57 protein-coding genes and 2 pseudogenes are annotated in these 55395 nt (G+C 69.7%); 31 read left to right on the top strand and 28 right to left on the bottom strand.

Annotation, left to right across the window (positions count from 1 at the left end):
* The first annotated feature begins 310 nt into the window (after positions 1 to 310).
* Positions 311 to 634, top strand: coding sequence for a reverse transcriptase N-terminal domain-containing protein (locus tag V6V89_RS25620; protein ID WP_334621888.1), 324 nt, complete (start codon positions 311 to 313; stop codon positions 632 to 634).
* 115 nt (positions 635 to 749) lie between these two features.
* Here the strand turns inward: V6V89_RS25620 and V6V89_RS25615 are convergent, their stop codons facing one another.
* A complete protein-coding gene (locus V6V89_RS25615) occupies positions 750 to 1601 on the bottom strand; it encodes an NmrA family NAD(P)-binding protein (RefSeq protein ID WP_442935213.1) in 852 nt (283 codons plus the stop codon).
* Between the two features lie 268 nt (positions 1602 to 1869).
* Between V6V89_RS25615 and V6V89_RS25610 the strand changes: the two genes are divergently transcribed.
* Together V6V89_RS25610 and V6V89_RS25605 are read left to right on the top strand one after the other, a co-directional pair.
* Positions 1870 to 2661, top strand: coding sequence for a maleylpyruvate isomerase N-terminal domain-containing protein (locus tag V6V89_RS25610; protein ID WP_334621886.1), 792 nt, complete (start codon positions 1870 to 1872; stop codon positions 2659 to 2661).
* A 314-nt stretch (positions 2662 to 2975) separates the two neighbouring features.
* Entirely contained in the window at positions 2976 to 3398 is a 423-nt protein-coding gene (locus V6V89_RS25605) for a hypothetical protein (RefSeq protein ID WP_334621885.1), read from the top strand.
* Between the two features lie 349 nt (positions 3399 to 3747).
* On the opposite strand, the gene V6V89_RS25600 is transcribed toward V6V89_RS25605, so the two are convergent.
* Positions 3748 to 4656 (bottom strand): alpha/beta hydrolase family protein, encoded by a 909-nt coding sequence (locus V6V89_RS25600; protein ID WP_334621884.1) that lies wholly within the window; start codon positions 4654 to 4656, stop codon positions 3748 to 3750.
* Positions 4657 to 4716: 60 nt separating this feature from the next.
* On the opposite strand from V6V89_RS25600, the gene V6V89_RS25595 reads away from it, so the two are divergent.
* On the top strand, positions 4717 to 5277 hold the full coding sequence (locus V6V89_RS25595; RefSeq protein WP_334621883.1) for a helix-turn-helix domain-containing protein: 561 nt from the start codon (positions 4717 to 4719) through the stop codon (positions 5275 to 5277).
* 123 nt (positions 5278 to 5400) lie between these two features.
* Positions 5401 to 6585 carry a PQQ-dependent sugar dehydrogenase gene (locus V6V89_RS25590; RefSeq protein ID WP_334621882.1) on the top strand — a complete coding sequence of 395 codons (1185 nt, stop codon included), beginning with the start codon at positions 5401 to 5403 and terminating at the stop codon, positions 6583 to 6585.
* 91 nt (positions 6586 to 6676) lie between these two features.
* On the opposite strand, the gene V6V89_RS25585 is transcribed toward V6V89_RS25590, so the two are convergent.
* The 3 genes from V6V89_RS25585 to V6V89_RS25575 all read right to left on the bottom strand — a co-directional run bounded on the left by V6V89_RS25585 (position 6677) and on the right by V6V89_RS25575 (position 9481).
* The gene (locus tag V6V89_RS25585; RefSeq protein WP_334621881.1) at positions 6677 to 7897 is read right to left on the bottom strand and encodes an MFS transporter; all 1221 of its coding nucleotides are present in this window, start codon (positions 7895 to 7897) and stop codon (positions 6677 to 6679) included.
* 54 nt (positions 7898 to 7951) lie between these two features.
* Positions 7952 to 8911: a LysR family transcriptional regulator gene (locus tag V6V89_RS25580; protein ID WP_334621880.1), complete on the bottom strand. Its 960-nt coding sequence runs from the start codon at positions 8909 to 8911 to the stop codon at positions 7952 to 7954.
* Between the two features lie 258 nt (positions 8912 to 9169).
* A complete protein-coding gene (locus tag V6V89_RS25575; RefSeq protein ID WP_334621879.1) occupies positions 9170 to 9481 on the bottom strand; it encodes a hypothetical protein in 312 nt (103 codons plus the stop codon).
* Between the two features lie 45 nt (positions 9482 to 9526).
* Here V6V89_RS25575 and V6V89_RS25570 point away from each other — a divergent pair, with 45 nt between their 5' ends.
* The 3 genes from V6V89_RS25570 (at position 9527) to V6V89_RS25560 (ending at position 11451) form a co-directional block, all read left to right on the top strand.
* Positions 9527 to 9658: a hypothetical protein gene (locus V6V89_RS25570; protein WP_334621877.1), complete on the top strand. Its 132-nt coding sequence runs from the start codon at positions 9527 to 9529 to the stop codon at positions 9656 to 9658.
* 398 nt (positions 9659 to 10056) lie between these two features.
* Positions 10057 to 10908, top strand: a complete 852-nt coding sequence (locus tag V6V89_RS25565) for an MBL fold metallo-hydrolase (RefSeq protein ID WP_334621876.1) — start codon at positions 10057 to 10059, stop codon at positions 10906 to 10908.
* A gap of 153 nt (positions 10909 to 11061) precedes the next feature.
* Positions 11062 to 11451: a hypothetical protein gene (locus V6V89_RS25560; RefSeq protein WP_334621875.1), complete on the top strand. Its 390-nt coding sequence runs from the start codon at positions 11062 to 11064 to the stop codon at positions 11449 to 11451.
* A gap of 357 nt (positions 11452 to 11808) precedes the next feature.
* Here the strand turns inward: V6V89_RS25560 and V6V89_RS25555 are convergent, their stop codons facing one another.
* The 3 genes from V6V89_RS25555 to V6V89_RS25545 all read right to left on the bottom strand — a co-directional run bounded on the left by V6V89_RS25555 (position 11809) and on the right by V6V89_RS25545 (position 15158).
* A complete protein-coding gene (locus V6V89_RS25555; protein ID WP_334621874.1) occupies positions 11809 to 13248 on the bottom strand; it encodes a non-reducing end alpha-L-arabinofuranosidase family hydrolase in 1440 nt (479 codons plus the stop codon).
* A 276-nt stretch (positions 13249 to 13524) separates the two neighbouring features.
* Positions 13525 to 14430 (bottom strand): cellulose binding domain-containing protein, encoded by a 906-nt coding sequence (locus V6V89_RS25550; protein ID WP_334621873.1) that lies wholly within the window; start codon positions 14428 to 14430, stop codon positions 13525 to 13527.
* A 32-nt stretch (positions 14431 to 14462) separates the two neighbouring features.
* Positions 14463 to 15158: a response regulator transcription factor gene (locus V6V89_RS25545; protein WP_334621900.1), complete on the bottom strand. Its 696-nt coding sequence runs from the start codon at positions 15156 to 15158 to the stop codon at positions 14463 to 14465.
* A 327-nt stretch (positions 15159 to 15485) separates the two neighbouring features.
* On the opposite strand from V6V89_RS25545, the gene V6V89_RS25540 reads away from it, so the two are divergent.
* From V6V89_RS25540 to V6V89_RS25515, 6 genes are all read left to right on the top strand, one after another.
* Positions 15486 to 16793, top strand: a complete 1308-nt coding sequence (locus V6V89_RS25540; protein ID WP_334621872.1) for a hypothetical protein — start codon at positions 15486 to 15488, stop codon at positions 16791 to 16793.
* Entirely contained in the window at positions 16790 to 17392 is a 603-nt protein-coding gene (locus V6V89_RS25535) for a hypothetical protein (RefSeq protein WP_334621871.1), read from the top strand. Before V6V89_RS25540 ends, V6V89_RS25535 begins: the two co-directional genes overlap by 4 nt.
* The gene (locus V6V89_RS25530; protein ID WP_334621870.1) at positions 17389 to 18195 is read left to right on the top strand and encodes a hypothetical protein; all 807 of its coding nucleotides are present in this window, start codon (positions 17389 to 17391) and stop codon (positions 18193 to 18195) included. The genes V6V89_RS25535 and V6V89_RS25530 overlap by 4 nt, the downstream gene beginning before the upstream one ends.
* Positions 18192 to 19550 carry a sensor histidine kinase gene (locus V6V89_RS25525; RefSeq protein ID WP_334621869.1) on the top strand — a complete coding sequence of 453 codons (1359 nt, stop codon included), beginning with the start codon at positions 18192 to 18194 and terminating at the stop codon, positions 19548 to 19550. Before V6V89_RS25530 ends, V6V89_RS25525 begins: the two co-directional genes overlap by 4 nt.
* Before the next feature lie 55 nt (positions 19551 to 19605).
* Positions 19606 to 20604: an ArsR/SmtB family transcription factor gene (locus V6V89_RS25520; RefSeq protein WP_334621868.1), complete on the top strand. Its 999-nt coding sequence runs from the start codon at positions 19606 to 19608 to the stop codon at positions 20602 to 20604.
* 92 nt (positions 20605 to 20696) lie between these two features.
* Positions 20697 to 21983, top strand: coding sequence for an epoxide hydrolase family protein (locus V6V89_RS25515; protein ID WP_334621867.1), 1287 nt, complete (start codon positions 20697 to 20699; stop codon positions 21981 to 21983).
* Positions 21984 to 22053: 70 nt separating this feature from the next.
* On the opposite strand, the pseudogene V6V89_RS25510 reads toward V6V89_RS25515, so the two are convergent.
* Positions 22054 to 22417, bottom strand: a pseudogene (locus V6V89_RS25510) (putative immunity protein); the annotation flags it as partial.
* Between the two features lie 445 nt (positions 22418 to 22862).
* Between V6V89_RS25510 and V6V89_RS25505 the strand changes: the two are divergent.
* The 5 genes and pseudogenes from V6V89_RS25505 to V6V89_RS25490 all read left to right on the top strand — a co-directional run bounded on the left by V6V89_RS25505 (position 22863) and on the right by V6V89_RS25490 (position 27757).
* The gene (locus V6V89_RS25505) at positions 22863 to 25658 is read left to right on the top strand and encodes a putative Ig domain-containing protein (RefSeq protein WP_442935214.1); all 2796 of its coding nucleotides are present in this window, start codon (positions 22863 to 22865) and stop codon (positions 25656 to 25658) included.
* A 61-nt stretch (positions 25659 to 25719) separates the two neighbouring features.
* Positions 25720 to 25965 (top strand): annotated as a pseudogene (locus V6V89_RS41825) (DUF6597 domain-containing transcriptional factor); the annotation flags it as partial.
* Positions 25966 to 26356: 391 nt separating this feature from the next.
* Positions 26357 to 26638 (top strand): TetR-like C-terminal domain-containing protein, encoded by a 282-nt coding sequence (locus tag V6V89_RS25500; RefSeq protein ID WP_334621864.1) that lies wholly within the window; start codon positions 26357 to 26359, stop codon positions 26636 to 26638.
* 126 nt (positions 26639 to 26764) lie between these two features.
* Positions 26765 to 27184 (top strand): DoxX family protein, encoded by a 420-nt coding sequence (locus tag V6V89_RS25495; protein ID WP_334621863.1) that lies wholly within the window; start codon positions 26765 to 26767, stop codon positions 27182 to 27184.
* A gap of 138 nt (positions 27185 to 27322) precedes the next feature.
* On the top strand, positions 27323 to 27757 hold the full coding sequence (locus V6V89_RS25490; protein ID WP_334621862.1) for an HIT family protein: 435 nt from the start codon (positions 27323 to 27325) through the stop codon (positions 27755 to 27757).
* Positions 27758 to 27774: 17 nt separating this feature from the next.
* Here V6V89_RS25490 and V6V89_RS25485 read toward each other — a convergent pair whose 3' ends face one another.
* The 8 genes from V6V89_RS25485 to V6V89_RS25450 all read right to left on the bottom strand — a co-directional run bounded on the left by V6V89_RS25485 (position 27775) and on the right by V6V89_RS25450 (position 34361).
* A complete protein-coding gene (locus V6V89_RS25485; RefSeq protein WP_334621861.1) occupies positions 27775 to 28203 on the bottom strand; it encodes a hypothetical protein in 429 nt (142 codons plus the stop codon).
* Positions 28204 to 28266: 63 nt separating this feature from the next.
* The gene (locus tag V6V89_RS25480; RefSeq protein ID WP_334621860.1) at positions 28267 to 29079 is read right to left on the bottom strand and encodes an LPXTG cell wall anchor domain-containing protein; all 813 of its coding nucleotides are present in this window, start codon (positions 29077 to 29079) and stop codon (positions 28267 to 28269) included.
* A gap of 31 nt (positions 29080 to 29110) precedes the next feature.
* Positions 29111 to 30496: a hypothetical protein gene (locus tag V6V89_RS25475; RefSeq protein WP_334621859.1), complete on the bottom strand. Its 1386-nt coding sequence runs from the start codon at positions 30494 to 30496 to the stop codon at positions 29111 to 29113.
* On the bottom strand, positions 30385 to 30819 hold the full coding sequence (locus V6V89_RS25470; RefSeq protein WP_334621858.1) for a hypothetical protein: 435 nt from the start codon (positions 30817 to 30819) through the stop codon (positions 30385 to 30387). The genes V6V89_RS25475 and V6V89_RS25470 overlap by 112 nt, the downstream gene beginning before the upstream one ends.
* Positions 30820 to 30900: 81 nt before the next feature.
* Entirely contained in the window at positions 30901 to 31461 is a 561-nt protein-coding gene (locus tag V6V89_RS25465; protein ID WP_334621857.1) for a hypothetical protein, read from the bottom strand.
* Between the two features lie 9 nt (positions 31462 to 31470).
* A complete protein-coding gene (locus V6V89_RS25460) occupies positions 31471 to 32493 on the bottom strand; it encodes a helix-turn-helix transcriptional regulator (RefSeq protein ID WP_334621856.1) in 1023 nt (340 codons plus the stop codon).
* A 208-nt stretch (positions 32494 to 32701) separates the two neighbouring features.
* On the bottom strand, positions 32702 to 33502 hold the full coding sequence (locus tag V6V89_RS25455; protein ID WP_334621899.1) for an ABC transporter ATP-binding protein: 801 nt from the start codon (positions 33500 to 33502) through the stop codon (positions 32702 to 32704).
* Complete coding sequence (locus V6V89_RS25450) at positions 33465 to 34361, bottom strand: ABC transporter permease (RefSeq protein ID WP_334621855.1); 897 nt, start codon at positions 34359 to 34361, stop codon at positions 33465 to 33467. The genes V6V89_RS25455 and V6V89_RS25450 overlap by 38 nt, the downstream gene beginning before the upstream one ends.
* A 136-nt stretch (positions 34362 to 34497) precedes the next feature.
* Between V6V89_RS25450 and V6V89_RS25445 the strand changes: the two genes are divergently transcribed.
* Entirely contained in the window at positions 34498 to 35112 is a 615-nt protein-coding gene (locus V6V89_RS25445) for a TetR/AcrR family transcriptional regulator (RefSeq protein ID WP_334621854.1), read from the top strand.
* Between the two features lie 50 nt (positions 35113 to 35162).
* Here the strand turns inward: V6V89_RS25445 and V6V89_RS25440 are convergent, their stop codons facing one another.
* Positions 35163 to 35633 carry a GNAT family N-acetyltransferase gene (locus V6V89_RS25440; RefSeq protein WP_334621853.1) on the bottom strand — a complete coding sequence of 157 codons (471 nt, stop codon included), beginning with the start codon at positions 35631 to 35633 and terminating at the stop codon, positions 35163 to 35165.
* A gap of 56 nt (positions 35634 to 35689) precedes the next feature.
* On the opposite strand from V6V89_RS25440, the gene V6V89_RS25435 reads away from it, so the two are divergent.
* Complete coding sequence (locus V6V89_RS25435) at positions 35690 to 36679, top strand: LacI family DNA-binding transcriptional regulator (RefSeq protein ID WP_334621852.1); 990 nt, start codon at positions 35690 to 35692, stop codon at positions 36677 to 36679.
* An 8-nt stretch (positions 36680 to 36687) separates the two neighbouring features.
* On the opposite strand, the gene V6V89_RS25430 is transcribed toward V6V89_RS25435, so the two are convergent.
* Positions 36688 to 38208 carry an alpha-N-arabinofuranosidase gene (locus V6V89_RS25430; protein WP_334621851.1) on the bottom strand — a complete coding sequence of 507 codons (1521 nt, stop codon included), beginning with the start codon at positions 38206 to 38208 and terminating at the stop codon, positions 36688 to 36690.
* 71 nt (positions 38209 to 38279) lie between these two features.
* On the opposite strand from V6V89_RS25430, the gene V6V89_RS25425 reads away from it, so the two are divergent.
* Both V6V89_RS25425 and V6V89_RS25420 read left to right on the top strand, forming a co-directional pair.
* Complete coding sequence (locus V6V89_RS25425; RefSeq protein WP_334621849.1) at positions 38280 to 39299, top strand: Gfo/Idh/MocA family protein; 1020 nt, start codon at positions 38280 to 38282, stop codon at positions 39297 to 39299.
* Between the two features lie 53 nt (positions 39300 to 39352).
* Positions 39353 to 40018 (top strand): transglycosylase SLT domain-containing protein, encoded by a 666-nt coding sequence (locus V6V89_RS25420; RefSeq protein ID WP_334621848.1) that lies wholly within the window; start codon positions 39353 to 39355, stop codon positions 40016 to 40018.
* Here the strand turns inward: V6V89_RS25420 and V6V89_RS25415 are convergent.
* Positions 40012 to 41556: an Ig-like domain-containing protein gene (locus V6V89_RS25415; RefSeq protein ID WP_334621847.1), complete on the bottom strand. Its 1545-nt coding sequence runs from the start codon at positions 41554 to 41556 to the stop codon at positions 40012 to 40014. The two genes, V6V89_RS25420 and V6V89_RS25415, sit on opposite strands and share 7 nt — an antisense overlap.
* Positions 41557 to 41669: 113 nt before the next feature.
* Between V6V89_RS25415 and V6V89_RS25410 the strand changes: the two genes are divergently transcribed.
* Positions 41670 to 42887, top strand: a complete 1218-nt coding sequence (locus V6V89_RS25410) for an MFS transporter (protein ID WP_334621846.1) — start codon at positions 41670 to 41672, stop codon at positions 42885 to 42887.
* A gap of 94 nt (positions 42888 to 42981) precedes the next feature.
* The gene (locus V6V89_RS25405) at positions 42982 to 44505 is read left to right on the top strand and encodes an LmeA family phospholipid-binding protein (RefSeq protein ID WP_334621898.1); all 1524 of its coding nucleotides are present in this window, start codon (positions 42982 to 42984) and stop codon (positions 44503 to 44505) included.
* Between the two features lie 4 nt (positions 44506 to 44509).
* Here V6V89_RS25405 and V6V89_RS25400 read toward each other — a convergent pair whose 3' ends face one another.
* Both V6V89_RS25400 and V6V89_RS25395 read right to left on the bottom strand, forming a co-directional pair.
* Positions 44510 to 45322 carry an MBL fold metallo-hydrolase gene (locus tag V6V89_RS25400; protein ID WP_334621845.1) on the bottom strand — a complete coding sequence of 271 codons (813 nt, stop codon included), beginning with the start codon at positions 45320 to 45322 and terminating at the stop codon, positions 44510 to 44512.
* Positions 45323 to 45399: 77 nt separating this feature from the next.
* Positions 45400 to 46002 (bottom strand): TetR/AcrR family transcriptional regulator, encoded by a 603-nt coding sequence (locus tag V6V89_RS25395; protein WP_334621844.1) that lies wholly within the window; start codon positions 46000 to 46002, stop codon positions 45400 to 45402.
* Between the two features lie 77 nt (positions 46003 to 46079).
* On the opposite strand from V6V89_RS25395, the gene V6V89_RS25390 reads away from it, so the two are divergent.
* The 3 genes from V6V89_RS25390 to V6V89_RS25380 are packed head-to-tail and all read left to right on the top strand — an operon-like array spanning position 46080 to position 48435.
* On the top strand, positions 46080 to 47027 hold the full coding sequence (locus tag V6V89_RS25390; RefSeq protein WP_334621843.1) for an ATP-binding cassette domain-containing protein: 948 nt from the start codon (positions 46080 to 46082) through the stop codon (positions 47025 to 47027).
* Entirely contained in the window at positions 47024 to 47815 is a 792-nt protein-coding gene (locus tag V6V89_RS25385) for an ABC transporter permease (RefSeq protein WP_334621842.1), read from the top strand. The genes V6V89_RS25390 and V6V89_RS25385 overlap by 4 nt, the downstream gene beginning before the upstream one ends.
* Entirely contained in the window at positions 47812 to 48435 is a 624-nt protein-coding gene (locus V6V89_RS25380; protein ID WP_334621841.1) for a hypothetical protein, read from the top strand. Before V6V89_RS25385 ends, V6V89_RS25380 begins: the two co-directional genes overlap by 4 nt.
* A 20-nt stretch (positions 48436 to 48455) precedes the next feature.
* On the opposite strand, the gene V6V89_RS25375 is transcribed toward V6V89_RS25380, so the two are convergent.
* From V6V89_RS25375 to V6V89_RS25365, 3 genes are all read right to left on the bottom strand, one after another.
* Positions 48456 to 49007 carry a TetR/AcrR family transcriptional regulator gene (locus V6V89_RS25375; RefSeq protein ID WP_334621840.1) on the bottom strand — a complete coding sequence of 184 codons (552 nt, stop codon included), beginning with the start codon at positions 49005 to 49007 and terminating at the stop codon, positions 48456 to 48458.
* Positions 49004 to 49327, bottom strand: coding sequence for a DMT family transporter (locus tag V6V89_RS25370; protein WP_334621839.1), 324 nt, complete (start codon positions 49325 to 49327; stop codon positions 49004 to 49006). The genes V6V89_RS25375 and V6V89_RS25370 overlap by 4 nt, the downstream gene beginning before the upstream one ends.
* A 120-nt stretch (positions 49328 to 49447) precedes the next feature.
* Positions 49448 to 49690 carry a hypothetical protein gene (locus tag V6V89_RS25365; RefSeq protein ID WP_334621838.1) on the bottom strand — a complete coding sequence of 81 codons (243 nt, stop codon included), beginning with the start codon at positions 49688 to 49690 and terminating at the stop codon, positions 49448 to 49450.
* A gap of 43 nt (positions 49691 to 49733) precedes the next feature.
* Between V6V89_RS25365 and V6V89_RS25360 the strand changes: the two genes are divergently transcribed.
* Positions 49734 to 50264, top strand: coding sequence for a DinB family protein (locus V6V89_RS25360; RefSeq protein ID WP_334621837.1), 531 nt, complete (start codon positions 49734 to 49736; stop codon positions 50262 to 50264).
* A gap of 4 nt (positions 50265 to 50268) precedes the next feature.
* Here V6V89_RS25360 and V6V89_RS25355 read toward each other — a convergent pair whose 3' ends face one another.
* Genes V6V89_RS25355 through V6V89_RS25345 form a run of 3 tightly spaced genes read right to left on the bottom strand, consistent with a single transcriptional unit; the run spans position 50269 to position 51968 of the window.
* On the bottom strand, positions 50269 to 50709 hold the full coding sequence (locus V6V89_RS25355; RefSeq protein ID WP_334621836.1) for a Rieske (2Fe-2S) protein: 441 nt from the start codon (positions 50707 to 50709) through the stop codon (positions 50269 to 50271).
* Positions 50710 to 50731: 22 nt separating this feature from the next.
* The gene (locus V6V89_RS25350; protein WP_442935212.1) at positions 50732 to 51307 is read right to left on the bottom strand and encodes a DUF6529 family protein; all 576 of its coding nucleotides are present in this window, start codon (positions 51305 to 51307) and stop codon (positions 50732 to 50734) included.
* A complete protein-coding gene (locus V6V89_RS25345) occupies positions 51282 to 51968 on the bottom strand; it encodes a hypothetical protein (protein WP_334621834.1) in 687 nt (228 codons plus the stop codon). Before V6V89_RS25345 ends, V6V89_RS25350 begins: the two co-directional genes overlap by 26 nt.
* Positions 51969 to 52086: 118 nt before the next feature.
* Here V6V89_RS25345 and V6V89_RS25340 point away from each other — a divergent pair, with 118 nt between their 5' ends.
* A complete protein-coding gene (locus V6V89_RS25340) occupies positions 52087 to 53874 on the top strand; it encodes a dynamin family protein (RefSeq protein WP_334621833.1) in 1788 nt (595 codons plus the stop codon).
* Complete coding sequence (locus V6V89_RS25335; RefSeq protein WP_334621832.1) at positions 53871 to 55334, top strand: dynamin family protein; 1464 nt, start codon at positions 53871 to 53873, stop codon at positions 55332 to 55334. Before V6V89_RS25340 ends, V6V89_RS25335 begins: the two co-directional genes overlap by 4 nt.
* Positions 55335 to 55395: the final 61 nt, after the last annotated feature.

The following is a 55395-nucleotide window of genomic DNA, read 5'->3' as shown; positions in this document are numbered from 1 at the left end:
CAACCTGCTGCTCCCGGGGTAAAGCTGGCACCCGGCCCGGTCGAGTCTCATGCGTGCGGAACGTGGAAACCCCGTCAGGTCCATCACGTGTGGTGTGGTGGTAGGCCGACCGTGAGGGAGGCGGAATCCCGTGGCGGGAACAGGACGCCCAAGAAGCGAACGCCGGCAGCTGAAAGGCAGCGGGAAGGCGAGATCGCGTGACACATCGGCCCTTCTCGCCGGTGGGTTCACGTGTAACTGGCCGGAGACCGGGCCTGCCGCCCGGCTGCGAAAGCAGGCTGACGTGTGGCGGGTGAGCCTTTGAACAGCGATGGCGGCTCTCGGAGCGAACGGACCGGAGGACGAGGACCTCGGCTGGGACACGGTCGCGTGGCCCGTGCACGAGGGACAAGTACGGCGGCTACGGCAAAGGATCTTCAAGGCGTCGAAGGTCGGGGACCTGGCTGCGGTCAGGAACCTGCAGAAGATGATGCTGCGGAGCTTGTCGAACACGCTGGTCAGCGTGCGGCAGGTGACGCAGCTCAATGCTGGTCGCGCGACCGCTGGGGTGGACGGGCAGGCCGCGTTGACCTCCCGCGCCCGGATGGAGGCAGATTTTCGGATACGCGGACAGATCAAGCATGGCCCACCATGAGGTAGTGATACGTACCTTCCTCTCGCAGGTCGATCCCGAGATGGGCTACATCGAGTAGGCATGACATGCACTGGCCTCCCACACCACATCCACGAGGTGTGTATTGACGTCCCTCTCAGCGGAAGTCCGCCGCGTGGTCCACCGCCCACTCCCGGAAGGATCGGGCCGGAGTGCCCGTGATGCGCTCCACTTCATCGTTGACGGGCTCCGGTTTGTCGAGCATCTCCGCCTGGGCCGGCATTACGGCCTCCACCAGCTCTGCCGGGTAGCCCGCGGCCTTCATCTGCTCGATGGCCTCGTCCAGTGCGATTTCCTCGAACCGCACCGGACGCCCGATCGCCTCGCTGATCAGCGCCACCTGCCGTTCCTGGGTGATCAGTTCGGGGCCGGTGATCAGGGGGCGGGAGCCGAGCAGGGTGTCGGTCGTTAGCGCCTGAACGGCGACCGCGGCCATGTCCGCCTCGTGGATCAGCGGGCGGGCCAGCCTTGCCAGCGGCGCCCGTACCGTACCGGTAGTGCGGATTTCCTCCGCCCAGCCCAGCGTGTTGCTCGCGAATCCAGTGGGCCGCAGCGCCGTCCACTCCAGGCCCGATGCCTCGATCAGCCGCTCCAGCTCCGTGTGGAACATGGTGATCGCCTCGCCCGGCTTCTCCTGCCCGCTCCCGACCCCTTCGGACGACAGGTACACCACCCGTCGGGCGCGCTTCCCGATCGCGTCGATCACGTCCGACGCGCCATCGGCGCTCAGGAACGGCCACACCAGGAAGACCGAATCGACGCCTTCCAGAGCCGTGTCCAACGACGCGGGATCACCGAGATCGCCGCGTACCGCCTGCACACCTTCCGGGAAGTCCGCCTCCCCTCTCACCAGCGCCCGCACGGGCACGTTCGCCGCGTGCAGTTGGGTCACCACCGCGCCGCCGACATTTCCCGTCGCGCCGGTCACCAGGATGCTGGACTGTGTCATCGGAATCTCCTCGTCTAGCCGTTCGATGACACGACTCTCGTACATCAACCAAGGTTCAGGTCAAACACTGGCCGGCCGGAGCGGCCGTCAGGTGCTGTACCAACTGACCAGCGCGATCTCGACCACTTCGACCCCGCCGCCTGAGCCGGCGTCATCCTGAGGGCACCGCCTCATTCGAAGGTGCGCGGCCCATGCTGGCTGCGCGCTTACGTCGCCGGCTATGAAAATCTACTGTCCGGTTGGCAGCGCGCGGTGATAGACAGCCACAGTGGAAAAGACCCTGGAGTTTCCCGATGTTCTGCGGCTGATCGACGAACGATCGACCGCCTTCCGCGCTGCGGTCGCCTCCGCGCCCAGCCTCGACGCGCAGGTGCCGACCTGCCCCGAGTGGACGCTCTTCGATCTGGTGAAGCACCTGGGCGAGGGGCGCCGCTCCTGGGCCGCCACCATTGCCGCTGGGCCTACCGCCGCAGCCAAGTCCACATCGGAAGGTGCCCCGGCTGCGCCTCGGGAGCGCGAGGCCCTGCTGGCCTGGTTGGCCGTATCGACGCAGGAGCTTCTGGTCGCACTGCGGGAGGCCGGCCCGGATCGTGGTTGCTGGACGTGGTGGGGTACGTCGCAGTCGCCGCAGACCTGTGGTGCCGTCGCCCGGCATCAGCTCCAGGAGATCGCGGTGCACACCTACGACGCCCAACTCACCGTAGGCACGCCGCAGCCGCTGCCGGAGGAGGTGGCACTCGACGGTGTCGAGGAGTTCCTGTCCACCTGCTGCGCAACGACGACCGCCTGGCCGCACGAGCCGGCTGTCGTCGATTACCACGCCACCGAGGGCCGCTCGTGGCGCCTCTGGCTCTCCGCCGACGGCGCACGGGCTGGCAGCCTCCCCATACCCGGCACAATGCCCGCCACCGCTTGCGGCGAGGACCCGGACGCGGCCGCCCGGGGCGCGGCCAGTGAACTGGTGCTGCTCTTCTACGGCCGCATTCCGCTGGACTCCCTGAAGCTAGACGGCGACCGACGTCACTTCGACCTGCTCATCGCTTGGGACCCGGATGAGTAGGACGTGACGATGCACCATCTCCTACGCCCCGAGGGCGTAGGGAACCGGAACCGCCCAGCCGACACCGGCGCGATGCGGGCGATTGCGGCCACCGGGGCTCGCACTGGCGGGTCTATCTGCCTGGGACGTCGGAGCCGGTGTTTCGGATCGGACAGCGGGCCAGCACAGCTGCCCACCTGCAACACGTCCACCTGGGCGACCACAGCGACTATGCCCGCGAGCCGGCGGCGAACGGGACGAGTCAGGTCATGGTACCAAGGTGAAGTCACCCTCGTGATCGACTGAACGTCGTCGTCTACAGGCAAGGAGCACACATGACAGGCAGGGATTTGGATGTGTTCGTTGGTCGTTGGCAGTCGCGGGGGCGCACGCTGCCGGCGCCTGGCCTGCCGATCGTTGGGACCGACGAGTATGAGTGGTTTCCCGGGAACGGCTTTCTGGTTCACGACGTTGACGTCACGATTGGCGGGGAGCAGGTGCGGGTCATCGAGTTCATCGGCGATGCCGCCTCGCCCGAGGGCGGGCCGTTCCCGATGCGTTCCTTCGACAACCAGGGTGTGTACAGCGAGATGACCGCAACGGTCCAGGACGGCGTGTGGACCTTCGCGTACGAGTCGGCGCGGGCGACCGTGCGGCTGGGCGACGACGGCACGACCATGACCGCGTTCTGGGAGCGTTCGCAGGACGGCCGGACTTGGCAGCCGTGGATGGAGATGAGCTTCACCCGGCAGAACTGACCGCGCGAGGATGCCGGCGGGGCCGGCGATCAGGAAGGTCGCTGGTGCTGAGGTGGCGTCCAGGAGCAGGCCGCCGACCCAGGCCGAGCTTTTGACCTGATCCCGAACGGGAAGGGCCGTGCTTGTCCTCGCCGCGACCAACCTGGGCGAGCTCCCGCCGCCATGGCCGACCGAAGACTTTTTGCCGGCCACGTCGCCTCTGGCCACGCCATCCACAGCGCCGAGCCCGGGCTGGTCATCAACGAGATACAGCGAGTGCTCGAACGCGTGTGTTGAGGTGCAGCGGCAATCCGTAGCGACAAGATTTCGCCGGAAGTCGTCCACCCGGCATGGCGGGCTCGCGGGACGTTCAGCTCGCGAGACGGACCCGTGCCCACGCCACGATGCGCTCGGTGACCCAGCCGTCCATCGGTCTGGTGAGCTGACTTCGGTACCGCCACAGTCCCGGCGGCCCGGGGTCGCGGCGTAGCAGGTGGGTGAGGTCGGTCGGCACTTCGCCGTCGAACGGACCGGTCACGAGCCGGCCGATGTGCGCCACGTCGGCCGGGTCGACCTGGACGTCCTTGCTGCCGGTAATCGCCAGCACCGGCCGGTCGATGGCGGCCAGATCCGGACCCGGGTCGTGGGCCATGTACTCGCGCAGCCATCGGTCGGTGAGGCGCGAGCGCGGCATCCGGTCGTGCCGGTCGGCGGTGGACCCGCGGACCCGGTCGCGCTCGCGGGCCTGACGGCGCGCCAGTATCGGGCCGAACGGCCGCAGCGGGCGTGGCAGCGTGGTCGCGATCCGGTCGCTCTGCCAGGCCATCACTCGTTCGCCAGGCTGTGCGGCACCCGCGAGCAGTACATACCCGGTGGGCGTTGGAGCGGCCCGTACGAGGTTGGCCGCCAACACCGCTCCAGTCGAGTGCCCGACTACGAAGATCCGCTCCGGGTCCACCGCAGGGTGGGCACGCAGCGCGGCGAGTGCGGCTGCGGCGTCGCCGCACTCGTCGTGGAAGCCGGTGCTCAGGTAGTCCCCGCCCGATGCGCCTACGCCCCGCTTGTCGTAGCGCAGCAAGACGCAGCCTTGGTTGGCCAGTGCCATCGCGAGCGCCGGGCCCAGTCCCAGCGCCATCCCGGGCATAGCGGAGTTGCGGTCGATCGGCCCGGAGCCGTTGATGAGCAACGCGGACGGGTGGCGGCCGTCCCAGTCGGGTCGGGTGAGCGTGCCGGCCAACAGCGCTCCCGCGGCCGGGATCTCGACAATCTGCTCCCGCAACGATCCTCCCTTCATTCTCACTTCTGAGAATCATCGAGGCACAAGCTAACATTCTCGATCGTGAGAATCAACGCCGCCCCGGCGCGACCCGGCGCTGGAATCGTGGAGACCGTGCTGCATCCGGTCCGGCTGCGTATCGTGCACGCGCTCATGGACCGCGAGCTGACCGCACGCCAGCTCAGCGGCGAACTCAGCGACATCCCGCAGGCCTCGCTCTACCGACACGTCGGGCGCCTGGTGGATGCGGGGGTGCTGCGAGTGACGCGCGAGGATCGGGTGCGCGGCGGCACGCAGCGCACGTACACGGTGGTCGAGACTGCGGTCGCCCTCGGCCCTCGCGACTTCGACGCCGCCTCCCCTGCCGACCACCAGCGCTACTTCGCCGCGTTCGTCGGCGCGCTGGTCGCTGGGTTCGAGCAGTACCTGCGGACCACTGGCGCCGCCCCCAACCGCGACGGCGTGGTATACCAGCAGATTCCGGTCTGGGTCACCCCGGCCGAGTCGCGCCAGCTCGCCGCCGCGATCACCGACCTGCTGCGCCCCCTACGGGCACGGACAGGTGGCCGGCGGCGGCACCGGACGACGTTCGCGATGGTCCTGCACCCCGACGCGGCCACGTAACGGGCATCCGCCCATGCCGCGATCCGCTCGTCGCCGGGAGGATGCCTCGATCGGGGCGGCGCCGTTCCAGGATGCAGCTCGACAACCGCTAACTACACGCCGTCTCAAAGCTTGGAGGACGCCATGGCGATCATGCGCTGGCACCGGACACTGGCCACCGTTCTGGCGGCGGGCCTCGTCGCCGGTTGCGACGGCGGCTCGCCGGAAGCCGGTGACGTGACCGCCCGGCCCCAGGCGGGAGGCCTGGCCGTGGAGACCGTCGTGGCCGGGATGGAGCACCCATGGGACATCGGCTTCCTGCCGGACGGGCGCATCCTGCTCACCGAGCGGCCGGCCCGGTTCCGGCTGGTGGCCGGCGGCACGGCGAACGAGGTGCGGGCCGACCTCACCGATGTGTTCGTCGCCGGCGAGGGCGGGCTGATGGGCCTGGCGATCCATCCGGACTTCGCCCAGACTCGCGAGTTCACCACCTGTCAGACTCGCCAGGAGAACGGTCTGCCCGTGGACGTGCGCCTGGTCACCTGGCGGCTGTCGCCGGACGCGGCGGCGGCAACCCGGGTGCGCGATCTGCTGACCGGGCTCCCGATCAGCACGGGCCGGCACTCGGGCTGCCGACCGGCGATCGCCGCGGACGGCGCGCTGCTGGTCGGCACCGGCGACGTGGCGCGGCCGTCGCACCCGCAGGACCGGCGCAGCCTGGGCGGGAAGGTGCTGCGCGTCGACCTGCGCACCGGCGAGGGCCTGCCGGACAACCCGTTCTCGTCGTCGTCCGACGCCAACGAGCGGCGCGTCTACAGCTACGGCCACCGCAACGTCCAAGGCGTCGCCGTGCGGCCCGGGTCGGGTCAGGTGTTCACCGCCGAGCACGGGCCGAGCGGGTTCGACGAGATGAATCGCATCCGTCCCGGCGGCAACTACGGCTGGGACCCGTCGCGCGGCGGCACCGTTCAGACGTACGACGAGAGCGTGCCGATGACCGACGTCGAACGTTTTCCCGACGCGGTCCTGCCGCTGTGGACATCGGGCCAGACCTCGACAGAGGCGCCGTCCGGGGCCGCGTTCCTCAGCGGCACGCAGTGGGGCCCGCTGAACGGCCGGCTGGCCGTCGTCGCGCTGCGCGGGCAGAAGACCCTGCTGTTCCAGCTTGACGAGGCTGGCGACCAGGTGACCGACCTGGCGTTGCCGACCGAACTCAACGACGCCTACGGCCGCCTGCGCGGTGTGCGGGGAGGCCCGGACGGCGCCCTTTACATCACCACCTCGAACGGCACCGACGACCGCCTGCTACGCGTCACACCCCGGACCTGACGCCGCAGCGATCCGGTCCTCAGAGGGCCATGAGCGCGGCATCGATGCTTCTGACCGCGAGAGCCCAGCTCGCGCCAAGCGTCCCGACGGATCAGAGACGGGTTATCTGACCGGCGTGGTGCACCCCTGAGGCCATGAGGCGGAGGGCCGGTAGGAGTAGGGCGGCGCCGACGATCCCGATCGCCGTGCGCACGCCGACGGTGTCGCTGAGCGGTCCGCTCGCGGCGGCGGCGAACGGTGTCGCCGCCCATGCGGCCCAGCGGAAGGTGGCGGTTACCCTGCCGAGTAGGTGGTCGGGGGTGATTGCCTGGCGGCCGGCGACGAGGGTGACGTTGTAGACCTGCACACCGAAGCCGACGACCAGCGCGCTGCCGGCGAGCGCCGCGAGGGAGACCGGGCCGCGGCCGGTGACGAGTGGTACGAGGAGGACGGGCGCCCCGGCGAGGAGGGCGGCGCCGACGATCGTACGGCCGAAGCCGAGCCGGGCACCGACCTTCGCCGCGGTGAGCGAGCCGAGCAGCGCGCCGGGTCCGGCCGCGGCGAGGATGGCGCCGAGCGCGGCGGGTGGCATGCCGAGGTCGCGGACGACGTACAGGGTGACCAGTGGCGTGCGCAGTGCGTAGAAGGCGTTCAGGAGCGCGGACGAGGTGGCCATCGGGCGCAGCAGCGGATGGTGGCGTACCGCCGCGATGCCGTCGCGCATCTCCCGGAGGACGCCTGCGCGCGGCGCGCGGGTGTGCGGCGCTACCGGTCCCGGTGGGCGGATCGTGACGACAAGCACGGCGGCGGTCAGGTAGGCGGCGGCGTCCAGGGCGATCACGGCGCTGGGCCTGATCACGCCAGCGAGTGCACCGCCCAGTGCGGGTCCGGCGGCCATCGCCAGTGAACGGGTCGCCTCCAGCCGGCTGTTGGCGGCGAGGAGGCCGTTCCGATTCACCAGGGCAGGCAGCAGGGCGGGCGCGGCGACATCGAAGCCCACCTTGAGGAGGGTGGCGAGAAAGTAGGCGACCACCAGCTGGGTCATCGTCAGCACGCCGGTTGCGGCGGCCAGTGGCACCCAGGTGTACAGCAGGGCCCGCCCGGCGTAGGTGACGGCCATCATGCGCCGGCGGTCGACCCGGTCGGCGAGCACGCCGAACAGCGGCCACGCGAACGCCAGCGGGGCCGTGCCCGCGCCGACCAGCAACCCCAACTCGGTGGCGGACGCGTCGAGTTCGACGACGGCTACGAGGGGCAGCGCTACGAACGACACGTACGTGCCGAGGTCGGACGCTGATTGGGCAGTCCACAGGCGGGCGAAGGCGGATGGCATGGCTCCACGGTCGGCGAGCGGCCACGCACTGGTCCAACACCTGTTCGCGCAGGATCAACGCGTTTTTGTTGTCACCAACCGTGCTTCGGGCTCGGGCCGCCAGGCGCCGGCGGGTAGCTCCAGCCAGCGCTCGTCGCGTGCGGCCCGCCGGGCCGCCGCCACCAGCGCGTCCAGTCCCGGGTGGCGCAGGTCCGACCGCCAGAGCATGCTCCACGGGTACAGCGGGACCGGATCGACGATCGGGCGCAGGACCGCGCCAGGGATCGCTGGCTGCGAGCTAAGCGCCAGAACGCGCGTGCCGTGGCGGCGCATGCGGTGGGCGATCTCGTCCACGCCGTACGCCGGTGGGTGTTCGGGCTCAAGCAGGGCCCCGCCCGCGGCGGCGAGCTGAGCGCCGGCGTCTGTCCACTCGGGCGAGGCCTGGTTGCCCGCGTGGAGGCAGAGCGTCAGCCCGCTAAGCTCGCTGAGCGCAATCGCGTCGCGGGTCGAGAGCGGGTCATCCTCGGGCAGCAGGAGGGCAAGGGGCTCCCAGCGCACGAGCTTGTGCGCGAGGTCTTCGGTGAGGTTGCCGGGCGACCGCCCGAACGCGACGTGGAGCTGGTGCGAGAGGAGCAGCGGTACAACCGTCCCCAGCCGGGCATGGAACGTCGCCGCGAACTCTACCGCCGGTGCGGCCTGCCGAGCGGCGGCCAGCATGAGCGCAGGCGTCAGCTTCTGCCCCACCACGTTGACGAACAACGGTGCCGTGCCCGCGCGTACCTCGCGCACGGTCTCGTCGTGCAGGGCGAGCAACTGGCGGGCGCGGACCAGGAGCCGGACGCCAGCCGGGGTGAGCGTCACCTGCCTGGTGTCCCGGTCGAGCAGCCTCACGCCGAGTCGCTCCTCCAACCGTCGGATGTCGCGGCTGACTGCCTGCTGCGCGACGAACAGCCGCTGTGCCGCCCGGCTGAAGTGCAGCTCCTCCGCGACGACGACGAAGTGCCGCAGCAGCCGGAACTCCAGCTCGTCCGCCATGGCCAAGATCCTGCCAGACCCGGGAGGCGCTCGCGGTCTACAACCAGACTGCGTGGATCTTCGTGTTTCAGGTGTTGGACCGGGCCGCACGTGGGGAGAGGGTGAAGTCGGCACGCTGGCAACTCGACTTAGCCAACGAGCTCGTGGCTGGTCGGACCACTTCTAGGCCCCGAGTGTCTCCAATTTGTGGAAACGTGCACCTGACTCGCCATCGACCTGGCCCGCAGCCGCTCTGGGTTGCCTGTGTGGCTCTGCCACTCAAATCAGGCCGTAGAGCTTTCTCAGATCGAGCAGATGATGGCCGTAGACCCGACGCTGCCGCAGGTCAAGGATCAGCACGAGGAACACGTTCGCGGTCTCGCATCGGATGAGCACGTGCTGGAAGTTGGTAGCAGGCATCGTCAGGGCGTCCGTGACCGTGCCGTCCGAGAAGTCGTGACCGCCGAAGTCCTCGTCGGGAATCGAGTCGAAGTAGGCCCAGAAGTCGAAAGGCGGCGCGTCGTCCTGCCCGATCCGTGCAGGATGTGGATCCATGGTCGCCAGGAACTCAGCCTCGGTCAGACGGGACATCAAGACAGCATGCGTCTCACCCCGAGTGGATACAACGTTCCCCTGATGGACGACATCCGCATCTGCCGCGAACACCCTGATCTAGCCGATGACAGTGCCTTGGCCAGCGATGTCCGCTTCATCGCGACGATGAATCTCGATCAGTTCCTCGCGGTACCGATGATCCGCCAAAGGTAGTTCATCGCGCACGGCGGCTGATCCGTCGACCAGCGGCGGCAGCGATCCCCGGGCCCGCGCGAGATACAACGCTTCGTCCAGACGGTCTTGGGACAGCACACGGCTGCAGCCTCGTGCGGCCGTTGAGCGAGCGCGGCGACTCTAGACGTCCGCAATTGCAGCCGCAAAGTAGGCCAAGGTTGGTGAAAGGAGAACCGACATACGTCCAGAACGGGGTGAGGACCTCGCGGCCGTGACAATCGACCCGATAGTGCTCGATAAAGCTGTTTTGTAGTGGAGGTGGATGCTGGTCGCGGCTTCTTTCCCGGCCGGCGGCGTAGGGCTCTTGACGTCCGAGGCCCAGAGGACTGGACTGGATTCAAAGGCGGCGAGGCGACTCCGTTATAGGGGGTGCGGCGATGACAACCATGGAGACCTTCAACCTCCTCCAGCCATACCAGATCGCCGAGGAGACGTTCGTTATCCCGTGGGCTCTGGAGGCTCCGCCCGTCGGTCATTTCCCGATGAATTCGATGGTGATTCGCGGCGCCGAGCCGGTGCTCGTGGATACCGGGGCGCCGGCGGTGCGGCCGCAGTGGTTGGAGGCCGCCTGGTCCATTGTCGATCCGCTGGACGTGCGGTGGATCTTCCTCACTCACGACGATCGTGACCACGCGGGCAATCTCTTACCGGTCCTCGCGGCATGCCGGAACGCGACGCTGCTGACGACCTGGTTCTCGCTTGGGCGCATGGCCGAGGAGTGGGAGACGCCTATCAACCGGTGTCGCTTTGTCAACGATGGCGACGCTGTTGACGTGGGCGACCGGACCTTGGTCGCGAAGCGGCCTCCGCTGTACGACAATCCGACAACTCGTGCCCTGTTCGACCAGAAGACCAGTGTCTTGTGGTCGGTGGACACCTTCGCTACGAACGTGCCCGCTCCGATGCCCGAAGTCGAGGAGCTGTCGGACGCGGAGTTCCGGGATGGTCAATTTTTTGGCGGTCGCCTGGTCTCGCCGTGGTCCGGGTTGCTGGATAACCAGAAATTCGGGGCGGTGGTGGACGACATTCAGCGGCTGGACGCTGAGGTCATCGCTGGTTGCCATTCGCCGGTTCTGCGCGGGCGCCGGATCGCGGAGGCGTTCGATCTCCTCCGCCAGCTTCCTGACATTCCGCCGTGGCAGGAGTTCACGCAGGCCGACCTCGACCAGTGGATGGCGGCTGCCGAGGGGACGGTCCCACCCGAACAGCCGCGACCGTCAGCGACGTGATGGCCTTATCGCGTCGAACGAGTGCTGCCTGATTTAGCCGATGAGACACCGCCGTAGCGGGTAAGCGGATGCCTGCACGTTCCGGCGAGGTGGTGGCCCTTGTGTGCACGCAGGGGCCGGACGAAAAAGGCTGTCACGCCGTAGACTCCGGCGATGGTCGCCGGCCGGTGGGTGCTCCTGGTGTTGATGGTCCTGGTCGGTCCGCTGCTGTGGTGGGCCGGCGTGGCCGACACCGCTTCCGCCGCCTACGCCGCGGCCACGCCGGACGACGCCGACGGGCGGTACTTCATCTCCAACTACGACGGACCCGGCCGATTCACCGCCGGGTTCTTCGCCTTCATAAATCTGGTACTGCTCGCGGTCCTCATGCCGACCGCTCGGCAACTGCGGACCACACGCACTGGCGGCTTCGTCCGCGTAATCATCACATCGGTCCTCGCGGTCGGCCTGGCCTGGTTCGAATACGTATTCAACCCGGTTTCGACGAACTGGGGCGGTGACCCGGATGGGTGGTCGATCTTAGATGTTTGCCGAAGTCAGTGATCTGTCTGAATCCAGTACACCGAGACAGCGATGAGGGTATCGGGCCTTCGCGCAAGACCGTGCTGTGGTCGCCGCAGGTAAGGGTGCCGGTTCAGAGCAGCGCGTACTCGACCGTCGACGCCGCTGCGGCAGCGGTTTGCCAGGCCAGCAACGTAGCCACGGCGGCGGCTACGACGATGATGAGTCGTTTGACGGTGCGCATGATGGGCCTCCCTTGAATCAGCGGCATCGCATGCCACGTGACCGTTCATCCTTGCTGACTTCCGACGGGCGGGAATGGTCCATCCAGCCAGGGTCATCCCCAACGAGATGGGGAGACATCAGTGCTCCCTCCATCGATGTATCGACCAGACCGCGTCAGCAGCTGGAGTTGGTCTGCCTCAGCAGGCCCAGCCGCCAGGGCAGGAGGTTGTACGGGCCGGTCGAGTTGGGGTTCATGCCCTGGTACAGGAACCGCAGCTTGCAGGGGCTGATGACCAGGTTCTGGTCGATGCCGCTGCGGATCATCTCGCCATGGCTGAAGTCGTTCGTCCAGTCGCTGCCTTCGTGGGTGACGTTGTTGTGGCGGGCGAACGGGTTCTCCTTGGTGTCGGCCAGCGGGGTCCAGGGTCCGGAGGCGCTCGAGGCGGTCCAGGATCGGAACATCCGGCGGCCTTCGCCGATGGCCTCGACCAGCAGCAGGTACTCGTTCGCGGCGCCCAGTCGGTACACGTTGACGCCCTCGAACAGCCAGAACTTGTTGGAGTCCTGCATGGCGATGACCGGGTTGGAGAAGCCGTTCGGGAAGTTCGCCACCGTGGTCTGTGCGCGGTACAGCTGGCCGTTGTCGTCGGAGGAGTACATGTGGCAGTTCACGGTGTCGCAGATGATCCAGAAGTCCAGCCACTGGCCGTTGCCCATGTTGTCCAGGACGATCCGCGGCGTGCCCGAGTAGAACCGCGTGGGCGAGCTCCACGACCGCGGATTGCCGATGTCCGAGGTCGTCGAGTAGGCCACGTTGTTGCCGATCTGGTAGATCAGATACCACCGCTGCTGCGGCGCGAAGTAGAACACCTGTGGCGCCGCCTTGTAACCGGTGCCGATCGCGGTCGTGTCGAGGAAGTGCAGCTGCGCGTCGTCGGCCTGCGACCAGTCGGTGAAGTTCAGGTACGCCAGGCTGTAGGACTGATTGGTGTTCACGACGCTGACGAACACGTGGTATCTGCCGTTGTGGTATACCACCGACGGGTCCTTCACGGACACGATGTTGTGAGTGGCGTCCGGTTTCGGCGCGATCAGCTGCTCGGTGGAGCTCCACTGGAAACGCGACGGCAGGGTGCTGCTGCCGGCTCTCGCCGCTTCGAGGTAGTCGATGTTCGCCAGGCCGTCGGCAGTGGCGGCCGCGAGCCGGATCGTGTTGCTTCCCGACTGCACGGGCACCGAGACTGTTGTGATCGCCCAGTGGCTCCAGGCGCCGGTGGGCTCGAAGGGCACTCCCGACTGGACCACGGTGCCGTTGGCGCTGAGCACCGCCGGCCGGTTGATGCCGGTCCCGTTCGCGTACTTGACGCCAATCGTGAAGGTGCCGGGGCTGCCGGCGTGCACGGTGAACTGCACCCCGACTCCTACCCGGTTGGGGGGATTGCAGAAGCCGCTGCCGGAGAATCCGGAGTAGTTCGACTCGATCGTGCCCTCGCATGCGGCGTTCTCCGCCTCGTACCGCGCCGACTGCGCGTGGGCGCTCGGCGCGAGCACCACACCGGCGGCGGCCAGCACCGCCGCCACCGGCATGACCGAAAGCCTCAGCAACCGACTCATGAGCACTCCTTCACGCAGAGGCATCGGCATCGATATAGACCGATATTGCAGTGTGTCAGAAAGAATCGATAGACGCAAAGACTGTTTCGGGGCATCATGCTCGAGGGTGCGGCGCCGGCATGGGCACCGCCCGACGTGGAGTCCTCGTAGCAGCCTGCTCCGCCTACTGGACGTCGAATAGCTCCATGCATGGCTCCACGCGTGATGCGGTCTCACCTTGAGTCCCCAGCACTCCGAAGGGCCGGTCGTCGATAGTGATCGGGACGGCCGCGCCGCTCAGGAGGACGTGTCGCCGAACTCGCGCACCCCGTCGAGGTCGAGAGTGATCCGGCCGTTCTCGACCCATGCGCCGGTGGCGGCCCGCCAGCTTCGGTCGTCACGCTCGTTGATGGCGCTCCAGCTCTGCCGGTGGAAGCGCAGGAAGATCGGTCCGGATGAGGCGCCGGGGGCGAGGACCGCACCGGGGATGGTCAGCTCCACCCAACCCGGGATCGGCGTACCTGGTGGGGGAAAGGCGGTCGGCGTCGGCGTCGGTGTGCCGCTCGGCCCGCTGGGCGGCGGCGGTGGCGCGGGCGGCGGAAAGTACTGCAGGGTACGCCGGACCCGGTCGCAGCCGAGCGCCGCCCAGTCGCAGTTCAGCACCAGGTCGGTGTTGCCGCCCTCGAAGGTCAGGTGGTAGCGCACCAGGACGTGGTTGAGATCGAGCGGCTCGTTGCCGGTGTTGACGATCTGGAGTGCGTAATGGATCTGGTTGTTCGCCGGGGACCAGTCCAGGTTGAGGTAGCTGACCTTCGCCCGGCCGTACGCGGTGCGGAGGTTGATCTCGGGCGAGTTGTCGGAGTAGGCGTTGATCGCGTACGCGCCGATCGCGATCCGGTACTCGGTGCCGGGTGCCAGGTCGGTCACAGTGAGGGTGGTAGCGCTCGTGCTGCCGAGGTTGCGATAGACGTTCGCGCCGAGCAGTGCCCGCACCTCGTAGATGATCGGGTCCTCGCCGGGCGGGTCGGTGGCCCAGTTCGCGGGCGCCCAGGTCAAGGTGAGGGCGTGCGGCTCGTTGGCCAGCACGACCGGGACACCAGGGGTGGTCAGCCTCGGCGGATCGTCGGCCCGGGCGACGTCGACGGCGAGCAGGCTCAGCAGCGCGGCGAGGAGGGTGACGGCGGTGACGCGGCGGGCACGCATGCCGAGGATGGTATTGACCACATGTACGTTTATCAATGCGGGGATTCCGACTCCGCCTTAGCGGGATCGGTGCGCCGCGGGGTGACCAACCCCGACTCGTACGCGACGACGACCGCCTGGGCACGGCTGGTGATGCCCAGCTTGGCCATCGTGCGATTGACGTGCGTCTTCACCGTGGCCTCGGCGATGGTCAACTGCTCGGCGATCTCCATGTTGGACATCCCTTTACCGACCAGCGTCAGCACGTCCACCTCGCGGCCGGTTAGCCCGTCCAGTTCCGTTCCGGCGCCGGCCGCGGGCGCCGCGCGCCCGGCGTACGCCCCGATCAGGCGGCGCACCACGCTCGGCGCGAACAGCATGTCCCCGGCGGCCACCGTGGCGATGGCCGCCAGCAGGCGCTCCGGCGGCGTGTCCTTGAGTAGGAAGCCGCTGGCTCCGGCGCGCAGCGCGTCGTAGACGTACTCGTCCAGGTCGAACGTGGTAAGCACGATGACCCGGGGTGGCCGCTCCCGGCCAGCGGCGAGGATGCGTCGCGTCGCGGCGATCCCGCCGTCGCCGGGCATCCGGATGTCCATCAGCACCACGTCCGGCCGCGTTGCCGCGCACAGCGTCACGGCACGCTCCCCGTCGGACGCCTCGCCGACCACCTCTATGCCGGGCGCCGCGTTCAGCAGGGCCACCAGGCCGGCCCGGATCAGGATCTGGTCGTCGACCACGAGCACCCGCAGGCCGTCGCCCGTACCGGCCGCCGCGTTCCCAGGCACCTCGACGTGATCTCCGGTGGCGTTCGGCACGGCGCAGAGCTTAGGCCATCCGCACCACCGGGTGGACGTCGGCGTACCGCGGTGGTTGTAGGCCCCCGTCGATACCGCGGTGGTCGCATGTGGAGTTCAACCCGACGCTGGATGCCCGGATCGCCGTGCTGGCCTAGGTTTTTCCAGGCCATGCGCGGTCCCGCGGCGTGGTGAACTCGGGTACTGGGGAGGACGGGGTACGTGGGGGAGTGGCATCGGCCGGACGCTGGGGGATGTGGCGTACGGTGGTCGAGACGTGCGGTGTTGACGGGGGCGGGCCTGGCTACCGCCGGGCTGGCGGTGGCCGGCTGCGGTGGGTCGGAGCGGCCCACCATCCAGGAGTCGAGGGGGCCGTCTTCGGGCGAGCCGACCACCCGGGCTCTGCAAACCATGCTGGACCGCCGGGCGAAGGCGATGCAGGCGGGTGACGAGGCCGGGTTCCTCGCCGACCTGGACCAGGGCAACAGCAAGCTGATCGCCCAGCAGAAGATGTTCTTCGCCAACCTGCGGCAGTTCAAGCTGAGCGCTTTCCGGTACCTGACCGAGTCGGCATCCCCGACGCCCGCCGAGGACGAGGCGTACCGCTTCATGCCGGTGCACGAGGTGATCCAGCTCAACGCCGACGCCGCGCCGGGCGGGGTCTCCCCGGCCGGGTCGCACCGCTACTCGGTGGCCCAGCGGAACGGCAAGCTGGTGATCGTCGAGATCCTGCCGATCACGCGACAGAACTACAAGGAGCTCAAAGCCAGCTACTTCCTGTCGGCGGACGCGCCGTGGCTGCTGACACCGCTGAAGGTGGTGTACGCGGACAACGTGTGCCTGGCCGCCGACGCCAGCGTGCCAGATCTGGACCGGTACGTCGGCGTGGCGGGACCCGAGGCGCGGTCGGTGGAAGCGTTCTGGGGCGACCGACCGCGCTTCCCCGGCCATGTGCTGTTCCTGACCAGGGACGCGGAGAATTACAAGAATTGGTTCAGCCTCGGTGTCACCGGCAACTTCAAGCCCGAGGTCGAAGGCGTTCAGATGCAGCAGCGCGGCGTCCGCAACGGCGGCCAGATCTACCAGGATCAGTACGCCGGGGCCCGGATCGTGTGCAACCTGGCGAACAGCGAGAAGGTCGGCAACGATCCACGCCGGGTGATGCGGCACGAGCTGATCCACGCGGTGACCTCGCGCGCCATGGAGACCGACAGCTTCGTGGCCGGGGCCGCCAGGTGGGCGGTGGAGGGTTTCGCCGCCCACATGGACGGGTCCGGCTATCGCGTCGGTCTGTCGCAAGGCCTGGCGGCCGGCAAGTTCCAGGGCCGATTGCCCCGCACGGATGATTTCTACGGCGAGGATCGCGCCTTCAACTACTCGCTGTCGGCCGCGGCGTTCCGGTTCGCCGAGCGGGCCAAGGGCCGGGCCGCGGCGGTGGAGTTCTACGCCAAGGTCATCGGCTACGGCAACCTGGAAGGTGGCGGGGACACCCGACTGCCGGCGTTCGATGGGATCTGCCGGCGTGTGCTCGGTATGAGCGCCACGACGTTCTATCAGCAGTGGTCGGCTTTCGTCAGGAGCGGCGCATGACCACCGAACCCACGCCCCCCGTGGGCGCCGGCACGGCGCCGGACCGGCGCGGCGGCCTGAGCTGGCGGCGGGTACTGCTGGTCGGCGCCGTCGCGGCGGTGGTGGGGCTGGCCGGCGCCGGGATCGCCGGATACCTCGTGATCGGTGGCCAGGAGAAGGCCCGGACCAGCGCAAACTGCGGCACCCTCCAGCGGTGCATCCCGTCGCTGAAGGCGGCGACCGTGGTCGACGCCCTCACCCAACGCGGGCACGAGTGTGCCGAGCAGGAGCAGGGCGCCAGGGTCTGCACGCTCGCCATCGGCGAGACCAAGTACCAGGCACTGCTGGCCGTGTGGGATGGCCTGATCGCCGACATGAACGTGTCTGTCTGGTCCCCGGAAGGCCGTGAGGTGACCCCGGGGAGGCTCGCGTACCTGTTCTGGTTCGCCGCGCTGCCGTACGGGGACGACCCCACGCTGGTCGGACAGATCGAGGGATGGATCACCGAGAAGGTGGAGAAGCTGGAGAGCGCGCAGGCGACGATCGGTGGTTACCGGTACGAGATAACCGTTGAGGAAGCCAGGAACCTGGAGATTCGCGTCATGGCGGAGTTGAGATGAGCGGGCACGCACCGCGGATTGGCGAGCGGTCACCCGACGGTCTGTCCTGGTGGGACGGTACCGCCTGGCGGTCCGTGCCCCAGCCGGCTGCCGCCCCGGCGCCGCCGCCCTTCCCACCGCCGCTCGCCCCGCCGCCGATGAGCCCGTCGCCGCAGTTCCCGCCGCCGTCTCCACCCGCACCGCACCTCATGCCGCCGGGCGCGGCGCCGCGGGCCAAGGGCCGGCGCCGGCCGGGCAAGGTGGTCGCGGTCCTGATCGCGGTGAGCGCGCTGCTTCTCGGCGCGTGCCCGGGCGGCACCGCCGGCGTCCTCGCCGGGTACCTCTGGGTCGAGCCGACCGGGCCCACCACGCCACCGGCGATGGCGGCCGATTTTCCCCATGGCGACCAGCGGTACCTGCCCGGCGTCACGGTCCGCGCGCTGGCCGACGACTGGCTCAAGAAGGAGAACTCGTACACCTGCGCGGCCGCGGCGAAGGCGGAGGCGAGCGGCGCCAAGCAGCGGCTGGACTGCGAAGGCCCCGGCGAACTCAGCCTCGAGGTGTCCGTCCACATTGAGTACGACGACGACACGCACGTGCGCTACGTCGCGGCGTTCTGCCGGTTCGATCCAGGCGCCAACTACTGCAGGTCGCTGTTCTCCGGGTTTGGCTACAAGGTGTTCGAGGACAAGCCGGAGCTGCGCCAGCAGGCGCAGGACTGGGGCGCCAAGAACGTCGACTCCGACAACGTGACCACGATCGGCGGCGTCACCCTCCTGGTGAGCCTGAAGCCGCACCACATCAGGGCGATGCCCGCCAGTTGAGCGGCATCGGCCGGCGCGGCGGCCGCGTGGCGGCGGAGTCCCGCGCGGCTGGCAAACCGGCCCAGTGGATCCGCCGCTCGCCGTTGGGCTACCGTGCCGGCCATGCCCGCACCGATCCCGCCGCCACCCGCTACGCCGGCCGGTGGCGGATGAGGGGCGCCGCCGCGCTGAACGGCCTGCGGCGGTTCGGCGCTCGCCATCACCTGCTGGTGGACCTGGGGCTGGCCGTGGCGACCGGCACGGTCAGCCTGCTGATCGGCACCCAGCAACCGCCTGCCGGGGTGCGCCCGTTCGATGCGATGGCAGTCGCGCTCACGTGCGTGGCGACCGCCTCCCTGGTGGCGCGGCAGTTCCTGCCGGTCACCGTCACCGTGTTCTACTGCGCGGTCTGGGCGCTCTACGTCCACTTGGGATACTGGGCGGTGGTGAACAGCCCGGGTGTGCTGCTCGCCCTCTACACGGTGGCGGCGCTACGGCCGCCGCGTATCACCGCCGCCATGGCGGCGTTCGGATGCGGCGTCTGGCTCTACGCCACACCCACTACCCCGGTCGTGGCGCTTGCCCAGGCGGTGGTGTGGATGGCGGTGGTTACCCGGTTCGGGTACAACACCCAGCTGTTCGAGCAGCGTGGCGTCGAACTGGCCCGCCTGGCCGACCGGCTCGCGGCCGAGCAGGAGGACAAGGCCCGGCGGGCGGTCGTGGAGGAGCGGCTGCGTATCGCCCGGGAGCTGCACGACGTGGTGGCGCACCACATGTCGGTGGTGTCGGTCCAGGCCGGACTGGCGCAGTACGTGCTCGACAACGACCGGGACACGGCCCGCTCCTCCATCGCCACCGTGCTCCAGACCAGCGGCGAGGCGCTGGAGGAGCTGCGCCGGATGCTGGCGGTGCTGCGGCCCGGCGCGGAGTCGACGAGCGAAGATGGCCGGGCGCCGGGCGAGCCGTACGCGCCCGCGCCCGGCCTGGCCCGCCTGGACGACCTGGTCGAGCGGGTACGCGGTGCCGGCGTGCCGGTGACCGTCGCGGTGACCGGGCAGCCGCGGCGACTCGCACCGGGCCTGGACACCTGCGTCTACCGGGTGGTCCAGGAGAGCCTGACGAACGTGCTCAAGCACGCCGCGCCGGCTGGCGTCAGCATCACCCTGGCGTACGGCGACGACCGGCTCACCGTACGCGTCGTGGACGACGGACGGCGTCGCGGCGGCATCGAGCCCCGCCGCGTGTCGTCCGGGCAGGGCATCAACGGCATGCGGGAACGAGCCAGGCTCTACGGCGGAACGCTCACCGCCGGTCCGCACCCCGAGGGCGGGTTCGAGGTGGCGCTCGTGGTGCCCACGCCCGACTCAACCGGCTGAGTAGCCCCCGAACGCCCACTGTGTGCACGCGGCCGGCCGCGTCTAGGATCGCGGCGTGATCCGGCTGCGAATGGGTGTCGCCGATGTGGCGCGGATACGGTTCGGCTACTCCCCGCTGGCCGAGGTGGTCCAGAGCCTGTACCAGCTGTCGTCGCCGGGGGTGTCGACGCTGCACCGGCCGTGGTGGGAGGCGACACGAGGCCGCCTGCCCGGTGTCGACATGGCGCTGCTGCGCGCGGTGTTGCCGGCAAACGCGTACGTGGCCGACTTCCTGTTCTCGGCCGCCAGCCACCCGGGCGGCATCGACGAGCAGCTGCGCCTGGTGGCGCAGGCGGACGTGGCAGAGATCCGCGCCGATGTGGCGGCGGCGTGGGGTCGCGATCCGATACCGGCGCCGGCACGGGACCTGGTCGCCGAAGGGGCCGCCGGTGCCCGGCGGCTGGCCGACTCGCTGTGGCGCTACTGGTCGGTCGCGATCGAACCGCACTGGCAGCAGCTCCGCGCCGTGTTGGAGGACGACGTCGCGTACCGGGCTGCCCAGTTGACCACAGGCGGCGTGGACGCGCTGCTATCGGGCCTGCACCCGGAGGTCAGCGTGCGGGGGGAGGAGTTGCGGATCGACAAGCGGCGGCATTCGGTGGCGCACGACCTGGCGGGCGACGGGCTGACGCTGTTCCCGTCGGTCTTCGCCTGGCCACGCCTGATGGTGGACAAGGCGCCCGGCCGGCCCGCGACGCTCGTCTACGCCTGCCGCGGCGTCGGCCGGCTGTGGGGGCGTGGCTCGGACCAACCCGGCTGCGACAGCGACGCGCTGGGCGCGTTGCTGGGGCAGAGCCGGGCGGCGATCCTGGGCCGCCTCGCGTTGCCGAAGTCGACCACCGACCTCGCGAGCGAGCTCGGGCAGAGCCCGCCCTCGGTGAGCTTCCACCTGTCGGTGCTGCGGCGCAGCGGCCTGGTCACATCCTGGCGCTCCGGACGCCGGGTGGTGTACCGGCGCACCCAGCTCGCCGACGGGCTCGTCGCGGCCAGCGGCCCAGAGGGCGATGGGGGCTGAACCGGCCGGGATTCCAGCACTGTCGAATCGTTGGCCGCTCGCCGGCGGGCTTGCCACCGTGTACCGCATCGATGATGACCTCGGGAGGAATCGTGCGGAGCGAAAACACTGGTGGCCCCACCCGTCGCGGCGTCCTACGGGCCGCAGCCACCGCCGGGGCCGTAGCGGTGCCGCTGGGCTGGGTGGAAATGGACGCGTCACCGGCGTCCGCCGAGCCCGGTATGGCGTTGCCGGCGGCGACGACAGCCGTGACCCCGTTTCGGCTGTCGGTGTCGGACGCCGCGCTGCTGGACCTGCGGCGGCGGCTGGTCGCCACCCGGTTTCCGGAGCGGGAGACCGTCGCGGACGGGTCGCAGGGTGCGCAACTGCAACGGGTGCGCGCACTGGTCGAGCACTGGCGCACCCGGTACGACTGGCGCCGGGTAGAGGCTAAGCTCAACGGTTTCGGCCAGTTCCGTACCCGGATCGACGGGTTGGGCATCCACTTTGTGCACGTGCGGTCGCGCCACGCCAACGCCATGCCGGTGCTGCTGACGCACGGCTGGCCGGGCTCGGTCGTTGAGTTCCTTGAGGTGATCGGGCCGCTGACTGACCCCACCGCGTTCGGTGGCAGCGCCGCGGACGCGTTCCACGTGGTAGCACCGTCGCTGCCGGGTTTCGGCTTCTCCGACAAGCCGGCGACGACCGGGTGGAACGTCCCCCGCATCGCGAACGCGTGGGGACAGCTGATGGCACGCCTGGGCTACCGCCGCTGGCTGGCCCAGGGCGGCGACTGGGGCGGCTCGGTGACGCACGAGCTCGCCAAGCTCGGGCCCGCCGGACTCGCCGGGGTACACCTCAACTTCTTCCCGGTGTTCCAGCCGCCGGTCGGCGACCCGCCGACCCCGGAGGAACAGGCGGCGTTGGACAAGCTGCGGCGGTTCTTCGACGACGGCGCCGGGTTCATCTACCAGCAGTCCACCCGCCCGCAAACCGTCGGCTACGGGCTGACCGACTCACCGGCCGGGCAGGCGGCATGGATCTTCGAGAAGTTTCTGGAGTGGACAGACAGCGATGGCAACCCCGAGCAGCTCCTCGGCGTCGACCGAATCCTCGATGACATCATGTTGTACTGGCTGCCCGGCACCGCGGCGTCGTCGGCGCGGATCTACTGGGAGGACGCACGAACCGCCGCCACTCCCAACGATTTTCGGGTACCGGTCGGCTTCACAGTCTTCCCCCACGAGATCGTCCCCACGCCGCGGGTCTGGGCCGAACGCGTCTACCAGTCCCGGCTGATCTACTTCAACAAGGTCGCCCGGGGTGGGCACTTCGCCGCGTTCGAACAACCCGCCATCTTCACCGACGAGCTTCGCGCGTTCGCCCGGCTGCTGCGCTGACGGAGCGCCGTTGGATCGTCAAGCCAGCGCCGGGCGGATACCGCAGGGTGGGCTCGCGTCCCATGGCCGGTCAGCAGTCAAACACCGACCAGCAGATGTCGTTTCGCAATCGCTGATCGTCGAGCACGAGCTCCCGAATCGCCTCCGGGAGTTGGTCACGCTGCCATCGGCACTCGAGTCGCCCCGCGGCATCGCCCTCGCCTTCGGGCGCGGCGGCACGTGCGGCCTTGGTCGCATAGGCGGGCGCGCCCAGTTCGTGCGCGGCGACGTGTGCGACGGCCCCGGCCTGGCCAGCAGAGTACCCGGCATGCCGTGCCGCCCCACGCAGGTCTCTGGCCGCGCCCATCGCATGGCCACCCCGCCGCACGAGCCTGCATCATCTTGACCTCACCACGCACCCAAGCGCGGGCGTGCTCGATCGCCTCAGACTGCCGCGACCCTAACTCGGCAAGACCTCGCCGACTTCACGTCCGAGCGCATGAGTGCTCCCACCACTGTGGACGTCTGTAGCGCGAGACGTGAAGAAAGTCTACTGAACCTTCGCAAGGCCCGGCAAATTTTGACATCCAAGCGGTGGGCGGGCACCATCTTCAGCCGGATCCATGCGGCGCACCGCGACGAGCCAGTCGCAATGCTTTCAAGCCTTTCGCTATCGGAACGGCGTCTTGGTGCGACGCGGGAACAGGAGTCTGGGTGGGCAAGGGGAGGAGATACGTGAGACAAGCACTGCGAGCGGCATCCCGGATCGGGGTCGCCGCTCTTACGGGCCTGGTGTTAGGCGGCATCGTCGCCACGCCGGCTCACGCCACCGAGCCCGGTGGTCAGATCGGGCCTCAGGTCGTCGGCGGCACAGTGGCGCAGCAGGGTGAGTTCCCATGGATGGTGCGCCTGTCCCTGGGCTGTGGGGGTGCGATGTACACCCCGACGCTCATCCTGACCGCCGCACACTGCGTGGCCGACCTGGGTACCGGACCCAACACGTCGGTCACGGTGACCTGGGGCGTCGTCGACCTGGAGGACCCCAACCGCACCACCCGCACCTCCGACTACATCCACGTGGCGGACGGCTACTACGGCAACGGCAAGGACTGGGCGCTGATCCGTATCTCCCAGCCGATCAACAGCCCTCTGCTCAAACTCGCCACCGATACCTCGCTGCACAACGGGGCCTTCACCGTCGCCGGCTGGGGCGCGACCTATGAGGACGGACCGCAGCATCGGTTCCAGCTCAAGGCGGACGTGCCGTTCATCAGCGACACGCAATGCGCCAGCGCCGGCACCGGCGGCTACGCCGGCCTGATCTTCGACGAGGAGATCTGCGCTGGTAACTGGTCCAGCGGCGGGGTGGATACATGCCAGGGCGACTCCGGCGGCCCGATGTTCAAGCGGGACGCCAACAACGAGTGGGTCCAGGTCGGGATCACCAGCTGGGGCGTGGGCTGTGCCCGGCCACAGAAGCCCGGCGTCTACACAGAGGTGCGCTCCTTCGCCGACGACATCTGCACCGCGGCGGCCTCGCTGGGCGGATGCCAGGTCCGCGACGGACTGGCGGTCAGTTACCCCGGCACCCAGACCGGCACGGTCAGCGCGGCGATCTCGCCGATGAGCCACACCGCCTCCGGCGGAACGGCCCCGTACTCATGGTCGGCGACGGGCCTGCCCCCGGGCCTGTCGATCAGTTCATCCACCGGTTCTGTCACCGGTACCCCCACGGCCGCCGGAACGTACAACGTGACCGTGACGGCGTCAGACAGCTCGTCGCCAGCCAAGACGGGGATCACCTTTTACTGGTGGTCGGTCGCCTTGGCCGTCAGCAACCCCGGCAATCAGACCAGCGCGGTCGGCATGCCGACCTCTCCGGTCAACCACACCGCTACCGGCGGGACCGCACCGTACTCGTGGTCGGCTTCCGGGTTGCCTGCGGGCCTGTCGATCAATTCTTCGACGGGTGCCATTTCGGGTACCCCGACGGCGGCCGGCACGTACAGCGTGACCGTGACGGCGACAAACAGCTCGCCCTACCGGACGGGACGCGCCTCATACTCGTGGACGGTCATGCCCGGCCTGGCCGTGAGCAACCCCGGCAACCAGACCAGCGCGTTCGGCAGCCCGATCTCGCCGGTCAACCACACCGCCTCCGGCGGGACCGCACCGTACTCGTGGTCGGCTTCCGGGTTGCCTGCGGGCCTGTCGATCAATTCTTCGACGGGTGCCATTTCGGGTACCCCGACGGCGGCCGGCACGTACAGCGTGACCGTGACGGCGACAAACAGCTCGCCCTACCGGACGGGACGCGCCTCATACTCGTGGACGGTCATGCCCGGCCTGGCCGTGAGCAACCCCGGCAACCAGACCAGCGCGTTCGGCAGCCCGATCTCGCCGGTCAACCACACCGCCTCCGGCGGGACCGCACCGTACTCGTGGTCGGCTTCCGGGTTGCCTGCGGGCCTGTCGATCAATTCTTCGACGGGTGCCATTTCGGGTACCCCGACGGCCGCCGGGACGTACAGCGTGACCGTGACGGTGACAGACAGCTCGTCGCCGACCAGGACGGGGCGTGCTCTCTACTCCTGGACGGTGAGCCCGGCACCCATACCGGGGTGTTACGGCGTCGTTGGTAACGACGTGGCGATTCCGGGCGCGTCCACTGTGGATTCCGCCATTGCGATCTCCGGCTGTGCGGGCATGGCCTCCGCGCAGGCGACGGTGGAGGTCCACATCCTTCACGAATTCGTCACCGACCTCGTTGTGACGCTGGTGGCGCCCGATGGCAGCACCTATGTGCTACGCAACCGGGAACTCGGCTCCACGGGCGGCATTCACCAGACGTACGTGGTGAACCTGTCCTCGGAGGTCGCCGAAGGAACGTGGAAGCTGCGGGTGCAGGATCTTTACGAGACCCACTCCGGCACCATCGACAGCTGGGCGTTGAACGTGAGCGGCGGCACGCCAGACTGCACGGGCACCAACAACTCCGACGTTCCGATCTCGGACGTGACCACGGTCACCTCGAGCGTCGAAGTCTCGGGGGGTTGCGCGGACTACGCCTCGGAAACCTCACAGGTGAAGGTGGACATCGTCCACTCCAACAGCGGTGATCTGGTGGTGACACTGGTGGCGCCGGACGGCAGCACCTACCTGCTGCGTAACAAGACCGGCGGTCCCTATGCCGACATTCACGAAACCTACACGCTCGACCTGTCCGCAGAGATGCGCAGCGGCATCTGGAAGCTGCGCGTGGAGGACGTGGGCTTTGGGTTTACGGGTTACATCGACACCTGGAAGCTGAACCTCGGCAACGGCGGTGGTGACGGCGACGGCGACGGCTCGCCGGACTGCGTGCGCACCAACGGCACCGACGTGGCGATCCCCGACCAGTCGACGGTCACCTCGACCATCGTCGTCTCAGGTTGTCTCGGCTACGCCCCGGCCACCTCGACCGTGGACGTCCACATCGTCCACCCTTACATCGGTGACCTCGTCGTGACGCTGGTCGCGCCGGACGGCAGCACCTATGTGCTGCACAACCGGACCGGCGGCGGGCAAGACAACATTCAAAAGGCGTACACGGTGAACCTGTCCTCGGAGGCGCGTGACGGCACCTGGAAGCTGCGGGTGCAGGACACGCAGGCATCGGACACGGGACGCATCGACTACTGGACGCTGACCCTGTAACCGGCCACGGGATGGCCTCGCCTGAACGGGCGGGGCCATCCCCAGCCGCTTCAGTGCGAGAATGACCGTAGTGGAGTCTTACGTTGAGCGTCCGCCGTTGCCGGGATTGGCGGGTGTGGTGCGGACGGTCTGGATCCAGCGCACCGGTGACACGGCGTACGTTCAGCGGCACCTGCCCACTGGCGGGGTCGAAATCCACTTTCCGATCGGTGGCCGTCCCCAGCTGGTTGGTCCGTTGACCGGTCCGGAGATTGAGGTCATCGCGGCGCATACCACCATCGTGGGTGTGCGGTTCCAACCAGGTACCGCGCCGCCCCTTCCGACGGTGCTCGACGACCTGGTGGACCAGCGTCTGGGCCTGGCGGAGCTGTGGGGAAGTGCGGTAGACCGCCTCGAGGAGGCGATGGCTCGAGCCGAGACACCCGAGCGGGCAGTGATGTTTTTGCAGGCTCACCTCCTGCGGGAGTTCCGAGGTGCAGTGCGCGTGGATCCGCTGGTGCGTGAAGCCGTGAAGGTGCTGATGCCGTGGCACCCGGTCAACATCGACATCCTGGCCACCCACCTGGCACTTTCCGCCAGCCAACTGCGTCGCCGCTGCCTGCAGGCGGTGGGGCTGAGTCCTAAGGTCCTCCAGCGGACGTTGCGGTTTCAAGGATTTCTCGCGCTGGCTCAGGCTGGCGCCACAGCCTCGGGCCGGCGTGGTGCGGACGGCATGGCGGGTCTGGCGGTTGACGTGGGCTACGCCGATCAGGCACACCTCAGCCGTGCGGGCCTGCCGGGAGCGGTTGGAGGGCGCGATCAAGCAGGGTCAGTTACGAGCCGACGTCGACCTGGACGATGTCGTGGAGCTGCTCTATGCGCCCCTCTACTACCGGATGCTCCTGCACACCCGCCCGATCACCCCGGATCAGGTGGACCGCATCCTGGAACTCGCGTTCACCGGCATCGCAGCGCGTCGCGCCGACGCCCAGGTGGGCTGAGAAGGCGCCCACCCTCAGGGTCAAGCACATCGATGTTGACCGCTGACGGCTGGTTAGGATATAGACCAGTATAGATGGGCTGGGTTAGGATCTCTAGGCCGTGGGACCGTCCTTCGAGGAGATCCGATGAATCCTGCTCGCCTGAACGACCTCGTCATCACTCTCTTCCGGATCGTACTTGGCCTGTTGTTCGCGGTCCATGGCGCGTCGTCGCTGTTCGGCGTCTTCGGTGGCAACCGCGGCTCCGGCGAAGCGATCGCGCTCGGCACTTGGCCCGGCTGGTGGGCGGCGCTGATCCAGTTTGTCGGTGGCGCGCTGGTCATGGCCGGCCTGGGCACCCGCGTCGCCGCGATCATCTGCTCCGGCTCAATGGCGTACGCGTACTTCGTCGTGCACCAGCCGGACGCCCTGCTCCCTCTCAACAACGGCGGCGAGTTGTCCGCGCTGTTCTGCTGGTCGTTCCTGCTGATCGCGGTCCTCGGCCCGGGCAAGTGGTCTGTGGACTCGATTCTGGCTCAGCGGCGGGCGGCGGCGGTGACCGTCTAACCCGGCTTGCGGCCGGTGCCGAAGGCCAATTCGAACCGACGGCGGCAGCCGTGCCACACGTGAGGGCGCGGCTGCCGCACCGGACTCTTGACGGCAACCCCGACGATGCCGGCCGGGCTCGGTCTAGGGTGATCAAGCATGGGAGCCGAGACCGGCGGGGAGTGCCCCTTCTGTGCGGCAGCGGGCGGGCAGCCAGCGACCCAGGTGCTGTATGAGACGCCTGACGTGCTTGCGCTCTTTCCGCTGGGACCGGCCACCCTCGGACACACCCTGGTGCTCCCGCGCCGGCATGTGCCCGACCTCTGGGCCCTTTCGGCCACTGACGCGCGGCCGCTTACCGAGGCTGTCCTGCGCGTCGCCCACGCGGTGCGCGAGGCGCTGCACCCGGACGGGCTCAACGTCATCACCTCCGCGGGTCGCGCCGCGTCGCAGACCGTCATGCACCTGCATGTGCACGTGGTGCCCCGGTGGGAGGGCGACGCGATCGGTGACCTCTGGCCGCGGCGCGGTCCCGCGTTCGCCCACGAGGCCCTCGACCGGGCGGCTGAGTCGATCCGGGCGACGCTCGGCTAGGCCCTAGGGCCTAGGCCCTAGGCCGATCGCGCGATCGCGACGACGACCAGGACAGCGTCGACCAGCACCAGCGCGCCGTAGAAGAGCGCCATGGTGGTGGAGAACGTCGCCGCCGCCCACGAGTTCTGCGCCGCGTACGGCCTCAGGTCCATCGCCATGAGCTCGACCGTCGTGCCTTGCTTGCGGACATCGTTGTAGAGATCGCGGAACCGCCGTTCGTTGCGCACGAAGACACCGTCGAGGAACCAGAACGTGACGAGCGGGATCAGCCCAACCAGCGCGATCGCCCAGTCGAGGCGATTGGCCAGGACGGCGAAGAACGCGGCGGCGATCGTCAGCGTCCAGCCCTTGATGAGAAAGGAGTGGTTCGCCAGCCGGCTGACGATGGCCTGGATGAGTTCCAGGTGCTTGATTCGCTCCGGACTCAGCCCGCTCGGATCGCTCACGTGTGCCGCTCCTCACTGATCGTGCGGCGAGCACTCAACGTAGCAGCGTCGATGCCCGCCGATTCACGTGGTGAACCGGGCCCGGCGCCGGCGAGCGACCAGGAAGGCCACCACTCCAGCGATTACCAGGGTGGCGCCGGCGATGCCCAGCGTTCGACCGTCGGCGCCGGTGACCGGCAGGCCGCCTCCGCTGCCGTCGGCCGGCGGGGTGGTGCCCGGTGTCGCCGGAGAAGAGCCGCTCGGCGAGGCGGTTGGCGTGGGTGACGGCACCGTCGCCAGCTTCACGTACGCGAAGCCGACCCGACTGGTCTCCGCTGGGATGACCAGCTGCTTGGCGACCAGGCCCAGCGTGCCCTCGGTGCCCGCGGCTGGCGTCGTGCCCTGCCCGCTGTCCTTCTTGGCGAATTCCGCGATGCCGCCGTTTTCGTCCACCCAGTCCTTGGGGAACCATTGGAAGACGATGGCGGGCATGCGGTCGGCGCGCGCTTCGCGGGCGGCGGCGACCTGGAACGGCGAAAGCGCGTAGGTGCCGCTGCCGGCCGCCAGCTCCTGGTCGATCTCGCACCAGGCGCCCTCGAGATTGCTGTCCACGTAGTACTGGCAGTTCGTGAAGGTGCGGGGCAGGTCGACGTCGTTGAACACCCGGACGTTGACCACCACCCCGGCGGACGCGGCGGTGCCGACGTTGGCGACGCCGAGCACCACGGGAACGGACTCGCCCTGGCGGATCGGGTAGGTGACGGCCCGGCCGGCCTCGTCGCGTTCGGACAGTGCCGCGAACAGCGGTGCGTCGTCGGCCGCGTTGGCGACCGAGGGAACCGCGAGCACGCCGGCGGTCATGGCTGCCGCGCCGAGCGCGCGAAGGTACATCTTCATGAATCACTCCCCGTTGATGGTCCGGCGGGGACTATACCGGGGATCGATGAATCGGGCCGCCCTGCGTCGCGGACCACGGCCCAAGGGCCTCGGCGAGCTTGCGGGCGGCGGTGGTGAGCTGGCTGCGACCCGGTTTGTCCGTGAGCGCGGCCAGGCCCGCCGGCACCGCCGTGTGCCGGCCGGCCCGAGCGGCGTCAGCGGCGAGCCTGAGCAGCTCAGGCAGGCCCGGGCGGGGTTTGGCGGCCAGCAGGTCGGGCAGCGCCGCCGAGGCGATCTGCCAGACCGCGTCGTGGGCGCCGGCCTTGAGCGCCTCGGTCAGCGGCTGGAGCGTGCGGCGTAGGACGACGCGATCCGAGCTGGCAAGGATGCCGAGCTCGACACCGACGCCGGAGCTGTCCCAGTCAGGGCGAGAGGCAAGCGCGGTGAGCGCGTCACCGGCCGCCAGCCGGACGTTCTCCCGGCGGTTCGCCAGTGCGTACATCATGGTTGCCGCGGTCGCGGGACCGACGGGGCCGTCGGCCGCGGCGAGGCCGTACAGGAAGCCGGTGCCCGGGTCCTGGCGGTCCAGGGCGATGGCGACGTAGGGCTGGAGGTGCGCGGCGGCGATCTCCCGGTGCGACGGGGTGACCATGGGCCACAGCGCCAGCGGGGGCATGTGCCACGTGAACGCCGAGCGTTCGCTGGCCGTGCGGGCGTCGCCGAGCTCGGAGGGCAGGCCCACCGGGTCGAGCATCGCGACGCGCAGGCTGGGAAGGTAAGCGGTCTTGTCGACCTCCTCGATCCAGGTGCGCGGCTCGGTGACGCCGGTGCTCAGCCAGGCGGCGAAGCGCCGGCCGGCCGGTGAGGCGAGGCGCGCCGCGGCGGTGTGGACGGCCGGATCGACCTCGCGGGGAAGGCGCATCAACGCCTGGGTCAGGTCTCCAGCGGAGGGCTGCCAGCCGTCGTTGTCGGCCTGTCGCAGCAGGCTCAGCGCACGTGCCGGATCCACGTGGCCATCCACAGTGGACGGCGTGGCAAGCAGGCCGGGCGGCGGTTGTTGGATCAGGCGGGGGATCAGCTCAGCGGACCGGCCGTCGATGAACAAGCTCAGCGGCGGACTCTCGCGGGTGGTCTGCCGGGCTGGGCGGGCCCTGGAACGGCCGCAGGCCGCGGCGATCAGGGCCGGCCAGTACCCGGGCCACTGGGGGATCAGCGGCTCCAGTACCCGGGCGGCAAGCTCCCGATCGCCGCGAGCGGCGCGGACCAGACCGTCGAGCGCGGCCTCGTGCCGGACCGGGTCGGTGTCGCCGTTGCGCAGCAGAACGCTCAACTCACCGGCGAGCGCGCCGAGGCCCAGCGGGGACGGCATCCGCGCGGGTAGGTCGGCGGCGACCAGGACCGGTGCGGGCGCGGCCGCGGGCGCGGCGGTGCCGAGCACCGCCGCGAGCCGGATTCCGAGGGTGCCGTCGAGGGACGGCGCCTCAGCCGCCAGCGGGTGCGCGCCATCTCGGACAGCTCCGCCGCCCGCGCTTCGACGAGGTCGAGGGTACGTTCGGCGAGCTCGGACACCGGGTGGTGCAGTCCGACGACGAGCCCGTCGACGAGGTCGTCGAGCGGCATCGGCCGGAGCCAGGCGAGGTGGGCTCGAACCAGCTCCTGTACGCGTTCAGGCGTCGAGGTGGCCAGCGCGAGGTGGCCGCCCGCCAGGCCGGACGCCTGTTCGTAGATCCGAGTGTCTACAGTCGACGCTGCGGTGCTCAATCGCCGATACCTCTCCGGTCCCCGTCCCGACGCCTACGCATCCTGCCATCCACGGCCCCGGCGTGCTGTCCCTGATTGGGGTCAGGATGTGGGCAGCTCCAGGCAGGTGCCGCAGAATCCGCTGGGTGGCGGCGGTGTCGGCTGCTGGTTGCCGCCGACGTAGAAGACGACCTTGTCGACGAGCGGGTCGGTGGTGGGGATCGGTTCCATCGTGGCGGGCCCGTCCTTTGGGAACGTCACGCGTACGCAGGCGATCCGGTCGGTGAGGGTGCGCATGGCGCATACCCCCGCTTGCCCTGCCCTCGGTACTGATCGGAAGACGGCGGAGAACGGGGTGGGGCCCTCGGGTTGGTACCGCACCAACGAGTGGGGATATGCGAACGCGCCGAAGTTCTGCGGGTGGAAGGCGACCAGGGCGAAGGCGTCGTTGGCCCGGGGTGGCTCACACGGCGTGACCTGGCCGTGGAGCGCGGTCTGCCTATCGGCGGTGGTCTCGATCGCGGTGAACTGCCCGGCCGCGCAGTACGCCGGAGGCCAGGGCCCGGCGGCCTGGGCCGGCGTGACCGCGCCGAGGGTCAGAGCCAGCGTGGTCGCGAGTACAGCGACGGCGCTGATGGCTGGCCGGACGAGCGCGTGTGACACTGGATCTCCTCAGGTGGTGGCGGCATCGGCTGGCTCTTGAGCACCGCTGTCGCCGTAGCGCGGTGGTTGGGGTGCGGCGCCGGCCGAGCCGAGCAGCAGCGCGAGCTGGAACCGGTTTTCGACACCCAGGCGGTCCATCAGGTGCCGCATGGTGTAGGCGACGGTGCGGACGCTGAGCCGCAGTTCCTGCGCTGCCGACTGGTCGGTGTATCCCATGGCGAGCAGGCGCACCAGTGCCAGCTCCCGGTTGCTCAGGTCGATGGGTGGTACCCCCTGCTCCCGTGGATCGATCCCGTCGGTCCACAGCCGGTCGAACATGCCCGCCAGGCCCCGCACGACCGGCGCGTCGGCGACCTCGATGTAGCCCTTTTCGAGGTCCAGAGGGTCGCTCGGAACCAATGCCACCCGCCGGTCGAAGATCATCACCTTGAGTGGGAGCGCCGACAGCTCCCGGTACATCCCGCCGGAGCGGCCGAGGGCGGTGGCGTACGCGCTCAACCGGTCACCGTCGCTTGGCGGCAGGCCGAGCACCCGCAGCCGGATGCCACGGGCCAGGATGCTGGAGTCCAGCGGCAGGGCGGCAGCGGTCGCTTCGGCGTCGAAGACCTCTTCGGTGTTGATGGCCAGGTGCTCGTGGCGTTCGGCGGCGGTGAGGCTCGCCGCCCGCTGTCGTGCCGCGGCGCGGGTCGGCCACCGCCGCACCGAGGCGCCCTCCAGAGCCGTCAGGCCGACCCCAGTGACCGTCGCGATGTGCAGGCGCCACCGTTCGAGCGCCGAATCGGGAGTACGGCGCTTCCGCAACGCGTTGAGCACACGCTCCAGCGTCACCGCTTCCCACACCAGGGCGTCCCTCGACCGGTACCCGGCGTTCGCGGCGGTGGGGACGGGACGTACCGCCTCCACGGCCACGAGTTCGTCGAGCGCGCGGCTCACCCGGCTCTGGGGCATACCCAGCTCCCGGGCGAGCCGCGCGACGGTGCGGGGGCCCAGCATCGACAACGCCCGGTAGCCGAGATCGGCATCGGGCGTCACCCCCCACCTGGTCAGCCTGGGAAGAACCTCCGTCGACAACCCCAACGGACCCCCCTGTCTCGAACCCACCCCTACCCCCTACGAAGACAGGAGATCACCTTCGGCAACGGCTGTGAAGATCCGAGTCACAGGCTTGCATGTTTCTGCAACCGCGGGCCAGCCCGCCTGGCGCGGTCGGGAGCCTGACGCGCGGATGCGGGGGGCGCGCCTACTTGCGCTTCGTGAAGTCCTCGTACTGCTTGACGACCTCGTCGGTCGGCCCGTCGGCCCGGATCACGCCGGACTCCAACCAGATCGACCGCTCGCAGGTGTCGACGATCGAGGCCATCGTGTGGCTGACGAGGAAGACCGTGCCGGCGTCGGCGCGAAGCTCTCGTACCCGCTCCTCGCTGCGCCGCCGGAACTGCGCGTCGCCGGTGGCGAGCGCCTCGTCGATCAGCAGTACGTCGTGGCGTTTCGCGGCGGCGATGGAGAAGCGCAGCCGGGCCGACATGCCGGACGAGTACGTGCGCATCGGCAGTGAGCTGAACTCGCCCCGGTCGTTGATCCCGGAGAACTCGATGATCTTCGGCGTCTGTTCGCGTACCTGCTCCTTGCTCATGCCCATGGCCAGGCAGCCGAGCTCCACGTTGCGCTCGCCGGACAGGTCGTTCATCAGTGCGGCGTTCACGCCGAGCAGCGATGGCTGGCCCATCGCGTAGAGCGCGCCCCGGTCGACCGGCAGCAGGCCGGCGACCGCCCGCAGCAGTGTCGACTTGCCGGAGCCGTTGGTGCCGATGAGCCCGATCGCCTCACCCCGGTAGGCCGTGAAGCTCACGCCCTTGATCGCGTGTACCTCGCGGATGGTCGGCGGGCGGCTGCGGGTGACCAGGCGTCGCAGGCCAGCCACCGGCGATCCGGTGCCCGGCGTGCCGGCGCCGTGCACCCGGTAGACCACGTGTACGTCGTCCGCGACGATCGTGGGGATGCGCTCAGCCACGGCCGTACTCCTGTTCGCCCAGCCAGAAATACACGAACCCGCCGACGCCCGCGAGCAGCGCCCAGCCGACGGCCAGTGCCCACAGCACCGGCACCGGCGAGGCCAGTGGCGCCCCTTCGAGCAGCGCGTGCCGCATCAGCTCGATGTAGACCAGCAGCGGGTTGGCCTCCAACAATCGGGCTGCCCAGAGCGGAAGGTGCCGCTCGAAGAGGACGACGCTGTAGAGCACGCCGGAGGCGTACATCCAGGTCCGCATGATGAACGGGATGAGCTGCTTGAGGTCGGCCAGCTTCGCGCCCAGCCGCGCCACGATCATCGCGACGCCGGCGTTGAACACCGACTGCAACAGCAGCGCGGGCACGACCACCAGCCACTCGACGCTGATCGGCTCGCCGGTGATCAGGACGATCCCGATCAGAACGATGATCGATGCCACCATGTTGCTGAACTGGGTGAGCGTCACCGCGATCGGCAGGCAGGCCCGGGGGAACTGTAGGGCCCGGATCAGGCCCAGATTGCCCGAGATGGCCTGCACGCCGCCCTGGATGGCGCTCTGGCTGAAGACGAAGACGAACAGCCCGGTGCACAGGTAGGCGATGAAGTTGGGGACGTCGGCCTTGGTGTTGAGCACCACGCCGAAGATGAGGTAGTAGACGGCCGCGTTGGTCACAGGTGTGAGCACCTGCCAGAGCCGCCCGAGCCGCGTCGTGCTGAACGAGGAGACGATCCGCGCATTCGCGTAGGCGGATATGAAGTGCCGGTAGGACCAGAGTCGCCTGGTGTACGCGGCGAGGCCCGGCCGCGCGCCCGCGACGGTGAGACCGTGCTTGGCCGCCAGCTCCGCCTGGGACAGGTGCGAGTCTGGATCGACTACCACCGTATCGGTCATTTCCGATCCTTGTCATCAGCGCATGGCTCACCCCGTGACCGGCGAGCGATGGAACGCTACCGTATCGACGCCATCCCAGGATAGTCAGTGCCGACGTCGATACGCAACCGTAGCGTCGTTGAGCTATATTGCCCTGGTGGCGGCCGTGAACAAGAGATCTCCTGCCGGCGCGGCCGTGCTCCGGGAGGACGTCACGAGCGCCATCCGCCAGGCCGTCATGCAGGAGCTCGCCGCGGTCGGCTACGGCCGGCTCTCGATCGAGGCGGTCGCACGCAGGGCGGGAGTCGGCAAGACCGCGGTCTATCGCCGATGGAGTTCAAAGCTGGAGATGGTGTTGGAGATCGTCTCCGAGGTCGCCAGCCAGAGCCTGCCGCTGCTCGACACCGGCGGCCTGCGCGGCGACCTCGAGATGTTGCTGCGGATCGTGGCCCGCGCTCTCGGGCACCGGCTGGCCTCGCAGATCATCCCCGACCTGCTCGCCGAGGCGGCCCGCAACCCGAAGATCGCGCAGACCCTCCAGGATGCCCTCCGCGCCAATCAGCGCCAGGTGTCGGAGCTGCTCATCGGTCGAGCCGTCGACCGCGGCGAGCTTCCTGCCGGCACCGACCCGGATGCGGCCGTCGATCTGATCATCGGCCCGATCTACTGGCGGCTCGCCGTCGCCCGCACGCCGTTGCCGAAGGGATACGTGACCGCGCTCGCCGCCTCGATCGCGGCAGCGCTCGGCGCCCCCTCGTCGACCCCGCCCTGATCTGCTTGCGCGTATCGGGGCCTGGCCGGATGCTGGACGTAAAGGGCTCCTCATAGATCCTTACCGAACGAGTGGACGTCCGGCTCGTTCCGGTAGAAGCCGAAGTCGGGAATCCGCTGGTACCCCGCCGTCAGGTACAGGTTGATCGCCTCGGGCTGGCGTCCGCCGGTCTCCAGCACTATCCGGCGCCGCCCGTGCTCGCGGGCCGATTGCTCGACCGCTGCCAGGACCGCCCGCGCCAGACCCCGCCCGCGGGCGGCCGGCAGCGTGTACATCCGCTTGATCTCCGCGACCGTACCGTCCTCGCCGTGACCGCGCCACGCCCCGGACGACACCGGCTGCTGGTCGAGGTACGTCACGAAGAACGCCCCGTGCGGCGGCTCGAAGTCGGCCGCGTCGACCGGGGTCGCGTCGCCCTCGTCGTCCTCGTACCGCTCGCGCAGGTCGGCCAGGGCCGCCTTGATCAGCACCTGCGCGTCCGGATCGAGGTATCCGGTCCGCCTGATTTCGATCTTCTCCACCGGACCATCTTCCCTTGATTGCCCGCATTTACCGATAAACTCGTCGCGTGGTGACGATGGATGATGTCGCTCGACTGGCCGGCGTCTCGAAGATGACGGTCTCGAACGTCGTCAACAATCGCGCCGGAGTGAGCGAGCCGACCCGCCGTCGTGTGCGGGAGGTCATCGCGGTGTCGGGCTACCGCCTCAACCTCTCCGCGCGGACCCTCAAGTCCGGGCGCACCGGTGTCATCGGTCTCGCCGTGCCCGAGGTCGACCGTCCCTACTTCGGCATGCTCGCCGCCAGGGTGATCGAAGACGCGGCAAGGCGCGGGTTTCATGTCGCGATCGAGCAGACCGGTGCCGCGATCGCCGGCGAGGTCGAGGCGATCGCCCAGTCTCACAACCTTCAGTTCGACGGCCTGATCCTGAGCGCGGTCCAGCTCGACCCGCGCCAGCACCTGGTGTCCGATGGAAGCGTTCCGATCGTGATGCTGGGCGAACGAGACTTCGGGGCGGCCTTCGACCATGTCGCCATGCCAAATGAGGAGGGCACCAGGGCCGCCACGGAGCACCTGATCAACCGTGGTTGCCGGCGCATCGCGTTCGTCGCCGGCGACGAACTCACCGGTGTGAACGTGGTGGCAAGCCGCCACCGTGGCTACGCCGCCGCGCTCGCCGAGCGGGGTCTCGAAGCCGATCCCGGGCTCCTGGTGACCTCTCCGGTGATGACGCTCGAGTCGGGGCGCACAGCGGTCCATCGGCTCGTCGGGGCGGGCATCGCATTCGACGGCGTCGTCGCGGTGACCGACACCGTCGCGCAAGGCGTGCTGAGAGGTCTCGCGGATCACGGGATCGGCGCTCCGGACCAGGTTCGCGTCGTCGGGTTCGACAACATTCCCGAGTCGAAGTACCTGGTGCCGTCGCTGACCACGGTCGCTCCCGACCACGGGTGGATGGCGGAGATGGCGGTCCGCCTGGTCATCGAGCGCATGGCGGATCCGTCTCGTCCGGCGGCCGAGTACGTCGCGCCGTTCGACATCATCGCTCGCGAATCCACGCGCTGAGCGGCAGCTCAGCCGATGTCGCCGGCGACGGTGACGAAGGAGTGGGCCGGGACGTGTACCCGGAGCTTCCCGCCCGCGACAGCGACGCCCTCATGCGGGCGCGGCGTGACCGACTCGGGAGACTGGGGAGTGTTGTGGTCCTGAAGCGCACCGGCGGTCAGGATCAGCGAATCTACCGCGCTGACCGCGCCGCCGCGCAGCTCGATCTCGACGTCCGCCGCAGCCTCGGCGTCTAGGTTGGACAGTGAGACGAGCAGGCGCCCGTCCTTGCGGCTGGCCGAGACCGAGACGGTCTCCAGGCTCGCGTCGCCGACCTCGCGGGCCGGGAGGCCGCCGCGGACGTCGACCCGCAGGGACGCGGCGTCCTGGTGGCCCTTATTCATCTGGAAGACGTGGTAGGTCGGCGTGAGCACCAGCGCCTTCGAATCGGGGTCGGTCAGGATCATCGCCTGGAGCACGTTCAGCGTCTGCGCGATGTTCGCCATGACGAGGCGGTCGGCGTGGCGGTGGAAGATGTCGAAGTGGACACTCGCTACCAGGGCGTCCCGCAGGGTGTTCTGCTGGTACAGGAACCCGGGGTTGGTGCCGGGCTCGACGTCCCACCAGGTGCCCCACTCGTCCAGTACCAGGCCCACGCTCTTGTTCGGGTCGTAACAGTCCATGACGTTCGAGTGCCCGGTGAGCAGCTCGTCGGCGCGAGCGGCCTTGACCATCGTGGCGTAGTACTCGTCGGTGTCGAAAACCGTGGCGGATCCCTTGCTGTCCCAGGAGCCCGCCATCGTGTAGTAGTGCACCGACAGTGCCTGGTAGGCCGTGCTCTTGACGCGCTGGCAGCCGAGGTGCCCGAGCTGCTTCATGAGCGTCTCGGTCCAGTCGTAGTCGAAGTCCGAGGCGCCGGCGGCGATCTTGTACAGCTTGGCGTCGCCGTAGTCGCGGCAGTAGGTGCCGTAGCGGCGGGCCTCCTGCGCGTAGTGCGCGGCGGTCATGTTGCCGCCGCATCCCCACGCCTCGTTGCCGAGGCCCCAGAACGTGACGTTCCAAGGCTCCTCGCGGCCGTTGGCCTTGCGCAGCCGCGCCATGGGGGAGTCACCCTCGCGGTTGAGGTACTCGACCCACTCGCTCATCTCCCGCACGGTGCCCGAGCCGACGTTGCCGCTGATGTACGGCTCGGCGCCCAGCAGTTCGCACAGGGCCATGAACTCGTGCGTGCCGAAGTGGTTGTTCTCCTCGACGCCACCCCAGTGGGTGTTCACCATGACGGGGCGCTCGGCCTTGGGTCCGATGCCGTCCATCCAGTGGTACTCATCGGCGAAGCAGCCGCCCGGCCAGCGCAGGTTCGGGATGTCGAGGGCGCGCAGGGCCGCGACCACGTCGAGCCGGATGCCGCCCTCGTTCGGGATGTCGGAGTCTTCGCCGACATAGAACCCGCCGTAGACGCACCTTCCCAGGTGCTCGGCGAAGTGGCCGTAGATGTGGCGGCTGATCCGGGGACCGTCGATGTCGACGTTGATGACTGCGGAGATGCTCATGGGGCGTCCTTAGGCTTTACCGGTCACTTTACCGATACACTCTAGATCGGGTCCGGGTAGGCTGACCGGTCATGATCGGAGTGCGGTTCGGGCTGGTCGGGTACGGGTTCGGCGGACGGTACTTTCACGCTCCGCTGCTCGCGACGGCGCCCGGCGTCGACTTCGTCGGAGTGGTGACCCGCTCCGCGCAACGCCGGGCCGAGCTGGCCGGCGACCGGCCCGAGGTGCCGGCGTTCGACTCCCTCTCCGCGCTGGCGGCGGCGGGAGCGCAGGCGGTCGCCATCTCCACTCCGGCGGACACCCGCGTGGCCCTGGTGCACGAGGCGATCGCGCTGGGCCTGGCAGTGGTGGTCGACAAGCCGTTCGCCCTCGACGCGGCGGCGGCCCGCGGCTTCGTCGAGGCAGCCGAGAAGGCCGGGGTGCCGCTCAGCGTCTACCAGAACCGTCGCTGGGACTCCGACCTGCTCACCGTCCGGCGGCTCATCGACGCGGGCGAGCTCGGCGCGGTGACCCGCTTCGAGTCGCGGTTCGAGCGGTTCTCCCCGGAGCCGGGCCCGCCAGCCGCCGGGGGCGGCACCCTGCGCGACTTCGGCGCGCACCTGGTCGACCAGGCGCTGCTGCTGTTCGGCCCAGCGACCCGGGTGTACGCGGAGATGCGCGGCCGGCACGAGCTCGACGACGACGTCTTCGTGGCGCTGCACCACGCCAGCGGCGTCGAGTCGCACCTGTGGGGGAGTTGGGTGCAGGCGGCGCCCGGGCCGCGGTTCCGGGTCACGGGTACGACCGGCACCTATGTCGTGGGCGGAATGGACGGTCAGGAGGCCGCGCTGGTCGCCGGCCGGACGCCAGCCAGCGAAGGCGACAACTGGGGCGTCGAACCGGAGGCGTTCTGGGGTGTGCTCTACCGGGGTGACGACGGCGAGCCGGTGCCGACCGAGCGCGGCCGTTGGGACACCTACTACCCGGCGTTCGCCGCCGCCGTCCGCGGTGAGGGTCCGGTGCCTGTCGACCCGAGAGACGTGGTGCGCAACGTCGAGGCGCTCGACGCGGCCCGGGAGAGCGCCACGACCGGCGGCGCGGTCAACATCTGAACCAGGTCTGTGACAGGATCTTCGGCGGCGTATCCCCCGACGAAGGGACAGTCGTGAGTCGACCGTGGACCCGGTTCGGTTTCCGGGCGTTGGCCCTCGCGTTGCTTCTGGTGGGGATTGGTGGCGGCTATTACCTAAGTCAGTACCAGGAAGACCGTCGACAGGGGATCAACGCCCAGTTGGCGGCCGACGCGGCCCAAGACGAGATCGGGTACCTCAAGGAGCGGCAGCGCGAGCACACGATCGCGACGGCGCAGCAGCGCGAGGCGCAGCGGGTCGCCGCCGAGAAGGCGGCGGCTGCGGCGAAGACCGAGGCCGAGCGGATCAGCAAGGCCGAGGAGGAGGCGAGCCGCAAGAAGCGCGAGAAGGCGGAGACCAAGCCGTACACCGGCCCGATCCCCGCCTCCTGCAACGAGTACAGCGGCAACCGCAAGATTGGCTGCGCGATGATGATCGACGCGGGGTTCCCGATCTCCGAGTTCCCGTGCCTGGAGAAGCTGTGGACCAAGGAGAGCGGCTGGAATCACAAGGCGCGCAACTCCTCGTCCGGCGCGTACGGCATCGCGCAGGCGTACCCGGGCAGCAAGATGGCCTCCGCGGGCAGCGACTGGCAGACCAATCCCGCCACGCAGATCAAGTGGGGTCTCGGATACATCAAGGGCCGGTACAAGACACCATGCGGCGCGTGGACGTACTTCCAGAACAACGGTTCCTACTGATCGCCGAGTACGTGGCCGATGCCGTGCCGGCTCAGCCAGTCCACAGTGTGCGGTACGAAGCGGGATGCGGACGCGCCGGCGCTGACATCGGTGGCGACCACGGGCACCTGCGCGGCGAGCGGTAGCAGCACCGTCCGCCAGCAGGCCGGCGTGGCGCAGGCGGAGTTGTTGTCGACCTGCCAGGCGGCGGCCAGGCTCCGGCCTGCCCGGTCGGTCGGGCGGTGGGCGAGCCAGCCGCTCAGGTCGTTGGAGTCGTCCAGGCCACCGACGAGGATGACGTTGAACGCCCCGTACCGGCGGATCTGGTCGACCAGGTACTGCGTTTCGGGGCGGAGAACGCCGACCACCAGGTCGAAGACCACTGCGTTGTCGTCGCGGAACACCCGTGCGGCGTGGAGCCAGAAGCTCGTCAGGTTCGCGGCGGTGGTCGCGCGCGGTGCCACGATGGGCGTAATGCCGTGCCGGATCAGCCGTCGGGCGTACGCGGCGACCTCGGCGAGGTAGGCGTCTCGGTCTTGGACAGCGGTGTGGCCGCTGCTGGGCCAGCAGGCGTCGCTCAGCACCATCCGCACGGTGTTGACGCCGCGCGCACGCAGTGCGCGAACGGAGGCGTCGTCGACCGACCCGTCCCAGAAGCCGGCGCTCGGTGGGCAGCCGGCCTCCACTGTGGAGCGGGCGACGCCGCGCGCGCGGAACGGCCGCGGGTCGCGCTCGACGGTGACGATGCGGGCGCCGGTGACGTGCAGCGACCGCGCCTCGCCAGGCGCCGGGGGCGGGATGACGCGTACGCCGATGGCCTCCCTGGCGGTTGCGGCGCCGGTGTTGTCGAACGCCGTCGCGCTGATCCGCGTGCCGCCGTTTTCCGGTACGCCGCGCCAGTCGAAGGCGTACGGCGGCGCCGTGTCTACATTGAGCAGGACACCCCTGTTCTTGAACTCGACCCGCGTGATGTGCCGCCCGGGTGCCGCTGTCGCGTCGACCCGGATCGGGATCGTGGCCGGCGCGGCGAAGAAGTCGTCGGGCTGTGGGGAGGTCATCGTGACCGAGGGCGGCGTTGGGTCGGGATGTCCCGGAGGCGGCGAGGAGATGGTCGGGCTTGGCGTCGAGCCGTCCGTATTGCAGGGCTGGCTGTTGAAGGAGTAGTTGGTCGGCGGAGGGTTTTCTCCGCTGTGGTGACCGCCCCAGCGCACCGTGACGGAGCCGCCGGTCGGCAGCGTGTGTCCCGCGGGCGGGATGAGCACCGGGTCGTTCGGGGTGTGGGTGCCCGCGATGATCGTGTATCCGGGCGGCAGAGGCTCGAGGTCAGGGACGAAACGCTGGCTGTAGGCCGGCAGCCGCCACCGCAGCCGCCAGTCGGTCGCCGGGGGCCCGAGGTTGGTCAGGGTCATCTCGGCTGTCCAGCCGAGCGACCACTCACGGAGGATTTTGTACTCCACCGTGCACGCCGTCGCCGCGTACGCCGGCCGTAGCACCATGGTCAGCGCCCCAGCCGCGACGATCGTCATGGACACAGCCAGCGCGATGATCCGACGTCGCATCTGAGCCCCCGTGTATCGATGGAAGTCGCTTCCTGGTTCACGATGCGGGACGTGTTGTTGGCTGTCAACAAATTGAGGTTGCAAACCGTACGTCCGTACTGTTTGGTGGGAGGGTGCGCTTGCTTCCACCACCCGGCGCGGCCCGGGTCCTCGCCCTGTCCACCCTGGTCAACACCGTCGGACGGGGCGTCTGGCTGACCGCCAGCGCGCTCTTCCTGACCCGGTCGGTGGGGCTCTCGGTGACGCAGGTCGGCATCGGGCTCACGGTGACCGCCCTGGTCAGCCTGGTGGTGAGCACTCCGGCGGGATACCTGGCCGACAGATACGGCCCGCGCGGCATCCAGTTCGTCGCACTCCTCGCCTGTAGCGGGCTCACCGCCGCGCTGGCCCTGGTCGGGTCGTTCCCGTCCTTCCTCGTGGTCAGCATCGCGATCGCACTGGCCGACGCGGCCTTCCGTGGTGCCCGCGGCGCCGTGATCGCCGGCGCGGTCCCCGCTGACCAGCGGGTCCGCACGCGCGCCTATCTTCGAGCCACCACCAACGTGGGGATCTCGGTCGGCGCCGCCCTGGCCGGCGTCGGCATCGCGGTAGACACCCGGACGGGCTACCTGGCGCTGATCGCGGTCGACGCGGTGAGCTTTCTGGTCGCGGCCGCGATCCTCACCCGGCTGGCGCCGATAACGCCGGTGGCGGCTCCGGCACACGGGCCGCGGCTGGTGGCTCTGCGAGACCGCCCGTTTCTGGTGTTCACGCTGCTCGACGGGGCGATGTCGATGCACTTCGGCCTGCTCAACATCGCCCTTCCACTGTGGATAGCCGGCCACACCACCGCACCCCGCTGGCTCATCTCGGTACTGATGCTGGTCAACACCACGATGGTGGTGCTCTTCCAGGTGCGCGCCGCGCGCGGTACCGAGGAGGTTGCCGGCGCCGCACGGGCATCGCGCCGAGCCGGCGCGGCCATCGCGGTCGCGTGCCTGCTCTTCGCCGCGAGCGGCGCCGCAGCCGCGCCCGTCGCGGTCGCGTTGCTGCTCGCCGGCGCGTTCACACACGTCGTCGGGGAGCTGTGGCAGTCCGCCGCGGGCTGGGGAATCTCGTTCGGGCTCGCGCCGGCTCACGCGCAGGGGCAGTACCAGGGGGCGTACGGCATGGGGATGCAGCTTGGCGGCATGCTCGCCCCGGTCGTGGTGACCACCCTCGCGATCGGCTGGGGAGCGCCGGGCTGGCTGGTGCTTGGTGCTCTCTTCGTCGGTCTCGGCGCGCTGATGCCGCCGGTGGTGCGCTGGGCGTCGCGCACCCGGGAGCCCGAGTTGGAGGCGGCGCCGGTTTAACCGGTACCGGGAGCCGAAAGCTGAACTGTTGCCTCTCGTAAACCGTACTGGACGGTAGGTAAGCTCCGGTCGATGGGAGGTGGGCCGCGTGGATATGGACGCACCTGACGCACCTGACGCGGCGCCGACGAGGGGGAAGCGGGCGCACGCGGCCGAATACGGCGGCTTCCTGAAGGGGCGCCGCTTTCTGAAAGGACGCGGCGCCAAGTGGCTGGCGTTCGGCCTGACGCCGGTGCTCGTGGTGCCCCTGGCGGTGCTGTTCCTCCCACTGCCCTTTCTGGACAGCTACCTCGCCGGCCTGATCGCCGAGCGGGTGTCCAGCCAGGTCGCGTGCCCCGGCAGCCTCCCGCAGGCACCCAAGGTCGAGGTCGGCGGTGGACGGCTCGTGCCGCAGCTGCTGCGAAGGCGGATGTCGGAGGTGCGGCTGTCGGTGCCGGACGTCACCATCGGCGACACCGAACACGCCAAATTCGACGCCACCATGCGAGACGTCACCCAGCCGGAGGAGGGGACCACCCGCGTCGGCAGCATGGACGCGTCCATCACGGTCGCGTTCGCCAACATGCCGACCGCGGAGGGCGAACCGCCGACCACCTACGACCGAGCCGAAGACGGCTCGCTGACCGTCACGACGGTGTCGCCGGCCGAGAATGCCAAGAACGTCACCGCCAAGCTCTACCTGAAGATGGAACTGCGGGGCGAGTCGGTCGCAGCGGTGCCGCAGAAGCTGCAACTGTTCGGGCGCGAGCTCCCGGCCGACCAGGTGAAGAACCTGGCGGGTGGCGAGCGCAAGCACGATCTGCCCGATCTGCCGGACGGCGTGGCCTACAAATCGATCACGCCGCGTAAGGACGGTGTGCACGTCGCGCTCGACGGTGTCGCCACCGAGCCGCTGAGCAACCTCCCCAAGGAGGTCGACGGCCGAGCGGTTTCCTACTCGGCCAAAGGCGGGCTGCTGGGCATCTCGACGGCGCTCAGCATCGAACCGATCGTCAACGTCCCGCTGACCATCCACACAGCACCCCGACTCAACGGGGGAACGCTGACCCTGGTGCCGCAGACGGTCGAGATCCTCGGCGCCAACCGCCAGCCCGACGACCTGCTCGCCCGGATCGTGCTGGGTCAGATCAAGCAGGAGTCGCTGACCCGCAAGCTGCCGACGCTGCCGCCCGGTGTGACATACCGATCGGTGAAGGTCGACAGCGCCGGCATCAAGGTGGCCGTGGGCGGCACCACCATCCAGCCGTTCTCCGAACTGTCCTCAGGAGACGGTCGGCCCACCACCTTCAGTGCCGAGGACGGGCTGTTGACCGCGACCACGAAGGGCGGCAACCCGGACGGCTCGCCGACCCCAATCGTCCTGTACGCCAAGCCGAAGATCACGGGTACCACGCTCGACATCGCGCCGCAGCAGATCGAGATGTTCGGCTTCCTCTTCCCCGCCGGCAACGTGCTTTCTCAGGTGCGGGCGCGGGAAACCTCGTACCCGTTGCAGGCGTTGCCGGCCAACCTCCAGTACCAGGGCGTCGAGGTGATCCCCGAAGGGCTGCGGATCACGTTGAGCGGCAAGGACGTGGTGCTCGAAAAAGGAGGCCTGACCGGCAGCAGCAGCTGCTGACCGGCTAGCTGGCCGCGGTGACCGGCTCGAAGCTGGCGAGCAACTCCTCCATCGCGCGCTGGTCGGGGCCGACGAACGGGTCGGCCCGCGGCGCCGCCACGAGCATGTCGAGGAACTCGGCGTGCTGTCCGACCGCCGGCGGCAGGTGCGTGCTGAGGATCGCCGTCGGGGCCATCGACCGCAGCGGCTCGACGGTCTCGAGGTACTTGGTGGTGTCGATGTTGTGCACCCACGGGCTGTCTATGGCGGCCCACAGCAGTTGGCCGTTGCGCAGGGCGTCGGCGGGTGCCTCGCGCACGTCCAAAGCGCCCGCGAGGTCGCTGGTCGGCATGGGCGCCCCGAAGCAGTCGGAGCTGAAGCACACCCCGGACCGGTCGTCGTAGAAGCCGACGGTGGCTGGGTTGTCGAACAGCGGCGGGCGGAACCCGGTGAGAGTCCGGTCGCCCACGTCGAGGGACTGGCCGGGGTTGAGCAGGTACACCCGGTCGAGCGGCAGCGGGCGCTCCGTCGACATGATGCCGGCGCCGACGAACGTGGTGACGATCCGCGCATGCGGTGCGGCGTCGAGCAGGGCGAAGATCCCGCCGGTGTGGTCTCGATCGGGGTGGGTCAGCCAGATCCAGCGCACGTCCTTGGGGTCGATGACCGAGCCCAGGGACTCGACGAAGTTGCGGTCGGGGAGGCCGAGCCCGGTGTCGACGACGACGGGCTCCGCCGCGTGCAGGACGAACGCGTTGACGGCCAGGAAGCCGATGCCTGGTACGGGAAGTTGGTCGTTGAGAACGCTGACGTCGCGTCCGATCCGGTGAAATCGCATCGCGGGTCCTCTCGTGGGAGCACACCCAAATCGGTATAGATCACCAAATATCAGAGTTGTTCTGTCCGGTGATCGTGTCAAGAGGCCGAAAAGACGAACGCCAGGTGGGCGTCCAGCGTCTTCAGCGCGGTTTCCGGTGTGGTCTGGCCGGTGAGCAGGTATAAGCCCAGGCCTTCGGTGAGCCCGAGAAGACCCGTCGCCGCGGCGTCCGGGTCGACACCGGCGTGTGCCGTGCCCGCGGCCTGCGCCGTCCGGATCTGGTCGGCGATGTACGCGAACAACTGCGGCGCGTCCTGGCGCAGGGACGCGCCCGCCTCCGGGCGCACCGCCGCGTAGGCGAGGAACGCCAGCGCCACCAGGCCGTCGGCGCGGCTGGCGTCGTCGAGCGGGAGCAGCCCGGTCAGGAACGCCTGGAGGAACTCGCGCGGCGTGGGAGTCGGCCCGAGTCGGGTGACCGCCGCGGTGATGCGGGCCTCGTTGCGCTCGCGTACCACGCCCAGGGCGAAGTGCATCATCTCGTCCTTGGTGCGGAAATAGTGCTGCACCATGCCCGAGGTGACGCCCGCCTCAGTGGCCACGTGCCGCAGGCTGACGGCCTCAAGGCCATCCCGGGCCGCGACGCGCAGCAGGGCGTCGGCGATGAGGGTGCGCCGTTCGTGATGGTCGACCACCTTCGGCATGCCCCCATGATTTCACATTGCGGTTGACATGAAACCACGTTACATTGCAGTTGCAACGTAAAAGGCTGGGAGGGGTGATGATCGAGACGTACGGGCTGGTCAAAAAGTACGGCGACGTCATCGCGCTGGACGGCGTCGACCTCGCGGTGGGCGCCGGCAAGGTGCTCGGTGTGCTCGGACCCAACGGCGCCGGCAAGACCACCGCCGTGCGCATCCTCGCCACGCTGCTGCGCCCCGACGCCGGCACGGCGCTGGTCGGTGGGTACGACGTGGTGCGCGACGCGCACCGGGTGCGCCAGGTCATCGGCGTGGTCGGGCAGTACGCGTCGATCGACGAGGAACTGACCGGTCACCACAACGTGAGTCTCGTGGGCCGGCTGCTCGGGCTGCGCCGGGCGCTCGCGCGGCAGCGGGCCGACGAGTTGCTGGACGAGTTCGGGCTCGCTGACGCGGGCGGGCGGCCGGTCAAGACGTACTCGGGCGGTATGCGGCGCCGGATCGACCTGGCGGCGAGCCTGGTCAGCCGGCCGCGCGTGCTCTTCCTCGACGAGCCCACCACGGGTCTGGACCCGGTAAAGCGCGGCGAGATGTGGGGGAGCATCCGGTCGATGGCCGCGCGCGGCACTACCGTGCTGCTGACCACCCAGTATCTGGAAGAGGCCGACCGCCTCGCGGACGAGATCGTGGTGTTCGACCGCGGCGCGGTCGTCGCGCGCGGCACGCCCGACCAGCTGAAGCGCCGCTCGGGCCGGCAGACCCTTGAGGTACAGGTGGCCGACCCGGCCCGGCTGCCGGAGGCGGCCGCCCTGGTGGCCGAGGTGGCCGGCAGTGAGCCCACCCGCGACGCGACCACCGGCCGCCTGAGCGTGCCGGTGACCGACTCCCGCGTGATGCCGGCGGTCGTGCGGCGGGTCGACGACGCCGCGATCGAGGTGACCGAGTTGGCGCTGCGCCTGCCCAGCCTGGACGACGTGTTCCTGGCCTTGACCGGCCACACAGCCACGGAAGAGAGGATCGCCGCATGAGCACGGCCCTACCCGCTCGCGTGCCGCCGTCGGTGGCGGTCGCGCAGTGCCTGGCGCTGGCCTGGCGCGGCATCGTGAAGATCCGGCGCCACCCGCTGGTGCTCGCCGACGTCGTTCTCGGGCCGGCCGTATTCCTGGTGCTGTTCGTGTACGTGTTCGGCGGCGCGATCGAGGGCAGCACCGACCGGTACCTCCAGTTCGTGCTGCCCGGCATCCTCGGGCTCATGACGCTGCTGGCCACCATGGGCGTCGGGGTCGCGCTGTGCCAGGACCTGAAAAGTGGCGTCTTCGACCGCATCCGCAGCCTGCCGACGCTGCGCATCGCGCCGCTGGTCGGCGCCATCGGCGGAGACGCGGTCCGCCAGATCGTGGCCATCGCCGCGCTGCTCGGATTCGGCACCCTGCTGGGCTTCCGCTTCCAGACGGACGCCTGGGCGGTGCTGGCCGCGTGCGGCCTCGCCGTCGCGTTCGCGCTCTCCCTGTCGTGGGTCTGGGTGCTGCTCGGCCTGCTGGTTAAGGACGCTCAGGCCGTGCAGGGCCTGGGTGCGATGCTCATCTTCCCACTCTGCTTCGCCAGCAACATCTTCGTACCGCCCGGCACGATGCCCGGCTGGCTGCGAGGCTTCGTCGAGGTGAACCCGATCCGCCACCTGATGGACGCGATGCGGGGGATGATGGTGGGTGGACCGGTGGCGAGGCCGGTGCTCTGGACTCTGATGTGGATGGTCGGTTTCGTCGCGGTGTTCGCGCCGCTGGCGCTGGCCGCGTACCGCCGGAGCGCACGATGAACCTGGCACAGAAAGCTGCCGCGTACGAGGCGGCGATGTGGAGCAGCCTGTTCCGCTGGGTGTTGCGCCGGCCGACGTCGTATCCACCAGGCACCCGAACGTTCAGCTACATGGGGGTGGTCAAGCCCATCCTCATCGCATTCATCGCACTGTCCGCTGTGGAGATTCCCATCTTCGACCTCATCGTGAGCCGGCTCGTGCCATGGTCTCCGGCGAGGTGGATCGTGCTCGGGCTTGGCGCCTACGGTCTGGTCTGGATGCTCGGCCTCTTCGCGATGCTGCGCCTGCACCCGCACGAGATCGGTGAGGCGGGCATCCGGATACGCAACGGGATCGGGGTGGACGTGACGATCCCTTGGGCCGACATCGCGGCGGTGCACGGACGGTACCGGTCGCTGCCGTCCGGCAAGGGCGTCCAGGTCGAGCACGACGACGACGGCCCGATCGTCAACCTGGGCACCGGCGGCCAGACCAGCGTCGACATCGTCCTGCATAGACCGTCCTCATTGGACCTGCCGAAGGGCCCCAGCGAGCCGACGACGCGGGTCCGCCTGTACGCCGACGACAAGGACGCGTTCGTGGCGGCCGCACGTGACCACCTTGAGGCCCTCACGCCGTGAGGGTGACCACCTTGAGGCCGTCACGCCGTGAGGCGGCGGATCGCCGCCGCGAGGGCCTCGCGGTCGAGGTCCGCGCCCGTAACGAGGCTCTGGAGAACGGCGCCGTCCACCAGGGCTGCCACGTCGCGGGCCGCGGCGGCGCCGGCGTGCGGCACCAGCAGGTCGCGCAGGCCGTGGAGCCAGGCCTCGGCGAGCGGACGCAGCGCTGGATCTCGCGCCGCGGCGACATATAGCTCGTACTCGACCCGCGCGCGGTGCCGGTCCGCGAGGTACGCCGCCACCATGTCGGCGAGCGTGGCGGCCGGGTCGGCGGCGGCGTCGAGCCGTGTCGACCAGGTCTCCAAGTCCGCGCGGAGCGCCTCCGTGGCGTGCGCCAGCCCCGCCGCGACCAGGTCGTCGAGGGTGGGGAAGTAGTACGTCGTGGCGCCGAGCGGCAGGCCGGCGCGGGCGGCCACGGCGCGATGCGTGGTGCGCCCGATGCCGACCTCGGCGACGACCTCGACGACCGCCGCTGCGAGGGCCGCCCGGCGGGCCTCGGGGTCGCGGGGACGTTGTGCGCGGCGGCCGGTCAATGCGCCGCACCGCCCAGGTTGAGGATCACCACGCCGGCCACGATGAGGCCGATCCCAGCCACCTTGACCAGCGTGATCGGCTCGCCGAGGAACGCCGCGCCGATGGCGACGATCGCGGCGGTGCCCAGTCCGGACCACACGGCGTACGCGACGCCGACGGGCACCTCCTTGACCGCCTGGGACAGCGCCAGGAACGACACGGTATAGCCGGCCAGGCAGGCCACGGTCGGCCAGAGCCTGCTGAACCCCTCCGTCGACTTGAGCATGCTGGTGGCGAACACCTCGAACGCGATCGCGGCGATCAGGAAGACGTACGGCATATCTTGTACATTAGTACAAGATATTTGGCAGGCGCGTCCGGCCGCCGCGCGCCGCGAAGCTGCTCAGTCGAAGACGGAGCCGGTGCGCTTGCCGGAGCGCTGAGGGCAACGCACAGGACGTCACGGTCGCCGGTGAGCCACGACGCCGAAGATCACGGCGAACAGGACGCCGCCCAGCAGGGCGAAGACCAGGGACGCGATTGCGAACCCGTTCGTATCCGGCTTCTTCGGCGGGGCGGCGGGCGGGTAGAACTGGTCGGGTGCCGGCGCGGCGGGCAGCGACGTCCACTGGCCGGACGCTTGTGGCGGCCCGGGGGCGGCGGGCGGCGGTGATACGGGCGCGGTTGGCGGCGGCGAAGTCACGGGCGAGGACGATTGCAGCCGCGGAGAGCCTAGGCTCGCAGATATGGAACTACCTGAGGCCGCGGAGATGCTCTCTCGCACGCCGGACGTCCTCGACGCGCTCCTTGCCGGACTGCCGCCGCAGTGGCTGCACCGCGACGACGGACCGGGCACCTGGAGCGCGTACGACATCGTGGGGCACCTGTTGCACGGCGACGGCACCAACTGGCTGCCGCGCGCCCGGATGATTCTGGATCGCGGTGCCGAGGCGTCGTTCGAGCCGTTCGACCGCGAGGCGATGCTGGGCGAGGAGCACACGAACGTCTCCGTGCTGCTGGCCCGGTTCCGCACCGCGCGCCGGGCCAGCCTCGGCGAACTGTCTGCAATGGACATCGAGCCGGGCGACCTGGAGCGGCGCGGTCTGCACCCCGATCTGGGTGAGGTCACGCTCGGGCAGCTGCTCGCGACGTGGGTGGCCCACGACCTCACTCACCTCGGCCAGATCGGTGAGGTGCTGGCCCGGCGGTACCGCGACGAGGTGGGACCGTGGCGCCAGTACATGCCGGCGCTCGACCGCATCGCCAAAGCGGAGTAGCGGCTCAGCTCAGGCGGATCTCGTCGCCGTCGACCGCGACGGCGACGGGTGGCAGGGGTGCGGGTGCGGGCCCGCCGGCCACGGAGCCGTCGGCGACCTTGTACTTGCTGCCGTGGCACGGGCAGTTGATGGTGCCACCAGACACGGTCGTCACGTCGCAGCCGGCGTGCGTGCACGTGGTGGAGAACGCCTTGACCGTGCCCGTTCGCGGCTGCGTGACGACCACCTTCCGCTCCTCGAAGATCTTGCCGCCGCCGACCGGGATGTCCGAGAGCTTGGCGAGCGGGGCGGGGTCGCCACCGGATGCGGGCGGTGGCGCGGTGCCGGCGGGCGGTGCCGGTGGCGGCGCGTCCTGCGAGCCGCCGTACGTCTCGCACCCGGCAAGAGCGGCGGCGGCTCCGGCGGCGAGCACCGCCCTGCGGGACGGCGACCCTCCACTGTGCATGGTTGTCCCTTCCGAGGACTCTCTAGAACTGGACGCCGACCGTGGTGAAGAACCACAACGACGAGGTCAGCCACATCGTGACGAGCGCGGTGAAGACCACCCCGCCGGCGAGCGGCAGTGCCCAGCCCGGCAGCCCGCGCCGGGCCAGCAGCAGCATCTTGGCCGTGAACGCTCCGAAGAACAGGCACCCGACCATCGAGTGCACCAGCACCCGCGTGTCGTAGGACTGGACGCCGAGCGCGTACAGGCAGTGCACCGCGACGGGGATCGACAGCAGGAACGCGACCCGGCCGGACCAGCGGTGCGCGGCGCCGATCCACCGTGGAGCGGCGATCCAGCGCACCTTGCCGTACATCACCAGGGCAGAGGCGAGCTGTAGGAGGGCGAACAGCGCCGAGCCGGACGCGAGCCATACCTTGACCGTCTGCGGGCTGGAGAACCCGGCAACGCTGACGGCGATGCCCGTGGGCGTGTGCAGCCGGCCGTACACCCCGAGGGCCACCGCGACCGCCGACCCGATCAGCAGCGGCACGAGGAGCAGCACGACCCGATCCGCGGCTGACGCCTCCCGGTCAGAATCCAGCACCGGTCGACCCATCGATCGCGTCGGCCGTCACCCGGGAGCCGTTGACGGTGGCGGAGCCGCTGGGCAGCCTGAGCCGTGGCGCGGGCGCGAGCCTGCCCTCCGTGTTGGCGATGCCGACCTGCTCGCCGTTGGCCAGCACGATCCAGCCGGTCACCACGCGGGCATTGCGGATGTCGGCGGTCGACCGGTACAGGCCGGTGGGCTTCTTCGCCACCGGGATGTCGAGCGTCCAGTTCTTGTTTCCGGCGGTCACCGTGCCGGCCGCCGAGTCCTTGTCGTAGGAGCCCGTCAGGACCGCGTCGTCGCCGGAGAGGCTGAGCTTGCCGTCGGCGGCCGTGCCGAGCATCCACTCCTCGACGCGGCGGCCGTCGCACAGGTACGCGATCGCCGCGCCGTCGCGGATGGCGATGGCGATGGTCGCGGCGCCGCCGTCGACGCGGCCGGCGTACGCGACCCGGATCTTGGCCGGTGGCGCGGGCGCCGTCGTGGCGGGTGGAGCCGGCGCGGTCGTCGCCGGTGGGGCGACGGTCGCCGACGCGTTTCTACTGTCCAGCTCCTCGGTCGCGGCATTCGCGCCGAGAACAAAAAGTACAATTGCTGTCGCCAGCCCGACGAGTAATGTGATCACGGGTCCGTGATTTGATCTTAGAACCGGCGGCTTCCGCTCGACCATGATATTTACGGTACTTGCAGTTTTGGCGTTGCCTCCACCTCGCGACTATCATTTAGCCGTCACTGATCATGCATTTACCGGGTCAAATAGATCGGACCGTTTCACTAGGGGAGATGCCATGGCGGGCCGTGATACTCCGGCCCGGTGGCTAGCCGATCTCGACCGGGTCGCCCGCGTAGCCGCCGGCGCCGATCGGCCCGACCTTGTCGAGCGCCTCCAGCAGGCACGCGCCCGGCTCGTCGACGAAGACGTGCCGGTGGCGGTGGTCGGGGAGTTCAAGCAGGGCAAGAGCACGCTGATCAACGCGCTGCTGCGCACCGACGTGTGCCCGGTCGACGTCGACGTGGTGACCTCGGTGCCCACGATCCTGCGATACGGCGCGCCGCCGACGGTACTCGTGCATCCCTCCGACGAGGCCGCAGCGCCCGTACCCGTGCCGTTCGCGTGGCTGCGCGACTGCGTCACCACCGGCGAGGCCGACGGCGAGCCGCTGCGGGCCGTCGAGGTCCGGCTCGACCGCAAGCTGCTGCGCGGCGGCCTGTCGCTCGTCGACACCCCCGGTGTCGGCGGGCTCGACTCCGCGCACGGCAACCTTACGCTCGGCGCGCTGAGCCTCGCGCGCGCCGCGCTCTTCGTCACGGACGCCGCGCAGGAGCTCACCGCCCCCGAACTGGAGTTCCTCGTACGCGCGGCCGAGCGCTGCCCGCGCATGGTGTGCGTGCTCACCAAGATCGACCTGCATGGCGAGTGGCGCCGGATCGCCGAGCTCGACCGCGGGCACCTCGCCAAGGCGGGGCTGTCGGTGCCGGTCGTGCCGGTGTCCTCGTTCCTGCGGATGCGGGCCGGTGCGCGGGGCGCCGCCGACCTCAACGCCGAATCCGGGTTCCCCAGGCTCCTGGAGGCGCTGCGCAAGCTCGCCAGCGGCAGCGCCGCCGTGGCGGCGGCGCGTCGCGACCTGGCGTTCGCGGTCAGCCAGCTTCGCGAGCAGGTCGGCGCCGAACGCGCCGCCACCGCCGACCCCGAGGCGTCACCCGCGCTCGCCGACCGCCTCGCCGAGCAGGCCAAACGCCGCCAGCGCCTCGCCGCCGGCTCGTGGCAGACGGCGCTGTCCGACGGCATCCAGGACCTCAGCACCGACGTCGAGCACGACCTGCGCGAACGGCTGCGCGGGCTGCTCCGGCGCGGCGACGCGATGCTCGACGCCGGAGACCCACGAGACACCTGGTACGACTTCAAGGCCTGGGTCGTGAGGGAGGCCACGGCCGCAGCGGTCGACAACCTTCTGGTACTGGTGACGCGCACCGAGCAACTCGCGCGTGACGTGGCCGAGCGCTTCGACCTGGAGTACGACAGCCTCGACCTGGACCTGCCCGCTCCCGCCTCGGCGGTGTCCCGGGTCGACGTGCTCGACGTGCGGTTCGACCGGTCGTCGATGCAGCAGTTCCTCGGGGCGTTCACGGCCGCCCGGGTCACCTACGGCGGCCTGCTCATGCTGGGCGCGTTCGGCAGCCTGCTCGGCCTGACCCTGGCCGCCCCGGTCGGCGTACTCGGCGGGCTGACCGTCGGGCGCAAGCTGATCCGCGACGAGCGGCAGCGCCAGACAGAGCAGCGCCGCCAGCAGGCAAGGCAGGAGCTGCGCCGGTACGTGGACGAAGTCGGGTTCGTGCTCGGCAAGGACTCCCGAGACGCGGTCCGGCGCACGCAGCGGTACCTGAGAGACGAGTTCGCGGCGCGGGCCGGTGGCGCCGAGCGGTCGTCCGCGCAGGCGCTCGCCGCGGTCCGGCGGGCGGCGAGCCTGCCCGCCGACGACCGGGCGCGGCGGGCCGAAGAGCTGGAGTCGCGCTGGCGCGACCTGGGCCAGGTGGCGGAGCGGTTCGTCGCCGTCCCGGCTGGACGTCCTCGGTGAACGCCGGGCTGACCGACCAGGTCGCGCTCCTGCTCAGCCGGGCGCAGCGGACGATCACCGAGCCAGCTGCCCGCGCCACGCTGGCGCTGGCCGCCCAGCGGCTCGCCGAGCCTCTCCGGGTCGCCATCGCGGGCAAGGTCAAGGCGGGCAAGTCCACCCTGCTCAACGCCATGGTCGGCGAGGAACTCGCCCCCACCGACGCCGGCGAGTGCACCCGCATCGTCACCTGGTACCAGGACGGGCCGCGCTACCGGGCCACCGCCCACCTGCCCGACGGGCAGGCCGAGCAGCGCCCATTCGACCGGGCCGACGGGGCGGTTCGCATCGCCCTCGGGCGGCCCGCCGACGAGATCGACCACCTCACCGTCGAGGTGCCCAGCCGGCGGCTGCGCCAGCACACCCTCATCGACACCCCCGGCCTCGCGTCGCTGTCGGCCGACGTGTCGCTGCGCACGATGTCGTTCCTCGAAGCCGACGCCGAACGCGCCGCCGAAACCGACGCGGTCGTCTACCTGCTCCGCCACATGCACAGCAGCGACCTGCGGTTCCTGGAGGCGTTCCACGGCGACGACCTCGTGTACGGCACCCCGGTCAACGCGGTCGGCGTGCTGTCCCGCGCCGACGAGATCGGAGCGTGCCGGCTCGACGCGATGGAGGCGGCCGGCAGGGTCGCCTCCCGCTACCAGGGTGACGAGCGACTGCGCCGGCTCTGCCCGGTCGTCGTACCGGTCGCCGGGCTGCTCGCCTCGGGCGCGGCGACCCTGCGCGAGGGCGAGTACGCGACGCTGGCGCGCATCGCCGCGGCACCCGAACGCGACGCCGTCGACCTGCTGCTGACAGCAGACCGGTTCACCGCGACCGGCGGACCGGCCGGCCAGGTGGAGCGGCGGCGGGCGCTCGACCGGATGGGCCTGTTCGGGGTGCGCATGAGCGTGCGGCTGATCCGCGACGGCGCCGTGAGCAGCGCCACCGACCTGTCCCGCGAGCTGACCGCCCGCAGCGGCCTGGACCGGCTCCGCGACACCCTCACAGCCCAGTTCGTCGGCCGCAGCCAGGTGCTGAAGGCCCGCTCCGCGCTCGCGGCCCTCGACACGGTCCTGCGCGGGCGCGCCGGCGACCGCGCCGCCTACGAATTGGCTGTCGCCGCCGAGCAGATCCGGGCGAGCGCGCACGAGTTCGTCGAGGTACGCCTGCTGCACCTGCTCCGCTCGGGGCGGCTGCCGGGCCGCGACGACCAGCACGCCGAAATGGCGCGGCTGCTCGGCGGCGACGGCACCAGCCCCGCCCAACGCCTGGGCCTGCCGGCAGACGCGCAGCCGTGGCAGCTGGCGGCGGAGGCCGAGCGCTCCCTGCGCCGCTGGCAACAGGTGGCCGAACACCCCCTGACCGGCCGCGAGCTGGGCACGGCGGCCCGCGCCGTAGCCCGCACCTGCGAAGGCCTCCTATCCACCCTCCCGTAACCACCCCCGCCGCGCCGCGCCGCGCCCGCCGCGGCCGCCGCGCCCGCCGCGCCAAGTCGGA

The sequence above is a fragment of the Micromonospora sp. CPCC 206061 genome, from assembly GCF_036906915.1.
Lineage (GTDB): Bacteria > Actinomycetota > Actinomycetes > Mycobacteriales > Micromonosporaceae > Phytohabitans.
The sequence above is the reverse complement of the archived record's forward strand: the minus strand, read 5'-3'. Positions and strand labels throughout refer to the sequence as shown.

Excerpts from the sequence above, each read along its gene's own strand:
- V6V89_RS25620 (WP_334621888.1), top strand. The coding sequence starts at position 311 with ATGGCGGCTCTCGGAGCGAACGGACCGGAGGACGAGGACCTCGGCTGG.
- V6V89_RS25615 (WP_442935213.1), bottom strand. The coding sequence starts at position 1,601 with ATGACACAGTCCAGCATCCTGGTGACCGGCGCGACGGGAAATGTCGGC.
- V6V89_RS25605 (WP_334621885.1), top strand. The coding sequence starts at position 2,976 with ATGACAGGCAGGGATTTGGATGTGTTCGTTGGTCGTTGGCAGTCGCGG.
- V6V89_RS25590 (WP_334621882.1), top strand. The coding sequence starts at position 5,401 with ATGGCGATCATGCGCTGGCACCGGACACTGGCCACCGTTCTGGCGGCG.
- V6V89_RS25585 (WP_334621881.1), bottom strand. The coding sequence starts at position 7,897 with ATGCCATCCGCCTTCGCCCGCCTGTGGACTGCCCAATCAGCGTCCGAC.
- V6V89_RS25580 (WP_334621880.1), bottom strand. The coding sequence starts at position 8,911 with ATGGCGGACGAGCTGGAGTTCCGGCTGCTGCGGCACTTCGTCGTCGTC.
- V6V89_RS25575 (WP_334621879.1), bottom strand. The coding sequence starts at position 9,481 with ATGTCCCGTCTGACCGAGGCTGAGTTCCTGGCGACCATGGATCCACAT.
- V6V89_RS25570 (WP_334621877.1), top strand. The coding sequence starts at position 9,527 with ATGGACGACATCCGCATCTGCCGCGAACACCCTGATCTAGCCGATGAC.
- V6V89_RS25565 (WP_334621876.1), top strand. The coding sequence starts at position 10,057 with ATGACAACCATGGAGACCTTCAACCTCCTCCAGCCATACCAGATCGCC.
- V6V89_RS25560 (WP_334621875.1), top strand. The coding sequence starts at position 11,062 with ATGGTCGCCGGCCGGTGGGTGCTCCTGGTGTTGATGGTCCTGGTCGGT.
- V6V89_RS25555 (WP_334621874.1), bottom strand. The coding sequence starts at position 13,248 with ATGAGTCGGTTGCTGAGGCTTTCGGTCATGCCGGTGGCGGCGGTGCTG.
- V6V89_RS25550 (WP_334621873.1), bottom strand. The coding sequence starts at position 14,430 with ATGCGTGCCCGCCGCGTCACCGCCGTCACCCTCCTCGCCGCGCTGCTG.
- V6V89_RS25535 (WP_334621871.1), top strand. The coding sequence starts at position 16,790 with ATGACCACCGAACCCACGCCCCCCGTGGGCGCCGGCACGGCGCCGGAC.
- V6V89_RS25530 (WP_334621870.1), top strand. The coding sequence starts at position 17,389 with ATGAGCGGGCACGCACCGCGGATTGGCGAGCGGTCACCCGACGGTCTG.
- V6V89_RS25505 (WP_442935214.1), top strand. The coding sequence starts at position 22,863 with ATGGTGCGCCTGTCCCTGGGCTGTGGGGGTGCGATGTACACCCCGACG.
- V6V89_RS25495 (WP_334621863.1), top strand. The coding sequence starts at position 26,765 with ATGAATCCTGCTCGCCTGAACGACCTCGTCATCACTCTCTTCCGGATC.
- V6V89_RS25490 (WP_334621862.1), top strand. The coding sequence starts at position 27,323 with ATGGGAGCCGAGACCGGCGGGGAGTGCCCCTTCTGTGCGGCAGCGGGC.
- V6V89_RS25480 (WP_334621860.1), bottom strand. The coding sequence starts at position 29,079 with ATGAAGATGTACCTTCGCGCGCTCGGCGCGGCAGCCATGACCGCCGGC.
- V6V89_RS25450 (WP_334621855.1), bottom strand. The coding sequence starts at position 34,361 with ATGACCGATACGGTGGTAGTCGATCCAGACTCGCACCTGTCCCAGGCG.
- V6V89_RS25435 (WP_334621852.1), top strand. The coding sequence starts at position 35,690 with ATGGATGATGTCGCTCGACTGGCCGGCGTCTCGAAGATGACGGTCTCG.
- V6V89_RS25430 (WP_334621851.1), bottom strand. The coding sequence starts at position 38,208 with ATGAGCATCTCCGCAGTCATCAACGTCGACATCGACGGTCCCCGGATC.
- V6V89_RS25425 (WP_334621849.1), top strand. The coding sequence starts at position 38,280 with ATGATCGGAGTGCGGTTCGGGCTGGTCGGGTACGGGTTCGGCGGACGG.
- V6V89_RS25415 (WP_334621847.1), bottom strand. The coding sequence starts at position 41,556 with ATGCGACGTCGGATCATCGCGCTGGCTGTGTCCATGACGATCGTCGCG.
- V6V89_RS25405 (WP_334621898.1), top strand. The coding sequence starts at position 42,982 with ATGGACGCACCTGACGCACCTGACGCGGCGCCGACGAGGGGGAAGCGG.
- V6V89_RS25400 (WP_334621845.1), bottom strand. The coding sequence starts at position 45,322 with ATGCGATTTCACCGGATCGGACGCGACGTCAGCGTTCTCAACGACCAA.
- V6V89_RS25395 (WP_334621844.1), bottom strand. The coding sequence starts at position 46,002 with ATGCCGAAGGTGGTCGACCATCACGAACGGCGCACCCTCATCGCCGAC.
- V6V89_RS25390 (WP_334621843.1), top strand. The coding sequence starts at position 46,080 with ATGATCGAGACGTACGGGCTGGTCAAAAAGTACGGCGACGTCATCGCG.
- V6V89_RS25385 (WP_334621842.1), top strand. The coding sequence starts at position 47,024 with ATGAGCACGGCCCTACCCGCTCGCGTGCCGCCGTCGGTGGCGGTCGCG.
- V6V89_RS25380 (WP_334621841.1), top strand. The coding sequence starts at position 47,812 with ATGAACCTGGCACAGAAAGCTGCCGCGTACGAGGCGGCGATGTGGAGC.
- V6V89_RS25370 (WP_334621839.1), bottom strand. The coding sequence starts at position 49,327 with ATGCCGTACGTCTTCCTGATCGCCGCGATCGCGTTCGAGGTGTTCGCC.
- V6V89_RS25360 (WP_334621837.1), top strand. The coding sequence starts at position 49,734 with ATGGAACTACCTGAGGCCGCGGAGATGCTCTCTCGCACGCCGGACGTC.
- V6V89_RS25355 (WP_334621836.1), bottom strand. The coding sequence starts at position 50,709 with ATGCACAGTGGAGGGTCGCCGTCCCGCAGGGCGGTGCTCGCCGCCGGA.
- V6V89_RS25350 (WP_442935212.1), bottom strand. The coding sequence starts at position 51,307 with ATGGGTCGACCGGTGCTGGATTCTGACCGGGAGGCGTCAGCCGCGGAT.
- V6V89_RS25345 (WP_334621834.1), bottom strand. The coding sequence starts at position 51,968 with ATGGTCGAGCGGAAGCCGCCGGTTCTAAGATCAAATCACGGACCCGTG.
- V6V89_RS25340 (WP_334621833.1), top strand. The coding sequence starts at position 52,087 with ATGGCGGGCCGTGATACTCCGGCCCGGTGGCTAGCCGATCTCGACCGG.